This is a genomic window from Duganella sp. SG902 (assembly GCF_013376005.1).
Taxonomy (GTDB): Bacteria; Pseudomonadota; Gammaproteobacteria; order Burkholderiales; family Burkholderiaceae_D; genus Rugamonas.
The window spans coordinates 1-55,492 of sequence record NZ_JABMJK010000025.1; the positions used below are offsets into that span (position 1 = coordinate 1).

Sequence of the window (55,492 nt, forward strand, 5' to 3'; positions counted from 1 at the left end):
CGGCCGCCAAGCGCATCAGCCTGTCCACGGCCGGCGGCGCCAACATCACCATCGACGGCGGCAACATCACGGTGCAGTGCCCGGGGAAGTTGACCATTCATGCGGGTAAGAAGAACTTCAGTGGGCCGGACCGGATGGAGGCGGTGCTGCCGGTGTTGCCTAAATTGGAGAACAGCTGGGTGGAGATCAAGGCCGACTACGATGACGCCTGGAATACGCCATGGCCGCTGACCGGGCTCAAATTCAAGGTCGACAACAAGACGCTGGCGCAGGGCGTGCCTATCAATCAGGCCGCAGGAAAGGGGCAATAAGGTGAGCGGATCGCCATCAGAAATCCGGCGCATGCAAGCGCCGAAGGACGGAGCAGTTATCGTCACAACGGAGACCAAGGTCACCGAAAAGGAAATCAGCGAGGAGCGTGAAAGCATCGTGCTACGCCTGCACGCGGCTTATCTGAACCTCACTGACCAGATGGCGGAATTCCAAAGTCAATGGGATGAAAACCCAACCCTGGCTTTTCTGACCAGCGCACGCGAAGGATGGAACGCCGGCGGGGCTGAGTGGTTAAGCGACCAGGCCGAGCTGTTCAAGGCCGAACTGTGGACCGACCTCGGCGGCAAAGTACGCGACGCCGCCGGTACGGCCTATGATCGTCTCGCCAGCTACAGCAAGCGGCGTTACGATGAACTGCATAAGCAACTGAGCAAGCATATCGAGAACCCGGAAGACACCTTGTACAACTGGGCCTGGTGGCAAAAGGCGATTACCGATGAGGCGACGGAGCTGGGGCGCCAACAGATGCAAAAGCTCGACGATGCGCGACATGCCGTGCAGGATGTCGCCAACACGGTCATCGAGAGTGCCAATAAGGCGAGAAAAATCTATCAGCATCGCGATGCGATCCTGAACCTGCCCAGCCTGATCGCAAACGGTCAGCCGAAGCCGGTGCAGAATTTTGTCGATACGGTGTTGATGGATATCGATCCGGTGCTGGCCAAGTCGATCCGCAACGATCCGAATTTTGCGGTCGTGCTGGAAATCATTGCGGACCATGACAGCGCCTTGAGCTATCTCGCGTATGTCGGACTCATGATCGAAGCGATTCCGCCGAATTTCTACGCTTATGTCGCTGGCAAGGGCAGCGCCTACCTGATGATCGAGGTGGTCATGCTGGTGGTGAGCGCCTTGTTGAGCGCTGGCGCAGCTGTGGCGGCGCGCATCACCATGCTGATTGGCCGCTTCGCCGCCGCCAGTGTCAAGGTGGTCACGGCCAACCGCCGCATCAAGCGCGCCAAGGCCGCGATTGACGCGTTTCTCAGGATACTGCGCGACCTGTCGGACGCGGTGGACGATTTGCACAACCTGGGTGCAAAGCTATTACAGGCGCGCAGCAAGGGGCTGGTGGTACGCGGTAACACCAAGACCACGCTGGCGGCAAAGAGGACATCGATCAAACGGGATAAGAAGTGCCGGATCTGTGGCAGCACCACGCACACGACGCCACGTCGCCGGCCGGGGAATGTGGAATATGCGTAGTTCGGGCATGCCTCATTTTAGAGTACATAGCAATGACACTTAAACTTGGTAATTCTGCTAAAGACAGCAAGTACCTCAAGCGCATCAAGGATGCTATCGAGGGAGACAAATCGCATCCACGCAATAATGGCGTCAAGATGCAGGCACATCATGCTATTTCAGCTGAAGGCATGAAGCGCTCAGGGCTAGGCAAAAAAATTGAAAAATTTGGTTACGATATCAATCTGCTACCCAACCTGGTGTTTATCCCGTGTACGTTGCAGGGCGCGTGCTATCTCGGCGTGCAGCCGCATCGCGGCAATCACACGGCAGTGATCAGTCAGGATGACTACGATGATGATCTGGAGCCTATGAGTTATCACGACTTAATTAGCTTGCAAATCAAGGATCTTGGGCTACCGCTCGCAAAAGAATGTCAAGGGGCGGATGACAGCAGGGTGCATGAGATTCGGCGTAAGCTCGATGGTCTCAGCAAATACATTATTACGTTGATACAAAAAAAACCGGCGGATGTACCATTGACCAACATCGCGGGACATTTCTCTCCGCGCAGTCCTATAGGATGCGGGGGCGTCGATTCTGTTAGTGCCCACCATGGCTTGTCGAAGTGTGCAGTCGAACGGATGCACGCTGGAGGACGTCAAAGTGCAAAGCAGAAGGATGAAAATATCACCTATCGTTCAGATAGACCATATCAATTAAAGCCAGGGAACTAAGATGCACAGTTACGACCAAGAATACTTCTTCATCAAAAAGAAGAAAGACGATCGCCTGCCGTCCTTGACACCAGACGAAAATACGGTGGATCGTAATTATTCTTTTGAGCCACAGCCAGATGGTTCCGCACCATTCATGTTCTTTGATGGCGGTGCCGATTACGCTCGGAAGTTAGGGATTGTGCCGCTCAGGGAGTTACCTGAAATCTTGTTTGATGGCTCTAATCTACTGGTCCGAAACCGTATCCGCGATGCTTTAGTCGCATTGGATTTGCCAGGAGTACACATTCACCCAGCCGTATTTGTCGACGCATATAAAAACTGGCACGAAGACTACTGGTTTTTGGCATTTCCTGAACGTCTCGATTGTTGGGACCGACAATTGTCTGACTTTGAGGATGAGCCTGTGGAACTAGGTGGCTTCAAACTGCACGGCGTTTATACCTATGCTCTCGATGCATCAGTGCTCGACAAGATTCCCTTAAATCAGCGGCTCTTATTCAAGATGGGGGGGACGTTGGAGGCATACATCGTATGCCACCAAGATATCGCGGCCATTTTCCGTGGCAATGGTGACAGTGGCGCCACGCTTATGAGCATTCCAGATCATTGAAGCTCAATATGGACATCATTTCGATGATCCAATACAAGCCATCTGCGGCCCAGTAAGATCAGCAACATGGACAATGAATATTATTTCATCAGAAAGCCAGATGACGATCGCCTTCCGTTTCTCGTACCCGATGAAAATACTGAAGATCGCTGTTTTCGCTTTGAACCTCAGCCACAAGGCTCTCCGCCATTGGTCTTTCACAATGGCTGGAGGGATCTGCAAAGGAAAAACAAAATCGTCGGTGTGACGCCGGACATACTTTTCGCAGGTGCTGACTTGGTTGTTCGAGATGCCATAAGGGAGCGCCTGCTTGAACACCGGATTCCGTCCATGCATATGCACCCCGTTGTTTACATTGATAACGCAGGGCAATGGCACGAAGATTTTTGGTATTTGACTTTCGCTGACCGGTTTGACTGCTGGGACCGTACAACTTCTGAGTTTGACGAGGAAAGTCCGCCAATCCGGCTCGGCGGCTTTCAGCTCCAAGAGGTGTACACATATTGCCTGGACGAGGAATTGATGCGACAGACTCCTTTGGATAATAGGCGGCTGTTCAAAATGGGCGGAGATCTCAATGCTTTCGTGGTTTGCCATTCCAGCCTGAGCCACATATTTAGAGGGAACGGCACTAGTGGCGCTAGTTTGATGGCCATAGCCGATTATTGACCACCTTACTCGGGCTTTCATGAGGACTGACCAACCCAAATCTCGGGATAGCTGTCTGAGCAGCATGAATACAAGATGACGTTGAACGGATTTGCAGAGAAAAAGACTCGTTGGATGAAGAATTGATACGGCAGCCAGCCTTAAAGAATAGGTCTCTATTTAAGATGGGTGGGGATCTTAATGCTTTTGTAGTTTGCCATTTCAGCCCGCTCACATATTTGGGTGGATGGCAATAGTGGGCTACTTTGATTGCCATCGCCCACTATTGATCACCTTATTTGGATTTTATGAAGACGGACTACGATCAGCAATACTACTTTGTCAAAATGGCGGATGATGACCGGTTGCCTTCCTTGACTGCCGATGAGGAGACGGTGGATCGTCATTATTCTTTTGAGCCACAGCCTGTAGGATCTGCACCCTTGATGTTTTTTGATGGGGGGGGCGGATTACGCTCGTAAGCTGGGCATCGTACCACTCAGGGAATTGCCGGACATATTGTTTGACGGCGCTGATCTGCTGGTCCGCAACCATATCCGCGATGCGTTGATCGCGCTGGACTTGCCTGGTTTGCACATTCACCCAGCAGTGATCATCGACGCTTACAAAAACTGGCACGAAGACTATTGGTTCTTAGCGTTTCCTGAACGTTTAGATTGCTGGCACCGGGAATTGTCTTCTTTTGAAGAAGAACCGATCAGGCTTGGTGGTTTCACGCTGCACAGCGTTTACACCTATGCTTTGGATGCCGTAGTGCTGGACAAGATTCCGTTGAGTCAACGGCTATTGTTTAAGATGGGGAGCACGCAGGACGGATTTATCGTGTGCCACCAAGATATAGCGGCCATATTCCGCGGCAACGGCGACAGTGGCGCTAAGCTTGTGGGTATTCCAGATCATTGATCACCTTATTTGGATTTTATGAAGACGGATTACGATCGGCAATACTACTTTGTCCGGAAGGCGGATGACGACCGGTTGCCTTCCTTGACTGCCGATGAGGATACGGTGGAGCGCCACTATTCGTTCGAGCCACAGCCGGCGGGATCGGCGCCGTGCGTGTTTTTTTGATGGCGGTGCTGATTACGCTCGCAAGCTGGGTATCGCGCCGCTCAAGGAGTTGCCGGACATATTGTTTGACGGTGCTGATCTGTTGGTCCGCAGCCATATATGCGAAGCATTGGTCGCACTGGACCTTCCAGCTCTGTACCTGCACCTGGCGGTCTTCATCGACGCTTACAAAAACTGCCACGAAGACTACTGGTTCCTGACGTTTCCGGAACGCTTTGATTGCTGGGATCGAGAGAAATCCGATTTTGAAGATGAGCCGGTGGAACTTGGCGGCTTCCGACTATACGGCGTCTATACCTACGCTTTGGATGCGGCGGTGCTCGACAATATCCCATTAAATCAGAGATTGCTGTTCAAGATGGGTGGTGTACTGGGCGCATACATTGTCTGCCATCAGGATATTGCTGCCATCTTCCGTGGTGATGGTGAAAGCGGCGCCAGACTGGTTAGCATTCCAGATTACTAAACGATGAAAGAGATGCGCTTCAAGACGACTGCCGCAGCCAAGGATATGGCGCGTTACGGGACTAACGTCAACCTCATTGATTTTGACTGGCGCGCTTTCGCGCAAGGCGAATGCCATCCGCAGCTTTCGTGCCTGGCTTTTTGTTGCCGTCTTCGCCGGCCACGGATTCGTTGAGCTGGGTGTCGGCGACGTAGTCGCCGGTTTGGCTTTTGTAGACGTAGAAGAATTGCTCGTAGCTCTCGTTGCGGGTGTCGCGGTCGGTATAGGTGAGGACGAGGTAGTCTCTGCCTGCCAGCTTGAACGCGGCCACGTCGTTGATCCCGGCGCAGTGCGGATATTGCTCTCCGGGCTCGGTCGACAAGATGTCGATGAACTTGGGCGCGCTGGCGTTGCCGGCCAGTAGTCCGCAACTCGGGACGTTGGCGTCTTTGGCGTAGTAGGTCAGCGGTGCGATATCGTTGGTCGGCATCGTGAGCCGGGCTTTGCTGTCGTATGCGCTCCAGCCGCGCTGCGCCAGGTATTTAGCTACGTCGGGGCCGCTCGTGGCGCTGGCGTTGTTCAGCGCCAGCAGGCTAATCAGCAAGCAGATTTTTTTCATCAGCGGTCCAGCTGTGATGACTTGGCAAGTTCCAGATCGTTGTTGTCGTAGTACAGCGATTCAACCAGCCACCCGGTCTTTTTATCGTAGACGAAATTGTAGTCTTCGATGCGGGTCGGGACATTGAAGCGACATTTGCTGCTGTTGAACTCAGGCTGCGGGATGTACTCGTTGCCGGTGGTTTTTTTCATCGCGGTCAGCATGGCAATTTCGGTATCGGCGGGACCGCGCTGGAATAGTTCGACGTAGTTTTTGATGAACACCGGCCGGGTAATTTTCATCGGCTTCATCCCGTCCATCGGCGGCAGCAGTTGTACCGGGAATTTGTAGTAGCGTGCGACTTGTTCGGGCTGGCCGGCCAGGGTGGCGGCGCGGAACGATTGCCAGGTAGAGCGCAGCAGCGCCGGATCGGGCGCGCTGCATGGCTCGGCGCCGGCCGGCGAGTTCAGGCATCCTGCCAGGCTCATAGCGCACAGCGCCAACATCAGGGACTGCTTCATTTACGTTTTTCCTTTTCGGTAGGCCAGCGGTACGATACCAGATGCAGGGCTGGGTCGTCGGCCGGGTCGACGGTCCAGCCTGCAAAGTCCCTGACCATGCGCGAGAAGTTGCCGCTGAGGAGGCGTACCACCTTCACCTTTCTGAATTTCTTTTTGGTTTTCTTGGTGATGGTGCCGTCTTTGCCTTTGACTTCGACTTCCTCGACGCCATCCTCGACATTTTTTTCTGTCGTGCCGGTGTAGAAACCAACATGGTATTCCGGTTTGGCGGAGCGGGTGACAACGGTGATGGCGCCGTAGCGCGGCTCGCTCAGCTGCTCGCCCCAATTCTTCCACGACTCGGCCAGCGCGTTGTCGGTGCCTATGTAGCCAGCCTGTTCCATACACCAGTTGGTGAAGGACGAACACCATGCCGTGCCATCGTCACGCGCTGCATCGCGATCCAGCGTGGTGGTTTGCAGATATTTGACGATGTCCGGGTTATTGAAGCGTTGCTCGATCTTCAGCATTTCGGCGTCGGCATCGGCATAGGCTTTTTGCTGGCTGGCGATGGTGGCCTGCAGTTCTGCCACTTTGCTGGCGTCCGCCGGTTTCTTTTTCTGCTCGATGCCCAGCTGCTTTTGCGCGGCTTTTTCCGCTTTTTGGGCAGCATCGCGCGCGGCGCGTTGCGCTTTCCACTCAGGGTTGGTCTTGTGGCTATCCCGGTTTTCGATGACTTTCTCCGCGCCTTCCTTGCCTTGCTCCTTGAGAGCGAACGGCATCCACGGCGCATCGGTGCTGGCCTCAACGGGTTTGACGGCTGGCTGTTCGGCAGTCTGGACTTTCTCTTCGACCTTGAGCTTCTTAGTGTCCTTGTTGGGCAGGCTGCTGCCGATCACCTGTTGGCGCGCCGGGCCGGGCGCGCTGGTGGGCGTGCTCAGCGGCGTTTCCGGGAATTTCGGCCGCGTGTAGAACTGCTTCACGTAGGCAAACGAGGTCATGTAGACGGCGTTCCAGCCGAGATCTTTTTTCACGGCCGCGATGATGTCTTCAAAGGTGATTTCGCGGCTCGGCGTGGGCTTGGGCGCGGCTTTGTCTTTCGCGGCCTGGGCGGCGGCGTCGAAGACGTTGGTCGGGGCTGGCGGTTTGGCCGGCGGCGCTGGCTTGGGTGCAGGCTTCGGCGCCGGCGCGGGGGCGGCGGCAGGGGCTGGCATCGGCGCTGGTTCTGCCGCAGGCGCCGCGCCGCCGGTGTTTTCGGGCGTGGGCTTCCAGCCGTTGTCGGGCGCGGGGAAGGCTTGGGCGATCTGTTCGCCGTCGTGGGTCTGCAGGACGTGCTGGTTGCCGTCTTCCGGCATGCCTTCCTTGCTGACGGCGTCGTTATAGGCTTCGACGTCGATGCGCGGGATCAGGATCACCACCGGCTCTTGCGACTCGGAGCTGATCTCGGGCACTTTGCCGTCGGCGCCGGTGGTCACTTCTTTGGCGCTGACTTCCCATTCGATGCCCTCGTCGGCAGGAGCGGGAGCGCCGTCGGCTGGGGCGTTCGCGACCGGCACGGATGCGGTGTCGGCGCCGGGCGCGGCGGCGGGCTGGGCAGGCGTTGCCGCCGGCGATGCGTCACCATCTACATTGGCGGGCGCGGACGGAGATGCGATCGGGCCGGCCTCGGCCGACGATGCGGATGCAGAGGTGGCAGCTGCTGGCTCCGCGGATGGCGCTGACTGCGGCGAGTTCCAGGCGGGCACGGCGGACGGCGCCGGTGCTGGCGTCGCCTCAGCTTCCGGCGACGGTGCAGGGGCTGGCGCGGGAGGCTTGACTGTCGGCTTTGCCGGTGCGGTCGCGGCTGGCGGCTTGGCAGGGCCTGCCGGCTTGGGCGTCTTGGTCACGACAATGACCTTGCGGCTGCCCATCGGCTTGCCCATGATGTCGTTCAGCTGCACCACCAGTCCGTGCGAGGCATTGAGGATGGCTTCAATCCGGTCCGCCTCGTCCACCACGGTCTTCGAGTCCGGATAGCGCTTGTTCTGCTCCAGCTCGGAAAACTCCTTGGGATGCCAGGTTTCTTTCTTGCGCTTGCCGTTCCCGACCGGGACCATCTCGCGGTTGCGGGTCGAAAACTCGCCATAGTGGTAGCGGTAATAAATCAGCGGTTCAAACTTGCCGGCCGCCGAGCCGTAATCCTTGATGGTCTCGGCCTTGAGGTCGCGGAAGTAGCCCAGTCCGGCCTTGATGCTGGAGCGCGCGTCGAAGCGGTTGCTGTCGTTGACGCCGTAGGTGGCCGCCGTCTTGTCGATCACCTGCGCGATGCCGGAGGCGGTCCCGTTCGGATTGGCCGCATCCGGGTTGAACGACGACTCGCGCTTGGCGATGGCGATGTAATAGGCCAGGTCGCGGTTGTTGAAGCCCATCTTGCGGGCCTCTTCAATGATGATGTCGATGACTTTCTGCTGCACCTCGGGCGGCACCTCGAAGCCGCGCCGGCCGGTGCCGGACAGCGGCTTGCTCTTGTCGATCGGCTCGTTGAAATGGGTATCGGTCATTGCGGTTGTGGATCTTCAAGCACGGTGTTATTGATCGGGTAGCGCGGCGCCAGCTTCCAGGATGGCTCGCGCAGGCGGATCACGCGCTGCTCGCTGGCCGGTGTCGATTGCCATTTATTGCCATAGCGCTTCCAGCGTCCATCGAGCGTCAGCAGGGCCTGGGTTTCGCAGGTGTCACAGCTGCCGCCGGTGTCCAGGTTCACCAGCAGATAGCGTTGCTTGCCGGCCTCCACGCAGCGCAGCGCCGAGGCGACGTGGAAATCATCGCCTACCGGCTCGTGCTCCAGCAGATCGCGTGTCACGGGCTTCTTTCCTGGTTGGGTGATCACCAGCTCCTGCTCGGTGCAGCCGCTGTTGACCTGCACCACGGCATTGGCGCGCTGCGACACCTCGCAGTAGGAGCGCACCACCACCTTGGCGTCGCCGCACTGGGTCTCGTTCTTAAACCAGAACATCTCGGGATCGGTGGCCAGCGCGGCGGCAGCGCCGGACCACAGCATGACGGCAACAATCATCTTTTTATGCATACTCAGGAAAACCATTGGTTCAATTCATCTTCATCGATTTTGTCGCGATGGAATTTCTCGTTGCCGTCCAACGAGATCGCGAGTTGTTCTTCCTTGGCGGTGTTGACCGGCGTCGTGTGGCCTTCGGCGTCGGTCTTGCCGAAGAAGACCTTGCCGTCCGCGCGCTGTTTCTTGTACAGACGACCGGCGATGGCCGTGCCGGCCAGCGCATCCTTGACCTGGAAGCGGCCGGCGTACAGCTTCTCGTTCGGCAGCTCGGGCAGGGCGGGCGTGCTCTGCGCCGGACCGGTCAGCTCCTTCATGCTGGCCTTGAAGGTCATGGTGCCGGGACCGTGGACCTCGATGTTGCCGCCCTCCAGCTTGATCCACGCGCCTTGCGCGGTCAGCATCACGTGCTCCTTGGCCGCCACGCGCACGTCCTTGGTGACGCTGGCCACGGTGATGGCGCGGTCGGCGGTGAGCGTGGTGGCGTCGTTCTGGCTTTGGCTGCTGAGCTTGCCGCTGGCCGCGTGCAGGCGGATGCCGGTTTCCTGGTTGGGCTTGTCGGCGGCCGTGGCTTTGCCGTAGGTGAACAGGCTGATGCCGTCGCGCACCGCGTGCAGACTGTTGGCTTGCGTGAGCAGGTTGATGTCCTGCCCGGCCACCAGGCTGCTGCTGGCGCCGGCGGCCAGCACGGCGCTGGCGGGCGTGACGGCGGCGATGCCGGATGGCGTGGACAATTGCAGCATGGCGGCGCCGAAGGCGCTGGCCTGCCCGGCGCCGCCGCTGTCGCCCCCGCTGCCGCCGCCGGTGGCGTCCAAGGCCTGCGCGCTGGACGCCATCTGGGCGATGGCGGGCAGCTTGTCCGGCGCCGGCTCGGCCGCGCCGCCGGCCTTGAGCATGGCGTTTTGTTTTTGGGCCGTCTCGGCCAGCGTCATCTGTAGCTGCTGGGCTTGTTGAACCTGCGATTGCGCCTCGCGCGCGTCCATCTGATGGCCGGCGCCGCCGTTGCGCGCGTCGGCCGACAGCAGCAGGCCACGGCCGGCGCGCAGCGCGGTGCTGTGTTCGGTCTTGAGCTCGGCGCCGAAACCGGCCGGGGCCAGCCGCTGGTTATCCGTTTGTTGGCGCAGATGGCCGAGGTTGAGCTCGGCAGTGCCCTGATGCGGGGCGGCGTGGTGCTGCAGGCCGATGCGCGGCTGGGCCGGGGTGTCGTCGAACACCAGCTGGCTGTAGGCGCCGCTGCCGCCCTGGCTGGCGGGCAGGGTCTGGCTCTTGAGGCCGGACAGCGTGGCCGGGTGGGCGTGGCCGTCGGCCTCGCCGGGGAACCACGTCGGCGCGTTGCCGGTGCTGGCGCCGCCGCCTTGCGCCACCTGGTTGTGCTGGGCGTCGGCCTGGCCCTGGCCGTTGTACAGCGCGCCGATCACCACCGGGCGGTCGATATTGCCGTCGATGAAGTCGACCAGCACTTCCTGTCCCACGCGCGGCACGGCGTTGCTGCCCCAGTTGGCGCCGGCCTGCGGCGCCAGCGGCGTGGCGATCCGCACCCAGGCGCCGACGCTGTCGTCGGCCGGCGCGCCGCTGTGGCTGGCCGGGGCCGGATGATTCAGGCGGCTGTGGCCGGCGTCGCCGCGCTGCCAGTGGAATTGCACCTTGATGCGGTGGTCGCGGTCGGTGTGCACGGCCGCGCCGGAAGGACCGACCACCACGGCGGTCTGCTGGCCCTGGATGGTCGGGCGCGGATGCAGCAAACGGCCGTGGCCATCGGTGCCGCTGGCCCGGTAGGGCACGCTGGCGCGGATGGCGTCGATACGGTTGCGGTACAGCGGCCGCTCGCCGGCCTGCTTGCCGACCGCGTGCAGGCTGCTGGCTTGTTCGGCGGCGATGGCCGCGCCCAGCGCGCTCTCGCCCAGGCGCTGCATCAGGCCGGCGTGCAGGTCGGCGCTGAGGTTGTTGTGCATCAGGTGGACCACGCGGGTGACGAGGAATTCCTCATCGCCCAGCGCGTGCTCGCTGAGCTGGAAGGTGGTGCCGGGCGCCAGCGTGCGCACGGTGCCGGCGCCGGTGTACACCTCGCGCGACGCCTCCAGCGCCTGCAGTTGCTGGTCGGCGATGCGCTGGCCGTGGGCGCGCGATGGGTAGGCGTAGGCGCCGGGCGCGTCGCGGCTGGTCAGCAGCAGGTCGGCCGGGGCGTCGGGCGCGGCGGCGCTGACCGGGCGCTGGTCCAGCGTGCGGTAGTCCCAGCTGTGAAGCTCCACCGCGTTGGTTTGCAGCTTCAGTTCGCTGCGCCAGCGGTCCATGCTGTCCTCGCGCATGACGGCACCCGGTTGCGTGAAGCGCACCTGCGCCTGCGCGTTCGGCTTGAAGCTGCTGTTGTCGTCGGCAATCACCAGCTCATGCCCATCCTCGCTGTGCACGAAGTAGTGGAACAGGCCTTCCTCGTGCATCAGCCGTTCGGCAAACGCCAGATCGCTTTCCTGGTATTGCGTGGTCAGGCTGCGCACCGGATAGCGGCCGCGGTCCTGCACGTCGAAACGCCATGCGGGCGCCAGCTTGCCCTGGCCTTGCCACGCGCCGAACACGGCGTCCAGGATGTCGAACACGTTCTGGTCCTGGAAGATGCGGCTGTCGCGGTTGTGGCCGAGGAAGGCGGTCCACGGCTCCAGCGTCAGCGTGTAGCGCGCCAGGCCGCCGTTGGCGCCATTGGCTTCGGCGGCGGTGATGTGGCCGTGGAACGGGCGCGTATCGGCCTGCGTGGTTTGCAGCGCCAGCAGCGCCGGCTGGCCAAGCAGGGCGCGCAGCGACAGGCTGGCGTCCGGCGACAGCGCGGTGATGCGGAAACGGAAGCCGCCGCTCAGCGCCTCCTCGCCGTGCACGCACTCGGGCAGCAAGATGTCGGCGCCCAGCGGCGTGGTCAGGCGCAGCAGCCGGGTGTCCTGGCTGAACATGGAAAGCAGGTCGCGAAGCATGGTTGTTAAGTTAATATGTTTGCATTCCGCATTACACCTGATTCAGTTCAGTCCGGCAAGAGCGATTCAATTGAACTTTAGTTCCCATGAGTTCCGGTTTTGTCTTATCTATGTGGTAAAAATGACACCAATTAGTGCTTTATAGATAATTATAATTTGGCAAGATGGCATTCCGCCATTGTCCAAAAATAGGGAAGGAAAAATATGGATAGGGTAATTTCCTGGCTGGCTGTGGTGATTCTTGCAATTGCCAGTACGGTGTTTTATCAAAAGGCAGCAAGCGCTTCCAAAGAAGTTAAGACGGTCAAGGAGGATGTAGTCCGGCGAGAACGTACGACAGTGGATGCAGGCTTACTGGTTAATGCGCGAGAATTAACTTTTGCAAAAATTACCGATTCGTTCTCCAAGGTGATGCAAGCAAAAGGCAAGCTGTGGAGGGCCGACATCGAGTTCGCATGGGATTACGACTACAACTTCGGCTTCGCTGTGCCGCAGAATTGGGACTGGAAGTTGAAGGAGACACAGCCAGGCATTGTTTCCATTGATGTTCCTCCGCTGAGGCAATTAAATACTTCGGACCCATCGCCCAGCCCACGACTCACCATTAACAAGGCTTCCGGAGATCATTTGACGGAGATGCTCCAGCAAGTGAAGTCCGACGCCACGAACATGGTCAAGACCAGGGAAAAATATTACCTGGAAAACGAAACCATTCAGCAGACCGCCAAGCGCGGCATGGCTGCATTTGTAATGGATATTCTCAACTCCAAAACCCCCGCCGACAAGCTGCCGATTCGCAAAGTGAATGTCAACATCCGCGACGAGGAGAAGCAATCATGAGAACTGTCGTTTTTTGGGCTGGCATGTTGTGGGCCGCCAGTGCTGGCGCCATCGAATGCAGGAATCTGGTGACCAAGCCGTATAACAGCAGTCCGAAATACTTTGCCCCGGATGGCACGCGCGGCGAGGGCATTCAGATCTGGATCAAGGGCGCGTTGGCGACGATTCCCGATACCCGGGCTGAATGTCTGCCTATCTCGCTGAGACTCAATAATCCGGGCGCGATGAAAACACCCGCCAAGGGGCCATGGGCGGGGCAGGTTGCACGCGACGATAAAGGGCATGCGGTGTTTGGTACGGTGGAGCAGGGCATGGCGGCATGGGGCTTGTGGATGAGCCGCAGGGCTGCCTCAGGGCAGCCCCAAACGGCATTCTCAATCATGTCGCGTTATGCGCCGCCCAATGATTGTGTCGGCTCGGTGGGCGTTTTCCCGAACTGCCCTTACGGCCCCAACCCCACGCGGGAATATGCGGATCAGGTTGCGGCCAGCGTGGGGAAAAAGGCGGACGATCCATTGAGTCTGAATGGCGCGGAGTGTAATGAAGGGCGCAATGTGCTGTATTCGCTGTTCCAACAGATCGTCACTTTTGAAGCTGGCGCGAACTTCTGTGGCAAGGAGGCTGGCAAGTCCCGTGGTATGTGCCATATCGATCGCGTGACATTCGATCGGGCCCTGGACGGCGTCTTTGCCTCGGCCGACGGGGCAAGCGGGCGTTGTTCCGCGTCAAAATGAAAAACGCCCCGCGCGGCGCGGGCCGGGCGGGGTGTTGAGGTCTGGCAATGCCTGTTAGTGGCTAGGCACGACTTCCAGGGGTTCCGGATCGGTGATGGTCGAACCCGGGTTGGCCAGCTCGGCTTTCATCTTGTCCATGTCCAGTTCCTTTTCCCAGCGCGAGACGACCATGGCGGCCACGCCGTTGCCGACGAAGTTGGTCAGCGCGCGGCATTCGGACATGAAGCGGTCGATGCCCAGGATCAGCGCCATGCCGGCCACTGGAATGTCCGGTACCACGTGCAGGGTGGCGGCCAGGGTGATGAAGCCGGCGCCGGTGATGCCGGACGCGCCTTTCGAGGTCAGCATCGCCACGCCCAGGATGGTCAGTTCCTGCATCAGTGTCAGCTCGGTGTTGGTCGCTTGCGCAACGAACAGGGCGGCCATGGTCATGTAGATGTTGGTTCCGTCCAGGTTGAACGAGTAGCCGGTCGGGACCACCAGGCCCACCACCGATTTCGAGCAGCCCAGGCGCTCCAGTTTGTTCATCAGCGACGGCAGCGCCGATTCCGACGAGCTGGTGCCCAGCACGATCAGCAGTTCTTCCTTGATGTAGGAGATGAAGCGGCCGATCGAGAAGCCGGTCAGGCGCGCCACGGTGCCCAGCACGACCACCACGAAGATGGCGCAGGTGGCGTAGAAGCAGCCCATCAGGGTGGCCAGCGGCAGCAGCGATTTGATGCCGTATTTGCCGATGGTGAAGGCCATGGCGCCAAACGCGCCGATCGGAGCGACCTTCATGACGATGTTCACGACGCCGAAGATGGCGTGCGAGGCGTCGTCGATCAGCTTGACCAGCGGACGGCCGCGCTCGCCCAGCAGCGAGATCGAGAAGCCGAACAGGATGGCGATCAGCAGCACCTGCAGTATGTCGCCCTTGGCGAAGGCGTCGACCACCGTGTTCGGGATGATGTTGAGCAGGAAGTCGGTGGTGGTTTGCGCGTGCGCCTTGGTGGTGTACTGCTCGATGGACTTGGCGTCCAGCGTGGCGGGGGTGGCGTTGAAGCCGGCGCCCGGTTTCACCAGGTTGGCCACGAACAGGCCGATCACCAGCGCGAAGGTGGAGATCACTTCGAAGTACAGCAGGGCCTTGCCGCCGACGCGGCCGATTTTTTTCACGTCCTGCATGCCGGCGATGCCGGACACCACGGTACAGAAGATCACCGGCGCGATGATCATCTTGATCAGTTTGATGAAGCCATCACCCAGCGGTTTCATGGCGACGCCGCTGTCTGGATAGAACACGCCCAGCATCACGCCACAGAAAATGGCGAATAGTACCTGCACGTACAGGATTTTATAGAATGGTTTTTTCACGGGGTCTCCTCGTGTGTGTGAGGAGTGCATCATCGCTCAGCCCGACAGATATCACTATTGTGGAAAGCCGCAAATCACGGCCAGTGATATCTGTCTTTGGTAAGGGATTCTACTTAGCGGGATTGCTTCAAAGCGGTCCCTTACTGGGCGACCCAGCCGCCGTCCATATTCCAGGCGACGCCGCGGACCTGCTTGGCCGCGTCCGAGCACAGGAACACGGCCAGCGCGCCCAGTTCCTCCGGCGTGACGAACTCGCCGGCTGGCTGCTTGTCGGCCAGCAGCGCCTTCTTGGCCTGCTCGTTGCTGATGCCGTCTTTGGCGGCGCGGTCGTCCACCTGTTTTTGCACCAGCGGCGTCAGCACGAAGCCGGGGCAGATGGCGTTGACGGTGATGCCGGTGGTGGCGGTCTCCAGCGCGTTGGCCTTGGTCAGGCCGAGCAGGCCGTGCTTGGCCGCCACGTAGGCCGACTTGCCGGCCGAGGCCACCAGGCCGTGGGTCGAGGCCAGGTTGATGATGCGGCCCCAGTTGTTGGCGCGCATGCGCGGCAGCACCAGGCGCGAGGTGTGGAAGGCCGAGGTCAGGTTGATGGCGATGATGGCGTCCCATTTCTCGACCGGGAAATCCTCGACGTTGGCCACGTACTGGATGCCGGCGTTATTGACCAGCACATCGACCCCGCCGAACTTGTCGCCGGCGAACTTGATCATCGCCTCGATCTCGGCCGGCTTGGTCATGTCGGCGTTGTGATAGGCCACCTGCACGCCGAATTCCTTGGCCAGGTCGGCCTGCAACTGCTCGATCTCCTTGGCGTCGCCAAAACCGTTCAACAGCACGTTGGCGCCTTCCGCCGCCAGCGAACGGGCGATGCCCAAACCAATGCCGGAAGTCGAACCGGTAACCAACGCGGTTTTACCGCTCAAAGTTTTGTTTGCCATACTGTCCTCTATAGGGTTGGTGATTGAGGGGGCGCTGCGCTACACTTCGGTAGGATTTTGTCACAACGCGGTAAAATGGTGTTTTTAGCTACATCATTACATGAACCGATAAGGAAGGCCGCATGCTCCAAGCAAAAATAAAGTCTGTTCAGTGCCTCTCCTTGGCCGGCCTGCATCGCATGGCCTACAAGGAGTGGGGCGATGAGAGCAACCCGAACGTGCTGGTCTGCGTGCACGGCGTCACCCGCGTCAGCGACGACTTCGACAACATGGCGCGGGCGCTGGCCGGCGACTACCGCGTCATCTGTCCGGACATCGTGGGCCGCGGCCGTTCCGACTGGCTGAAGAATCCACAGCTGTACCGCATACCGCAGTATGTCAGCGATATCGTAACCTTGCTGGCGCGCGTGCTGCCAGACGCCGAAAGTCAGAAGGTGGACTGGTTCGGCACCTCGATGGGCGGCCTGATCGGCATGGGCCTGGCCTCGCTGCCGGGCAACCCGATCCGCAAGCTGGTGCTCAACGATATCGGCCCGGTGCTGGCGCCGCAGGCGCTGCAGCGCATCGGCGATTACATCGGCCAGGACTTGCGCTTCGACAGCTTTGAAGATGGCGCCAAATTCATCCGCGACGTGTCGCTGTCGTTCGGCGAGCATACCGAACAGGAGTGGCACAAGCTGGCCACCGACGTGCTGCGCCAGGACAAGGACGGCAAGTGGGTGCGCCACTACGACATGGGGCTGGCGCTGCCGTTCCGCTCGGCCACGCCGGAATCGGCCGATGCCGACCAGGCCATGCTGTGGGCCGCGTACGAGGCCATCCAGTGCCCGACGCTGCTGGTGCGCGGCGCCGAGTCCGACCTGCTGTCGCCGGAAACGGCCAGGCTGATGACCGAGCGCGGCCCGAAGGCCACGCTGGTGGAAATCCCGAACGTGGGCCACGCGCCAACCTTTATTCACGACGATCAAATCGCCATAGCAAAGCAATTCCTGTTAGGTTAAGAAGAGTATGGAAATCAAACGACTACACGTGGGCAAGCGCCTGTCCGAAGTAGCTATTCACAACAACACCGTGTACCTGGCCGGCCAGATTCCGGATGACTATTCGGCCGACATCAAGGGCCAGACGCGCGAAGTGCTGGCGCATGTCGACCGCCTGCTGGCGGAGGCGGGCAGCGACAAGACCTGCATCCTGAGCTGCACCATCTACCTCAAGGACATGGCCGACTTCCCAGGCATGAACGAGGAGTGGGACGCGTGGGTGCCGCAGGGCCACACGCCGCCGCGCGCCACCGTGGAAGCCAAGCTGTTCGATCCGAAGGTGCTGGTCGAAATCGTCGTCGTCGCCGCGCAGCGCTAGGAGCAACATGGTTTCCACCACTGCGCTCAACAGCGCGACGTCCGAGCAGCTGGTTCACGGCCTGTCCGCCGACGACAGCGCCCGCATGCTGGCGGCGCTGGAATTCGCCGAAACGGCGTACGCCGGCAAGACCTGCAGCAGCGGCCAGCCGGCGTTCGAGTTTGCGGTCGGCGCGGCCGGCACGCTGGCGTCCTTGAACACCGACGTTGAAACCCGCATCGCCGGCCTGATGTTCGAGCTGACCGTGCTGGACACGGAGCAGGCGCCGATCATCGAGCCGCGTTTTGGCCAGGGTGTCAACGATTTGGTGGCCGGCGTGCGCCAATTGATCCGTCTGCGCGAACTGACCCAGACCCAGAACGCGCCGGCCGCCGGGCGCGGCCGCAACGCCGCGCAACTGGCGGTGGCCCAGGTGGAAACCCTGCGCAAGATGCTGCTGGCCATGGCTTCCGACATGCGCGTGGTGCTGGTGCGGCTGGCGTCGTGCGTGACCACGCTGCGTTACTTCGCCGACATCAAGCTGTTCAACGACATGACCTGCGCCTACGGGCGCGAGACGCTGGATCTGTACGCGCCGCTGGCCAACCGTCTCGGCATCTGGCAGTTGAAGTGGGAGCTGGAGGACTTGTCGTTCCGCTTCATCGAGCCGGAGACCTACAAGCGCATCGCCAAGATGCTGGAAGAAAAGCGCCTGATGCGCGAAGGTTTCGTCTCCAGCGCGATCGAGCGCCTGCAGTCGGAGATGGCGGCGGCCGGCATCAAGGCAGAAGTGTTTGGCCGTCCCAAGCACATCTACTCCATCTGGAGCAAGATGAAGGGCAAGGAGCTGGACTTCACCGACCTGTACGACGTGCGAGCCTTCCGCGTGATCGTGGCCGACGTGAAGACCTGCTACACCGTGCTGGGCGTGGTGCACAACATCTGGACGCCGATTCCGAAGGAGTTCGACGACTACATCTCGCGCCCCAAGCCGAACGGCTACCAGTCGCTGCACACGGTGGTGACGGCGGAAGACGGCCGTCCGCTGGAAGTGCAGATCCGCACGCAGGACATGCACAGCTTCGCCGAATACGGCGTGGCGGCGCACTGGCGCTACAAGGAAACCGGCGGCTCCACCTTCACCGCGCAGCAGTACGACGAGAAGATCGCCTGGCTGCGCCAGCTGCTGGCTTGGAAAACCGACGTGGCCGATGCCGTGGTGGGCGAGGAAGAGCAGCAGCGCGAATGGGTGGAAAAGCTGAAGGCCGCCGCGCTGGACGACCGCATCTTCGTGCTGACGCCGCAGGCGCGCGTGATCGAACTGCCGGTCGGCGCGACCCCGGTGGACTTTGCCTACCACCTGCACAGCGACGTTGGCCACCGTTGCCGCGGCGCGCGCGTGGATGGCGTGATGGTGCCGCTGAACACCCCGCTGAAAAACGGCCAGACCTGCGAAATCATCACCGCCAAAGGTGCGCCGGGCACGGCGGGGCCGTCGCGCGACTGGCTCAGCGACGAGTACACGGTGGCGACGCGCACGCGCTCCAAGATCCGCGCCTGGTTCCATGCGATCGACATGCAGGAGACGTTGTCGCACGGCCGGGCGGTGGTGGAAAAGACCTTGCAGCGCGAGGGCAAGACCGCCGTCAACCTGGAGGCGCTGGCCAACAAGCTGGGCTTCGCCAAGGTCGATGACTTGTTCCTGTCGGTGGGCAAGGATGAATTCAGCCTGCGCGCGATCGAAAACGCGCTGCACGACAGTGGCGAGCCGAGCGGGCCGGTGGATGAGGTGTTCCTCGGCAAGAGCCGGGCGTCGAGCGTGGAGCAGGGCGCCAAGTCGGGGGTGTTGGTGGTGGGCACGGATGGCCTGATGACGCAGTTGGCCAAGTGCTGCAAGCCGGCGCCGCCGGATGGCATCGTTGGTTTCGTCACGCGCGGCAAGGGTGTGTCGATCCACCGCGCGACCTGCAAGAACTTCGCGGAAATGCGCGCCAAGGCGCCGGAGCGGGTGATTGTGACGGAGTGGGGGCGGGCTGGGTCGGATACGGTCTACCCGGTCGACATCTTCATCCTGGCGAACGACCGCCAGGGGCTGCTGCGCGACATCTCGGAGATTTTCTCGCGCGAGAAAATCAACGTGATTGGCGTGAACACCCAGTCGGCCAAAGGCTTCGCGCGCATGACCTTCACCGCCGAAATCGGCGCCACGGCGCAGCTGCACAAGGCACTCAGCGCCATCTCCGAAGTCACCGGCGTGCAGGAAGCCCGCCGCGCCTAGCCCCACCGTCGTTCCCGCGAAGGCGGGAACCCATAGAACATGTGAGCCGTGTTTGCGCTTGCGTTCTATGGATTCCGGCCTTCGCCGGAATGACGACCGTCCATGGTGTTGGCGATACGGGTGGCGATGGACTGCGCCAGCAGGTGGATGTGATAGCCGTCCACGAAGCCGTGGTGCGCCTGCACCGACATCGTCACCGTTAGCTTGCCATCCTCACGCGGATCGCAGAAACGGCCCCACGCCAGCGATGGAATATCGTAATCCTTGTGCTCATAAATCGGATGCTCGATCGACGTCAGCTTCAGCCACGGCATGCAGGTGATGTGGATATTGCGGCGCTTATCGTAATCGCTCAAGTCTTCCGACCTGTTGATGATCCTGGTGCTGACCTCCGCCACCTTCTTCGCCTCCACACTGCGGGCGATAAACGCCTGCAAATCCGGCGTCATCTCAAAGCGCGCAAAGTTCAGATTCTGATCCTGATTGATGACCGTGTATGACGCCCAGAAATCCTTAATCTTGATCACCTCGCCCTTGTGGACGCGGTACATGAAGTTGTCGATGCCCTCCAGCGCGTGCAGCACGTGGTACAGGAAGAAATGAAACGGCGGCAACCCATGTTCCTTGCAGAAAGGCCGGAACTCCGGCACCTCCAGCTCAAAGCTCAGGTTGACGAGTGGTTTTTCGAACGACGCAAAAGCCTCGTACCGGTCGCGGCGTTTTTCAAAATTTTGCATGAGTGTTGCTACGGTTAAGGATGGCGCGGGCCGCTTTCGCGGCGGGGGTTTTAAATTTGGCGGTTTCGCGCAGCGCCGGCAGTAATGGCCTGACCAGTGCGCTCAGGCGTTGTTCGGCGTCTTTGCGATCTGTGAGCGTATCCAGTTCGCCAAGCAGTTCATGTATGTTGAGTATTTTATGCTCTAGCTCGTCGGGCGGTAAGCTGGCCAGCAGTTCGCCTAGCTTGTCGGCGCCAGTTTGTGCGGCTGTAGGCGCCTCGATGATGAGTCGCCACAATACGCGTCGCACGCAGCGCCGGTCCTCGGCATCGCCTTCCTCGCTGAACTGGAATAGGTCTTTTAGCGCTGGCAGGTCTGCCGGGTCGATGCTGTGCGGCGCGCCTCCGGGCGGGGAGAAGTACTCACCGTCGTATCGCAGCGGCATGGCGCAGGCGATGTCACGAATTTTTTGCTTGTCACGCTGGAACAGCGCTTTCGTCAGCATGTTGAAGCCGGCGCAGACATTTCCGCTTGCGCTGGCCAGGTTAATTTCTTCGGTGCCTGCCAAGCGCAGTTTATCTTCCACCTCCAGAAAACCGGCCCAGCCACGTAGCGTGCGCGGACCGTCGGTAATGTCGCAGTCCGTGTAGATCAGATCTTTCCCGTTCCCGCTGGCTGTGGCGCCAAAATCGCGTTCATCGCAAATGGATGGCTCGTAGCGTACTTCTGTGTACTTGCCATCAGGGACGCGACGCGATTCTGAGAAGTACGTGACGCCATCGCTATAGGTTTGCAGAGTGTCAGGCAAAGTAAAGCTGAACTCCTGAACGATTGCTGGCTGCGGGCGGCCGCAACTCCCCTGACCGGTCATCAGGGGTAGCATTTGCTGCCGCGGCTGACCGGTCAGCTGCAGCTGGAAATTGAGGTCTGCCTCTGTCAATACAGCATTGTCGATGGTGACTTGAACTTCCTTCGCGTACGCCCAGCCTGAACTCTTCTTGTTGTAGCTGATTTTGTATTGGCGGCCCGGCTTGAAACCGTCCACTGGCGCGACGCGCATCAATCGCCGGGCCTCATGGCGTAGTTTGGTGATGTCGACGAGCTTCCCTTGGTGCATCAGCGTGCTTACCGAAGGACGTTTTTTGGCTCGCCGGTATTGCTGTTCGTCCGCTGTGTGGGCGAAGCGATACGAGCGTCTGCCATTCATTCCTGGTTCTTCGCGCTGCTCAAAATCAGGCCATGAAAATGCGACTGGCAGGGAGTCTGGCTGCGTGTTCGATGTGATGCTGAATGCCGATGGCGAAATTGGGCTGACTTCTCCGCTGTATAGGATTCCGTCGTCGTCATGGCCCAGGTATTCAAGTGCCAATGGTGGCGGCAGGAACAAGACGCCGCGCGCGTTTGCAGGCAGATGGGTCAGCTTTGCATGCACGAAGCCTGACTGATGTGATGGCAGGCAGGAGCAGGCGATAGCCGCATTGTCAAATAATAGAGCGGCTACTAAGGCAATCGCAAACCTCATGGCTTTGCCCGCGCGGCGACTTCGGCTTGTAAAGTGATGTGGTCGATACCGTGCTTTTCCAGCAGCATGGCTTTGATGTTGTGCAGGATATCCGGCCAGTGCGCCAGGTCGGTGATTTCGACGTGGCCGATCAGGGCCGGCTGGCCGGGCGACATGTCCCAGACATGCAGGTCGTGGACGGAGCAGATGCCGTCCAGCCGCTCCAGATCGGCACCCACCTTCACGTAGTCGATCTGCTCGGGTACGCCCCCCATCAGGAAATGGTAGGACTCGCGCAGCACGCCGACGGTGGATTTCAGGATCAGCAGCGCCACGAACAGCGACAGCAGCGGGTCGATCTGCATCCAGCCGGTGTAGTAGATCACCGCGCCCGATACCAGTGCCGCCACCGAGCCCAGCAGGTCGCCCAGCACGTTGACCAGCGCCGCGCGGGTGTTCATATTGCTGTCGCCGCGCGAGAGCATCCATGCCAGCACCAAGTTGATCACCAGGCCCAGCGCGGCCACCACAAACACCGTGGCGCCGTGCACTTGTTCCGGATGGGTGAAGCGGCTGATGGCCTCATAGGTGATCCAACCCACCAGCAGCAACAGCACCAGGCTGTTGACGAACGCGGCCAGCGCCTCGGCGCGGCCGAAGCCGAAGGAGTGGCGCGCGGAAGGCGGGCGCTTGGCGATGATCTGCGCCAGCAAGGCCAGGCCCAGCGCGGCGGCATCGGTCACCATGTGGCCGGCATCGGAAATCAGCGCCAGCGAGTTGGACATGAAACCGGTCACCACTTCCACCACCGCAAAACCCAGCGTCAGCGCCAGCGACCACGCCAGCACCGACTGGCTGCGCTGGACGGTGTAGTGCTGGTAGTGGGCATCGCCGTCGCGATGTTCGTGCAGGTGGGCGGAAGGGGATGTGTCGGCTTGCATAAGCGGCGCGTCGAGTGGGAATAACCACAGTTTAATGCAAGCCAGTAACCCCTGCTTTGCGGTTCTCATAGGAGAAATAGAAATGTTTCCCATGATTACCCTTGTTTTTCTTCGGATCGCTCTCTATAATGCTGGTCTTCGGGCGGTTAGTTCAGCTGGTTAGAATACTTGGTCGACATCCAAGGGGTCGGGGATTCGAATTCCTCACCGCCCACCAGAATTCGTAGTAAAGTAAAATTTAAAGCAGTACCCACGGGCGGTTAGTTCAGCTGGTTAGAATACTTGGTCGACATCCAAGGGGTCGGGGATTCGAATTCCTCACCGCCCACCAGACATCTGTAAGAGCGAGAAAGGCAATCACGGTTATGACACCGCGAACTACTACCAAGCTTTGGGAGTGACGCTAGTCAACGGGATTCTTTTGCTTGTCAAAAAGAGAAAAACGCGGCTAGCCCGCGTTTTTTTTCGTCCAAATTTTTCCAACATCGTTTTCAATCTCCGGAGATCACTATGATTTCAGTTCGCCTTCCTGATGGTTCCGCCCGCGAATTCGACGGCCCGGTTACCGTGGCCCAAGTGGCGTCCAGCATCGCCACCAGCCTCGGCAAGGCCGCACTGGCCGGCAAGGTCGATGGCAAAGTTGTGGATACTTCTTACCTGATCGACAAGAACGTCGACCTGTCCATCGTTACCGATAAAGACCCGGAAGGTCTGGACGTGATCCGCCACTCGACCGCGCACTTGCTGGCCTACGCCGTCAAGGAGCTGTTCCCGGACGCGCAGGTGACCATCGGCCCGGTGATCGAAAACGGCTTCTACTATGACTTCTCGTACAAGCGCCCGTTCACGCCTGACGATCTGGCCGCCATCGAAAAGAAAATGGCCGAGCTGGCCAAGAAGGATGAGCCGGTCACCCGCAAGGTGCTGCCGCGCGACGAGGCCGTTGCGTACTTCAAGTCGATCGGTGAGAACTACAAGGCTGAAATCATCGCTTCGATTCCGGCCAATGAAGATGTGTCCCTGTACAGCGAAGGCAACTTCACCGACCTGTGCCGCGGCCCGCACGTGCCATCGACCGGCAAGCTGAAAGTCTTCAAGCTGATGAAGCTGGCCGGCGCCTACTGGCGCGGCGACAGCAAGAATGAAATGCTGCAGCGCGTGTACGGCACCGCCTGGACCAAGAAGGAAGACCAGGAACAGTACCTGCACATGCTGGAAGAAGCGGAAAAGCGCGACCACCGCAAGCTGGGCAAGCAGTTGGACTTCTTCCACTTCCAGGACGAGGCGCCGGGCCTGGTGTTCTGGCATCCGAAAGGCTGGACCATCTGGCAACAGGTGGAGCAGTACATGCGCAACAAGTACCAGGTCAACGGCTATCAGGAAGTGAAGGCGCCGCAAATTCTGGACGCCAGCCTGTGGGGCAAGACCGGCCACTGGGACAACTACCGCGAAAACATGTTCGTGACGGAGTCGGAAAACCGCTCGTACGCGCTGAAGCCGATGAACTGCCCGGGCCACGTGCAGATCTTCAACAGCAATATGCGTTCGTACCGCGACCTGCCGCTGCGCTACGGCGAATTCGGTCAATGCCACCGCAACGAGCCCTCGGGCGCGCTGCACGGCATCATGCGCGTGCGCGGCTTCACCCAGGATGATGGCCACATCTTCTGCACCCACGAGCAGATCCAGCCGGAAGTGGTGGCTTTCCACACGCAAGCGATGGAAGTGTATTCGGATTTCCACTTCCACAATATCGAAGTCAAGCTGGCGCTGCGCCCGGACAACCGCATCGGTTCCGACACCATCTGGGACGAGGCTGAAGAAGCGCTGCGCGCCGGCCTGCGCGCCTGCGGCGTGACCTGGACCGAGCTGCCGGGCGAGGGCGCGTTCTACGGTCCGAAGATCGAGTACCACCTGAAGGATTCGCTGGGCCGCCCATGGCAGGTCGGCACCATGCAGGTCGACTTCTTCATGCCGGAGCGCCTGGGGGCCGAGTACGTGGCGGCCGACAACACCCGCCAGGTGCCGGTCATGCTGCACCGTGCGATCGTCGGTTCGATGGAGCGTTTCATCGGCATCCTGATCGAGAACTATGCCGGCGCGCTGCCGGCCTGGCTGGCGCCGGTGCAGGTGTCGGTGCTGAACATCTCGGATGCGCAGGCCGACTACGTGCAGCAAGTGGCTGAAAAGCTGCGCCGCAGCGGGTTCCGCGTACAGACCGATTTGCGCAACGAGAAAATAAACTATAAAATACGCGAACATTCCGTCCAAAAACTGCCGTACATCCTCGTGGTGGGCGACAAAGAACGGGATGCCAACACCGTCGCCGTGCGGGCACGGGGCAATGTCGATCTGGGCGTCATGTCCGTCGACGCCCTGATAGAGCGACTTCAGCAAGACGTCGCCAACAAGGCCTGATCGCACTGGCATTTCATTAGATTTTAAAAGGAATCACCATAGCTACTGACAAGTCGCATCGCATCAATGGCGAAATCACTGCCCCTGAAATGCGTTTAACTGGGGTCGATAACGAGCCGCTCGGTATCGTGACTTTGGCCGAAGCCTTCCGCCTGGCGGAAGCGGCGGACGTCGACCTGGTTGAGATCGCGCCGAACGCGGTCCCGCCGGTCTGCCGTCTGATGGACTACGGCAAATTCAAGTATTCGGAGCAGAAAAAGGCTCACGAAGCGAAATTGAAGCAGAAAGTCATCTCCGTGAAGGAAGTCAAATTCCGTCCGGGCACCGATGACGGCGACTACAATATCAAGCTGCGTAACCTGATCAAGTTCTTGGAAGACGGTGACAAAACCAAGATCACCCTGCGCTTCCGTGGCCGCGAGATGGCGCACCAGGATATTGGTTTCCGTATGCTGGAACGCCTGAAAGCCGACCTGGAGCCGCATGGCCAGGTCGAGCAGTTCCCCAAGATGGAAGGCCGCCAGATGATCATGGTGCTGGCGCCGAAGAAAAAGAAATAATAAGTTAGCAATACCCCGTCATTCCCGCGCAGGCGGGAATCCATAGAACGCGTGCCCGCACGCTCAGCATGGATTCCCGCCTTCGCGGGAATGACGTTTTTGGGCCGCTGAATTTCAAGTTCACATTCCTCACATTCTGAGTTATACTATTCGGCTGTAGTAAATGTAGTGGACTCGCATCCGCTGCACAAACAAGTGAGAGCAGGCATCTAAGCGTGACACTGGGTCACCACCTGTAATCCTGTTTAATAGGAGCTGTCCGAGAGGGCAGAATATCTATGCCAAAAATGAAAACCAAGAGCTCCGCGAAAAAGCGTTTTCGCGTGCGTCCAGGTGGTACCGTTAAATCGGGTATGGCTTTCAAACGCCACATCCTGACCAAGAAGACGACCAAGAACAAGCGTCAACTGCGCGGCACCCGTAACATCGATGCGACCGACGTCCAGCGCGTCTACGCAATGATGCCATCCGCTTAATCTCACACTCATTTAAGGAGCTACTATGCCTCGAGTAAAACGTGGGGTTACTGCGCGTGCCCGTCATAAAAAAGTACTGAACCTGGCCAAAGGCTATCGCGGCCGTCGCAGCAAGGTATACCGTATTGCCAAGCAAGCAGTGATGCGCGCTGGCCAGTACGCCTACCGCGACCGTCGTAACAAGAAGCGCGTCTTCCGCCGCCTGTGGATCGCTCGTATTAACGCCGCTTCCCGTGAGCACGGCGTTACCTACAGCGCATTCATGAACGGTCTGAAGAAAGCTTCGATCGAACTGGACCGTAAAGTCCTGGCCGATATGGCAGTGATGGACAAGCCAGCGTTCGCTGCGATTGTCAACGTCGTTAAAGCTAAAATCGCTGCTTAATTTTTAAGCGCGGATTTACGCCAAAGAACGGGGCAAGGGTCAAACCTGTGCCCCGTTTTTGATTCAAGGATAAGAAAAACGCATGGACTCCCTGGAACAACTCGTCGCCTCAGCAGTGCAGGATTTCGACGCGGCCAAAGACGACGCCGCCGCACTGGAAAACGCCAAAGCCAAATACCTGGGCAAGACCGGCCAGATTACCGAATTGATGAAGGGCCTGGGCAAGCTCGACCCGGACGCCAAGAAGGCGCAGGGTGCGCTGATCAACGCCGCCAAGCAGCAGATCGAAGCCGCGCTGACCGCGCGCCGTGATGCGCTGGCCGAAGCCCAGCTGCAAGCCCGTTTGAACGCCGAGGCGATTGACGTCTCGCTGCCTGGCCGCGGTCGCGCCGGCGGCGGTATCCACCCGGTGATGCGTACCTGGGAGCGGGTGGAAGCGATCTTCCGCTCGATCGGTTTCGACGTGGCCGACGGCCCGGAAATCGAGACCGACTGGACCAACTTTACCGCGCTGAACAGCCCGGAAAACCATCCTGCGCGTTCCATGCAGGACACCTTCTACATCGAGGGCAACGACAGCCAGGGCAAGCCACTGCTGCTGCGTACCCACACCTCGCCGATGCAGGTGCGCTATGCGCGCAACAACAAGCCGCCGATCAAGGTGATCGCGCCGGGCCGTACCTACCGCGTCGACAGCGACGCCACCCATTCGCCTATGTTTCACCAGGTGGAAGGCCTGTGGATCGCCGAGAACATCAGCTTTGCTGACCTCAAGGGCGTGTACCTGAACTTCGTCAAGGCCTTCTTCGAGACCGACGATCTGCAGGTGCGCTTCCGTCCATCGTACTTCCCGTTCACCGAGCCGTCGGCCGAGATCGACATCGCGTTCGGCTCGGGTCCGCTCAAGGGCCGCTGGCTGGAAGTGTCCGGCTCGGGCCAGGTGCACCCGACGGTGGTGCGCAATTTTGGCCTGGACCCTGAGAAGTACATTGGTTTCGCGTTCGGCTCCGGCCTGGAGCGCCTGACCATGCTGCGCTACGGGATCAACGACCTGCGCCTGTTCTACGAAGGCGATCTGCGTTTCCTGAAGCAGTTCAACTAACGGACACCACCGTCGTCCCGGCGAACGCCGGGACCCATGCTGAGCATGCGTTCCATGGGTACCGGCGTGCGCCGGTACGACGCGCAAACGATAACTAAAGGTTTGATTATGCAATTCTCTGAAAATTGGCTGCGTACCATGGTCGATCCGAAGATGACTTCGGATGAACTGGCCCATCTGCTGACGATGTCCGGCCTGGAAGTGGAAGAAGTGGAACCTGTCGCGCCGCCGTTCTCCAACGTGGTGGTCGGCCACGTGCGCGAAATGATGAAGCACCCGAACGCCGATCGCCTGAACGTCTGCCAGGTGGACGTCGGCACCGGCACCTTGCTCAACATCGTCTGCGGCGCGCCCAACGTGCGCCCGGGCCTGAAAGTGGTGTGCGCCATGGCCGGCGCCGTGCTGCCGCCGGGCGCCGATGGCAAGCCGTTTGAAATCAAGGTCGGCCAGCTGCGCGGCGTCGAGTCGCAAGGCATGCTGTGCTCGGCCAAGGAACTGAAACTGTCGGAAGAGGGCAGCGGCCTGCTGGAACTGCCGGACGACGCCCCGGTCGGCAAGAACTTCCGCGACTACTACGCGCTGAACGACCTCAAGTTCACCATCAAGCTGACCCCGAACAAAGCGGACTGCCTGTCGGTGCTGGGTGTGGCACGCGAAGTGTCGGCTCTGACCGGCGTGCCGCTGAACGCGCCGACCTTCCGTCCGGTGGCCGTCAATCTTGACGAAAAACTGCCGGTGAAAATTTCGGCGCCGGACCTGTGCGGCCGTTTCTCGGGCCGCGTGATCCGCAACCTGAACGCCAAGGCCGCCACGCCCGACTGGATGAAGCAGCGCCTGGAGCGCAGCGGCCAGCGCTCGGTGTCGGCGCTGGTGGACATCTCCAACTACGTGATGCTGGAACTGGGCCGTCCGACCCACGTGTTCGACCTGGCCAAGATCCACGGCGGCCTGGACGTGCGCTGGGGCCGCAAGGGCGAATCGCTCAAGCTGCTGAACGGTAACACTATCGAGATCGACGAGTGGGTCGGCGTGATCGCCGACGACAAGGAAATCGAGTCGCTGGCCGGCATCATGGGCGGCGACGCCACCGCCGTGTCGCTGGAAACCGAATCGATCTACCTGGAAGCCGCATTCTGGTGGCCGAACGCCATCCAGGGCCGCGCCCGCAAGTACAACTTCTCGACCGACGCGGCGCACCGTTTCGAGCGTGGCGTCGACTACGCCACCACCGTCGAACACATTGAGCGCATCACCTCGCTGCTGGTGGAAATCTGCGGCACGCCGAACACGCAAGTGGGCCCGGTGGACGACCAGATCGTCAACGTACCGCAGCGCGAGCCGGTCAAGATGCGCACCGCGCGCGCGCAGAAAGTCATTGGCGTGGCGCTGGACGACAAGGTGATTGGCGACATCTTCACCCGCCTGGCGCTGCCGTTCACGCTGGAGGATGGCGTGTTCTCGGTGACCGCGCCGTCGTACCGCTTCGACATCGAGATCGAGGAAGACCTGATCGAGGAAGTGGCTCGCGTGTACGGCTTCGAGAACATCCCGACTGTGGCGCCGGTGGCGGCCAACACCATGATCATCGCGCCGGAGAACACCCGTTCGCTGTTCGCGGTGCGCCACCAGCTGGCCGATCTGGGCTACCAGGAAGTGGTCAACATGAGCTTTGTGGAAGCCGCCTGGGAGCAGGACTTCGCCGGCAACAGCAACCCGATCAAGCTGCAAAACCCGATCGCCAGCCAGCTGAGCGTGATGCGTTCGACCCTGGTCGGCAGTCTGGTGGCCAACGTCCGTTACAACCTGAACCGCAAGACCAACCGCGTGCGCGCGTTTGAAATCGGCGCCATCTACCAGCGCGACGACAGCGTGGCCGACGGCCCGCTGACCGTGGCCGGTTACCACCAGCCTAAGCGCGTGGCCGGCATCGCCTACGGCAGCGTGGCGGACGAGCAGTGGGGCCAGGCCACCCGCGCGGTCGATTTCTTCGACGTCAAGGCTGACCTCGAGCATCTGTTCGCGCCGCTGCAGCTGCGCTTCGTCAAGGCCGAGCATCCGGCGCTGCACCCAGGCCGTTCGGCCCATGTGCTGCTGGACGGCAAGGTGATTGGCTTCATTGGCGAGTTGCATCCGCGCTGGCTGCAGAAATACGAGCTGCCCAACGCGCCGGTGGTGTTTGAAGTCGAGGCGATTGCCTTGCAGCAACGACCTGTGCCAGAATATGAAGAAATCTCCAAGTTCCCGGGCGCAACCCGCGACTTGGCTGTGGTAGTCAAGCAAGATGTTCCGGCACAGCATTTGCTGGACGCATTTAATGCTGCTGTGCAAGCGGTTCCACAAGGCAAGATTGTGCAAGCCATTGTTTTGTTTGATGAATATCGTGGCAAAGGTTTGGAGGCAGACGAAAAATCGCTTGCTTTCCGCTTTAGCTTGCAAGATACTCAAAACACGCTGCAAGACGACGTGGTGGAGGCTGTGATGGCCGCCGCCGGCGACGCCGCCAGGCAAAACCATGGCGCGCGCTTGCGCTCGTAAGCGTTGCATTTTTGACTAATCGGGAGTCCGGCCTGTGCCGGACTTGTTCATTTTTGATATAAGGCAGGGCTGGAAAATTAATAACAACGACGTTGATTCCGCCGTACTCCAATCCGCATTGGCTGCCGATCTGCACCGGGCCATGCAGGTTGCCAAGGTGCGCCAGGATGCGGAAAAAGATTTGCCCACGCTGACCAAGGCGGAACTGGCCGAACTGTTGTTCGAGCAGGTCGGTCTGAACAAGCGCGAGGCCAAGGACATGGTGGAGACCTTCTTTGACGAGATCCGCAACGCGCTGGAGCGTGGCGAAGCCGTCAAATTGTCCGGTTTCGGCAACTTCCAGCTGCGCGACAAGCCGCAGCGGCCAGGCCGCAACCCGAAAACCGGCGAGGAAATCCCGATCACGGCGCGCCGCGTCGTGACCTTCCACGCCAGCCAGAAACTCAAGGGCATGGTGGAAGAGAGCAATCCGATGGCGCGCGCCGCCTGAACCGGAGCTGAGCCGCGATGAACGATCGTCTCGCCAAGTCCGAATTGGTCGTCCTGCCGCCGATTCCGGCCAAGCGCTACTTCACGATCGGCGAAGTGAGCGAGCTGTGCGGCGTGAAGCCGCACGTGCTGCGTTACTGGGAACAGGAGTTCACCCAGCTCAAGCCGGTCAAGCGCCGCGGCAACCGCCGCTACTATCAGCACCACGAGGTGCTGCTGATCCGCCGCATCCGCGAGCTGCTGTACGAACAGGGCTTCACCATCAGCGGCGCCCGCAACAAGCTGGACAGCCGGGGCCACGCCGGCGCCGGGCAGGAAACGGGCGCGGCCGACCACGGCGCGCCGGCGGCCGAGCTGCCGCCGCTGGATCGCGAAATGATCCGCGCAGAATTGCTGGCCATCCTCGACCTGCTTAAACAAGGCTGAAAAGGGTCGCGCACCGCAGGCGCAAAGCGCGGCTGGCGAGATGATTGCTGCTATACTTTCAATATTATTCGATTATCAGCGCAAGCTGATGCACGGTGGCGGATAGCCCGGCACGACCGGGCACGACGAGAGGAAACAATGATACGCGTTGCCATTTGTGACGACCATCAAATTGTAAGAGCAGGCTTTAAACAGATTTTTTCGTCCTCGGATGACTTCGAGGTGGTGGCGGAAGCCGGTACCGGCCGCGAGGCGCTGGATATCGCCCGCCGCGAAATTTGCGACGTGCTGTTGCTCGATATCGCCATGCCCGATCAGAGCGGCATCGACACCTTGCGCACCATACGCCAGGGGCAGCCGGACTTGCCGGTCCTGATCCTGTCCGGTTATCCGGCGCAGCAGTACGCGCTCAACCTGTTCAAAATGGGTGCCAACGGCTACCTGAACAAGGAGTGCGAGGCCGACGAGCTGATCACCGCGGTGCGCACGGTGTACCAGGGGCGCCGCTACGTGAGTTCGCAGGTGGGCGAGCTGCTGGCGCAAAGCTTCGACCGCGACCCGAACACCGCGCCGCACACGGAACTGTCGGACCGCGAGTTCCAGGTGTTCCTGCGCCTGGCGCGCGGCGCCACCGTGTCGGACATCGGCGTGGCGTTGTCGCTGAGCATCAAAACCGTGAGCACCTACCGCACCCGCATCATGGAAAAGATGGGTATGCAGTCCAACTCCGACCTGACATACTATGCGATGAAGAACAACCTTCTCGACTAAGCGCACGCTTGCCGGTGTGCGCTAGCGCACTGATTTTTCTTCCAGTCTATAATTTGCCTGCCTACACTGTGAAGGAAATGGATGTATTTCACCGTCGAAACAGCGCCACACCACCGCTTGCCGCTGTACAAGACCCTCTTGTGCGTGACTTGCGCGCTGCTGCTGATCGTCAACGGTTTCAGCCTGTTTAATAATTTGCAAGCGCTGCGCGGCGCGCAGGTCCTGCTCAGCCAGACCGCGCGCGTGGCCGACCGCCTGCAATACCTGAACGTGCTGGTGCTGGATGCCGAGAGCAGCATGCGCAGCTATTTCCTGTCCGGCCGCGAGGCTTACCTCGGCCCGACCCGCACCGCGCTGGCCGACAGCGAAACCGAATTCAGGGAGCTGGAAAAGCTGCTGGCCGACAGTCCGACGCAGCTGAAGAACCTGGCGCAGCTGCACACGCTGGTGCGCCGCCGCCTGAGCATCATGAGCCAGGCGCTGGACGTGTACCGTGACGGCGGCTTGCAGGAAATCGTCAAGATCGCCAAGCTCAGCGACGACCGCGCCAGCATGGACGAGATCCGCCTGCTGGTGGTCATCATGGAGCAGGAGCAGAATGAAACGCTGAACGCGCGCAGCGCCATGTTCTACCAGGAATACCAGAAGGCGGTCATGCTGGGGGTGGGCATCAACGTGGTGGCCATCCTGGTGCTGATCATGTTCTACCAGATGGTGCGGCGCAGTTTCGCGCACCGCGCGGCGGTCGAGCACGCGCTGCAGTCGGCCAACGAGAACCTGGAATCGACCGTGCAACAGCGTACCGAACAGCTTTCCGTGCTGTCGCGCCACCTGATCAGCATCAGCGAGGAGGAGAAGGTGCGCTTGTCGCGCGAGCTGCATGACGAGCTGGGCGCCAACCTGACCTCGATCAGCATGGATATCGCGGCCGTCACCCAGCAACTGCGCAAGACCCATCCGGAACTGGCCGAGCAGCTCAAGCGCGCGCGCGGCACGCTGGTGGAAACGGTGGAGATGAAACGCCGCATCGTCGAGAATTTGCGCCCGAGCTTGCTGGACAACCTGGGCCTGTGTGCGGCCATCGAGAGTTATTGCCAGGAATTCAGCCGCTTGTCGCAGGTGCGCTGCGACTGCGACGTGGCGGCCGAGATCGAGGCGCTGACGCCGCGCTCGGGCGATCTGTCGATCGCCTTGTTCCGTATCGTGCAGGAATCGCTGACCAATATCCGCAAGTACGCCAAGGCCAGCCGGGTGACCGTGACCCTCAACCGCAACGGCGAGGGCTTGATGCTGCGGATTATCGACGACGGCATCGGCATCGCCTCCGACACCATCATCAAGCCGATGTCGCACGGCCTGCTGGGCATGCGCGAACGGGCCTTGCTGCTGGGCGGCACGCTGAACATCCGGCGCGGCCGCAATGACACCGGCACTTGCATCGAGGTGGCGATCCCGCTGCGGGAGCGCCCACCCGAGGCCGACAAGCGCATCGCGCTGCCGCCGGCCATCAGCGAAGTGATCAGCAGCGCGCTACATCAACGCGCAGACGATCAAACTCCGTCTTCGCCACCTTATAGCACTCGCCCGCATACGCCTCCAAGCCTGAGCGATCAAGCACAGTGATGTTGCCGCGGCGGTAGGTGATCAGGCCGTCGTCCTGCAGCTTGCCGGCGGCGGCGGTGATGCTTTCACGGCGCACGCCGAGCATGATGGAAATCATTTCCTGGGTGACCTTCAGCGCGTTCGACGGCGAGCGGTCGAGGCGGTCCAGCAGCCAGCGGCACAGTTTTTGTTCGATCGAGCTGTGGCGGCCGCCCACGGCGTTCTGCGCCATTTGCGCGAACAGCGCGGTGTTGTAGCGCATCAGCAGGGCCGGCAGCGAGCCGCCCTTGGCGAAGGCGTCGCGCAGATGCTGGGCCTTCAGGCGGTAGCCGTAGCCGGCCGCCTGCACCACGGCGCTGCACATGGCGCGTTCGCCTTCGAACAGCGAGACGCCCACCACACCCTCATGGCCGACCACCGCGATCTCGGTGGTGGCGCCGTCTTCCATCACATACAGCAGCGAGACGATGGCGGTGGTGGGGAAGTGCACGTATTCCATCTGCGTGCCGAATTCAAACAGTTCTTTGCCAAATGGCAGTTGTACCAGTTCCAGATGTTCAAACAGGGATTCCAGTACTTCGCGCGGCAGGGCGGCAAGTAATTCGTTCTGCTGGGCGCCGCTTAGGGAGGCGGCGCGGGGCGCGAGTTTGGTCGTCATGGTGATCCTCATAAAGCAAGTTACGTGTTGACGTAACTTTATGAGGATTGTTAATTGGCGAACATAAGATCAAGGGACGCCCAAATGTAGGCGCAAGACATGCGCGTTTGTAGTCCTGGTCCTACAAGGGCCACTGTCTTTCTCGGAGAGGCAGCGGCATAATGGCATAACTCCCGACGATGTGGCGCACGATTATGCATGTACTGGTGGTGGAAGACGATGCGGTATTGGCCGACGGCTTGAGCCGCGTGCTGGGCAGCCACGGCATGGTGGTGGAGGTGGTCGGCAACGGCGCCCAGGCCGACCAACTGCTGCAGCGCGGCGCCGCCGCCGAGGTGGTGGTGCTCGACATCGGCCTGCCCGGCATGGACGGTTTCGAGGTGGTGCGCCGCCTGCGCGCGCGCGGCAGCGCCGTGCCGGTGCTGTTGCTGACGGCGCGCGACGCGGTCGAGGACCGGGTGCGCGGGCTGGAGCAGGGCGCCGACGACTACCTGGTCAAGCCGTTCGCCACCGCCGAGCTGGTGGCGCGCGTGAAGGCGCTGGCGCGGCGCCACACGCCGCCGCAGACGGCGCTGGCGATGGGCCGGCTGTCGCTGGACGTGGCCGCCAAGCGCGCGCGCGTGGGCGACAAGGTGGTGGAGCTGTCGGTGCGCGAATGGGCGGTGCTGGAATTCCTCCTGCAACATCCGTCGCGCGTGGTGTCCAAGCAGCAGATCATCGACGCCATCCTGCCCTGGGGCGACGACCTGAGCCTGAACGCGGTGGAAGTCTACATCTCGCGCCTGCGGCTGAAGATCGCCGACGGCGGCGTCACCATCCGCACCATCCGCGGCTTCGGCTACATGCTGGAGCCGGGCGCATGAGCAGCATCCGCCTGCGCCTGCTGAAGTGGGTGATCCCGCCGGTGCTGCTGATGAACCTGGGCGCCGGCGCGCTGGCCTACACGCTGGCCTCGCCGCACCTGCGCGAGGCGGTGCTGCGCACGCTGATCCTGGTGGAGATCGTGATCGGGCTGGGCTGCGTGGGCCTGATCTGGTTCTCGGTCAGCAATGGCTTGCGGCCGCTGAGCCGGCTGCGCGCCGACCTCAACGCGCGCGACGGCGACGACCTGGCGCCGCTGGCGGCCGACGCCGTGCCGTATGAGCTGGAACCGCTGGTGTCCTCGTTCAACGGCCTGCTGGCCAAGGTGGGTGAGGGCGCGCAGGCGCGCCAGGATTTCCTCGCCAACGTGGCGCACCAGTTGCGCACGCCGCTGGCCGGCCTCAAGACCCAGCTCGAATGGCTGGGCGCGCGCCATGCCGAGCCGGAAACCGTGCAGTCGGTGCGCCTGATGCTGTCCGCCACCGAGCGCATGATACGCCAGACCAACCAGCTGCTGGCGCTGGCCCGGGCCGAGCCGCAGCATTTTGAAAAGGCGCGGCTGGAGCCGCTGGCGCTGGACGCGCTGGTGGCCGAGGCGGTGCAGGGCTTTGTCGACCAGGCCACGCTCAAGTCGATCGACATCGGCTTCGACCTGGCGCCCGCCACCGTCACCGGCGACCGCTTCCTGCTGCGCGACCTGATCGACAACCTGATCGACAACGCCATCCGCTACACCCCGGTCCACGGCGCGGTGACGGTGACCGTGCGGCCCGGCCTGCTGACGGTGGAGGACAACGGCCCCGGCATCCCCTCGGCCATGCGCGAGCAGGTGTTCAGCCGCTACGTGCGGCTGGACGACAAAACCCATGGCAGCGGCCTGGGCCTGGCCATCGTGCGCGACATCGCCACCGTCCACGGCGCCAAGCTGAGCATTTCCGATCCCGCCAGCGGCCGCGGCGTCCTGTTCACGGTGAAATTTCCCTGAATTTGTGCGCTTGTCAGGGGTCTGTCAGGATTTCCTCAGGGAAATGACAGACAGGCGGGCTACACTGCAACTCATCAGATTCCGGCATGAGGAGCAGCGCGATGAAACGCATCCAGCAAGGTTTCACCCTGATCGAGGTGATGATCACGGTGGCCATCGTCGGCATCCTGCTGGCCGTGGCGGTGCCGGCCTACAGCGACTACGTCACGCGCGGCCGCCTGAGCGAGGCCTTCACCGCGCTGGGCGGGGCGCAGCCGGCCGCCGAGCAGTACTGGTCCAACAACCGCACCTACGTCAACTTTGACGGCTCGCCCGGCTTCCCGGCCGCCACCCCCAACTTCACCTACGCGCTGAGCAACGCCACCACCTCCACCTACACCATCACCGCCACCGGCACCGGCAAGATGGCCGGCTTCGTCTACACCCTGAACGAGAGCGGCACACGCGCCACCGCCGGCAGCCCAACCGGCTGGGGCACCAGCACCTCGTGCTGGGTCGACCACAAGGGCGGGGTATGTTCCAACTAGCGCGCCAGGCCGGCTTTACGCTGATCGAGCTGCTGGTCACCATCACCATCTTCGGCATCATGCTGGCGATCGGCATCCCCAACGCCAGCAACTGGCTGCTGACCAACCGCGCGCGCAGCGCCAGCGAGTTCTACGCCGAGGGCTTCAGCATGGCGCGCCGCCAGGCGGTGTCGCACAACGCGTTCAGCCGCATCTCGCTCACGCCCAACGTCAACACCGGGCAGATGGACTGGCAGGTCGACATCTGCTTCGTCGGCGCCGATACCGCCTGCGCGCCCGGCGACGACAGCTGGTCCACCACCGCCGCGCCGGCCGCCAACGACCCCGAGGGCGCGGCCGGCTTCCGCTCCATCTTCCGCGCCGCCGATTCGCTGCCATCGTCCGAGGTGCTGCTGCCGACCACGCTGCCGGCCGGCGCCTCGCAGGTGTACTACACCGCCACCGGCTGGGTCGACACCACGTTCGCGCCGCGCCTGACGCAGCTGCGGCTTGATCCGTCCACCCAGTACGCGCACAACGTGCCGGTGGTGGCGCTGGTGGTCACGCTGGCCGGCATGGCCACCAAGTGCGACCCGACGTTGGCCGCCACCGATAACCGGGCCTGCCCGCCATGAACGCCATCGCCGCCCGCCGCCAACACGGCATCGCTTTGCTGGAAGTGATGCTGGCCATCGTCATCCTCGGCATCGGCCTGCTGGGCACGGTGGGCTTGCAGGCGCGCGCCTACTCGGCGCTGTCGGACGCCGGCATGCGCGCCGAGGCCACGCTGGCGGCGGAAAAACTGATCGGCGTGATCAACGCCGACCTGCCGAATATCGCCCAGTACAACCTGGCCGAGGGCGCCACGCCCAACACGCAACTGGCGGCCTGGGCCACCGAGACGCGCCGCAACATCCCGGGCGCGACGCTGTCGGTGCAGGTGCAGGACCAGCCGGCCCAGAACCGCTACCAGGTCGATATCTCGATCCGCTGGCAGCGCAAGGCGCGCAGCGAGCAGAATCGCCACCGCGTCACCTCCTACATCGCGCGCTGACATGAGGACGCCCGCCCGACATCGCCGCCACGGCTTCTCGCTGGTCGAACTGATGGTCAGCGTGGTGATCGGCCTGCTGGCGCTGCTGTTCGCCACGCGGCTGGTGATTAGCGGCGAAGCCAACAAGGACGCCGCCGTCGGCGGCTCCGACTCCATGCAAAACGGCATGCTGGCCATGTTCTCGCTGAGCGGCGACGCCGCCACCGCCGGCTGGGGCCTGAACGACCGCACCGTGGCCGGCTGCAACACCGTCTTCAGCGACCAGCGCGGCTACCAGCTGCTGGGGGCCAAGCGGGACGGCGTCGACGTCACGCCGCTGGCGTCGGTGGTGATCCAGTCCAATGGCACGGCGCCGGACGTGATCTCGTTCAACAGCGGCAGCGCCAACGCCGGCGTCGGCTCCATCATGATGACGGCCGACTACGGCGGCGAAAGCTTTGTGGTCAGCGCCCAGCGCGGCCCCTACGGCTACAACCCCGGCGACGTGCTGGTGGTGGCGCCGCAGGCGCCGGACCGGCCGTGCACCGTCATGCAGATGGCCGGCCTGAACCCGGCCGTCGGCCGCGAGGCCGAGTTCCTGCTGGCCGGCGGCCCCCAGTTCCGCTACAACGCCGCCGCCAGCATGGCGCAGGGCTATGCCAAGAACGTCACCTTCATGTACAACCTCGGCCAGCCGGACCTGCTGCACTTCCATACCTGGTCGGTGCGGAACGGCATCCTGCTGCTGCGCGCCACCGACCTGGCCGGCGCCGAGCTGGCGGGCGCCGCGGTGGCCGACAACATCGTCTCGATCAAGGCGCAATACGGCTTCGACAACCGCGCGCTGCCCAACTACGATCCCAATCCATCCGGCAACGGCACGCAAATGGTGGCCACCGCCAACGGCGGCATGCAGATCACGGTCTGGAGCCCGACCATGATCGACGCCGACAACGACGGCGTCAACGGCGGCCCCGGCGATTATCAGCGCATCACGGCGGTGCGCATCGCGGTGGTGGCGCGCAGCAAGACGATCGAAAAGCCGGCGCCGGGCGGCGCCTGCGGCGCCACCACGGCACAGCCGACCGTGTTCGGCAACGCCGTGCCGTCCGGCGTGGCCCCGGTGCCGATGCAGGTCAACGTGGCGGTCGGCGGCGACACCATCGATTGGAAGTGCTATCGCTACCGGGTGTTCGAGACCATCGTGCCCATTATTAATTCCCAGTTCCGGCCATGAAACAGCTCCGATATCAGCGCGGGATTGCCTTGCCGATCATGCTCATCATGCTGGCGGTGATGATGGTCAGCAGCATTTACCTGCTCAAGTCCAGCACCTCCAGCACGCTGACCACCTCCAACCTGGCCTACGAGGCGGCCCTGACCAAGGCCGCCGACGCCGGCCTGCACGCCGGCTTCACCTACCTGCGCACGGTGCCGAACAAGAACCTGCTGCTGACCGACCAGGCGGCCGCAGGCTATGTGGCGACCCTGCCGCCCAACTGGACGGTCGGCAACCCCAACTTCTGGCTGGGCGCCGTCACGCTGCCGCCCGACACCGACGGCAACCGCGTGCAGTACGTGATCCACCGCATGTGCAACCTGCCGGGCGCCTATGACGAAAACAACAACCGCTGCCAGCTGACCGCGCCGCGTCCCGGCACCACCGGTCCGCGCGCGCTGGGTGAAACACTGAAAGTCGACGCTTCCAACCTGGCCGTCGCGGCGCAGATCCACTACGTGGTGACGGCGCGGGTGTTCGGCCCGCGCGGCGGCAACGTGATGACGCAGGCCGTCATCATGAAAGGTCCCTGAGGAATCATCATGAAAAAGCTACTTATCCTGCTGGCCTGCCTGATCGCGTCGCCGGCCTGGGCCGCGCCGACCCAGATCGCGCAAGTGCCGCTGCTGAACATCACCGGCACCGGCACCGTCAAGCCCAACCTGATGCTGCTGTTCGACAATTCCGGCTCGATGGACCAGACCTACACGCCGGACTACGTCAACGACAGCCTGTGCCGCAGCAGCGTGTCGCTGCAGGCCGGCGTGATGGCCTGCAACGTCGGCCACCCGCCGTTCATGAGCCCGGACTTCAACAAGCAATACTACAACCCGGCCATCCACTACCAGGTGCCGATCAGGTCGGACGGCAGCTACTATCCCGAGCAAAACGCCGCCAACACCGGCAACTGGACCGTGGTCAGCAACGACGGCTTCGGCGCCCGCCGCGCCGACCTGTTCGGCAACACCGGCAGCAACAACATCAACCTGGTGAGCGGCTTTCCGGACTTGAAGTGGTGCACCACCAGCAGCAGCGGCGTGTGCCAGTTCAACACCTCGACCTACAGCTATCCGGACGCCACCTACCGCTCGCCGGTGGACATCACCACCGGCCCGTACTACTACACCATCGGCGTGGGCCAGTACTGCGCCGATGACACCATGAAGAACTGCAAGTCGACCAGCATCGGCGCGACGGCGCCGGCCGGCTACCCGGTGCCGGTCAAGGTGCGCTGGTGCAGCGACCGGCTGCTGACGCAGTGCCAGGGCAAGCGCGTGGGCAGCTTCATCTACCCCAGCTATTCGGCGCCGGCCGGCGCGGTGGCCTCGTACGGCACCATCGCCATCGGCGCCTCGGCCGGCGCCGGTTCGCTCAGCATCACCAACATCGCGATCGCCGAACCTAGCGGCAGCGTCAACATCACCAGCGGCAGCATGACCGCCAGCACCGGCACCAACACCGCGCTCAAGCAGCAGACCCTGGCCAGCACGGTGGCCGCCAACATCATCGCCCGCAACACCACCAACCAGAACTATGCCTGCGTCAAGACGCCGACCGGCCAGCCGAGCGTGCCGGCCTGCAGCGTGTTCGGCATCACCCTGACGGCGGAGAACGTGGTGGCGGTGGTGCCGGTCGTCTGCACCGGCGCCAAGAACCTGACCAACTGCGTGACCGTCAGCGACAGCTCGCGCGCCGGCTGGGGCTTCACCGTCACCGCCAGCACCACCCGCATCGCGCCGGCCTACGTGACCTTCAGCGGCACCACCGCCAACAGCGGCTCGCCGGCCATGGACCTCAGCAAATACAACGGCAACAACCTGTACAGCACCAGCATGGCGATCGGCCGCAACCAGACGGCGGCGCAGGTGGCGGCGCTGTTCGTCGCCAAGATCGGCACCGGCGGCACCTACAAGGCCTATGCCGGCACCAACAGCAATTGCGTCAACACGCTGCCGGCCAACAGCGTGTGCGTGGTCGACAGCGGGGCGCTGACCAACACCGGCGCGCTGACCATCGGCGCGGTGACCAATCCCGGCTCGCTGACGTCCAGCGCCACGGCCGCCATCATGGACACCATCCCGACCACCACGGCGGCGCTGTCGGCCGGCTCCGGCGCGCCCAATCCGTTCGTGCGGGTGAACATCGTCAGCGGCCAGACCTATCCGAAATCGGTGGACCGCACCGACTGCGCCGGCGCCACCTGCACCTACGCCGAGGAGATGACCAACTTCGCCAACTGGTACGTCTACTACAAGAGCCGCCTGCAAATGATGAAGACCTCGGTCGGCATCGCGTTCTCGCCGATCACGGCCAACTACAAGGTCGGCTACGTCAAGCTGTCCAACGCCGGCGCCGGCGGCGCCATCGACCTGAAGCCGGCCGACTTCACCGGCAGCGCGCGCTCCACCTGGTACAACACGCTGTACGCCACCACCACCTCGGGCTCGACGCCGATCCGCACCGCCATGGACAACGTCGGCCGCATGTTCGCCAACCTCACGCCGTACAACTACGCCAGCGGGCAGGAGGTGGTGCAGTACCCGTGCCAGCCGAACTTCCTGATCCTGACCACGGACGGCTACTGGAACGGCGCCACCACCAACAACGTGGTCAACAACGACAACGTGGAAAACAGCGCGCGCTTCTGCAGCATCTCGTCCGGCTGCGTCGACAAGCGGGCGCAGAGCCAGCCGTCGATCGCCGACGTGGCGCTGCACTGGTACAACGGCGGCTCCAGCACCGGCACCGTGTCGCTGCGGCCGGTGCTGGAACCGGACATGACCAGGCCCGGCTCGGTGCCCGCCGCCAACGGCGAGAACACCCATTTGCACATGAACACCTACACGCTGGGCCTGGGCGTGGACGGCGTGATGACCTATGAAGCCAACTACGACACCGCGCCCAAACCGGGCGGCGACTTCTACAACCTGATCACCCAGGCGCCCACCGGCTGCCCGTGGAATGGCGGCGGCGCCTACGTCTGGCCCGATCCGGACGTGACCAACACTGCCAGCACCGTGCAGGAGCGGGTGGACGACCTGTGGCACGCGGCCATCAACGGCCATGGCAAATACTTCAGCGCGCAGGATCCGAAAGACGTGGTGAGCGGCCTGCGCGAGGCGCTGTCGAACATGCAGGTGCGCACCGGCGCGGCGGCGGCGGCGGCCACCTCGACCCCCAACATCACGCTGACCGACAACGACATCTTCTCGGCCACCTTCACCACCGTGCGCTGGTACGGCGAGCTGACCGACCGCAAGATCGACACCACCTCCGGCGAGGTGATCAAGACGCCGACCTGGAGCACCAGCACCACCGTGGGCAAATCGATCGCCACCCGCAAGATCAAGATGATGCAGGCCGCGCAGGCGCCCGGCACCGATCCGGTCGAATTCACCTTCGACAATATGGACGCCGCCGCCAGGCTGTGGTTCGCCAACAAATGCGGCGTCCTCAACCAATGCACCTTGCTGTCGGCGGCCGACAAGGCCACCGTCAACAGCGGCACCAACATGGTGAACTGGCTGCGCGGCGTGCAGGATTACGCCGACGACAACCTGTTCCGCGCCTACAGCACCACCACCGACGCCAGCGGCGCCACGGTGCCGATCGTGATTGGCGACATCGCCTCGTCCAAGCCGGCCTACCTGCGCGAGCCGCACAACAACTATCCGGACACCGCCTACGCCGACTACAAGACCGCCTACGCCAACCGTCCGGGCACCGTGTTCGTGGCGGCCAACGACGGCATGCTGCACGCCTTCGACGGCGCCACCGGCAACGAGCGCTGGGCCTACGTGCCGCGCATCGTCATGAGCAAGATGGCGGCGCTGGCCAGCACCACCTACGGCACCAACCACCAGTTCACCGCCGACGGCTCGCCGGAGGTGGCGGACGTCAAGATCGGCGGCCAGTGGCGCACCATGCTGGTGGGCGGCCTGAACGCGGGCGGCCGCGGCTACTACGCGCTGGACGTGACCGACCCCACCGCGCCCAAGGTGATGTGGGAGCTGTGCGCCGACGCCGCCGTCTGCCCGCAGCACAACGACCCTGACCTGGGGCTGAGCTTCGGCAACCCGCAGTTCGGCATCTGGCAGGACAAGTGGGTGGTGTTCCTGACCTCCGGCTACAACAACATCCCCGGCACCGACGGCGTGGGCACCGGCACCGGCAACGGCGTGTTGTACATCGTCGACGCGGCCACCGGCGCCATCCTGGCGCGCGCCAGGACCAACTCCGGCGACACCACCACGCCGTCCGGCCTGGCCAAGATCACCGCCATCAGCAGCGATCCGCTGGCCGACGCCAAGGTCACCTACGTCTACGGCGGCGACGTGCTGGGCGCGATGTGGCGCTTCGACCTGACCGCCACCAGCGGCGCCATCTCGGTGCTGAAGATGGGCGACGCCGGCGTCAGCAAACCGATCACCACGCGTCCGGACGTGACCCAGTGCGGCGTGCCGATCACCAGCACCGACGCCAGCGGCGTGACCAGCACCCGGACCAGCGCGGTGCGGATGGTGCTGTTCGGCACCGGCCGGCTGCTGGACGTGCCCGACACCTCCAACACCGACGTGCAGACCCTGTTCGCCTTGAAGGACAGCGGCACCGCGCTGGGCAGCATCCCGACCTCCAACCTGGTGCAGCAGGTGCTGAGCGTGCAGGGTTCCTCAAGCAACTCGGTCACCTACGCCATCACCGACACGCCTGTGGACCTGTCGCAGAAGGACGGCTGGTACTTCCACTGGAACCTGAACGCCGGCGAGCGCATGAACCTCGATCCGCAAATCGTCAGCGGCGTGGCCAACGTCATCACCAACATCCCGTCCTCGTCGTCGGCGTGCTCGGTGGGCGGCACCAGCAACCTGTATCAGGTGGACGTGTGCACCGGACAGGGCGTGAACGGCGACCCGGCCGGGTCCACGCTGTCCAGCACCTCGGCGGCGGTGGGCTTCATCATCGTGCGCCTGCCGAGCGGGCAGCTGAAACTGATCACCACCTTCGCCGACGGCAGCAACGCCACCAGCCGCACCAAGGAACTCGACACGGCCGAGGCGCACCGGGTCGGATGGCGTCGTATTAAAGGAGAATAAAGGGTATAATCGAGGGTTTGCAGAACCGCCTTAGATCGCCCCAACATGGTCAACGATACCGAAAACACAATCCCCGAGAACAACGACGACGCGCCGGTTGCCGGCAGCGCCAGGACGCCGGCCCTGATCGCGCGTGAAGTACAGCGCCGCCGCACCTTCGGCATCATCTCCCACCCGGACGCGGGTAAAACCACGCTGACCGAAAAGCTGCTGCTGTTCTCGGGCGCGATCCAGATGGCCGGCACCGTCAAGGCCCGCAAATCGGGGCGCCACGCGACCTCGGACTGGATGGAGATCGAAAAGCAGCGCGGCATCTCGGTGGCGTCGTCGGTGATGCAGTTCGAATTCCGCGACCACGTGGTCAACCTGCTGGACACCCCGGGCCACCAGGACTTCTCGGAAGACACCTACCGCGTGCTGACCGCGGTCGACTCGGCGCTGATGGTGATCGACGCCGCCAAGGGCGTGGAAGCGCAGACCATCAAGCTGCTGGACGTATGCCGCATGCGCAACACGCCGATCGTCACCTTCATGAACAAGATGGACCGCGAAACGCGCGACCCGCTGGAACTGCTGGACGAGCTGGAATCGGTGCTGAAGATCCAGTGCGCGCCGGTGACCTGGCCGATCGGCATGGGCAAGAACTTCCGCGGCGTGTACCACCTGCTGAACGACACCATCATGCTGTTCAAGGCCGGCGAGGAGCGCGCCGACGGCGCGTTTGAAATCATCGAAGGCATCGACAACCCGCGCCTGCAGGAGATGTTCCCGCTGGAGATGGACCAGTTGCGCATGGAAGTGGAGCTGGTCAACGGCGCCTCGCACCCGTTCGACCTGCAGGAATTCCTGGCCGGCGTGCAGACGCCGGTGTTCTTCGGCTCCGCCATCAACAACTTCGGCGTGCGCGAGATCCTGTCGGCGCTGGTCGACTGGGCGCCGGCGCCGCGCGAGCGCGACGCCACCGTGCGCGCGGTCGATCCGAAGGAAGAGCCGTTCACCGGTTTCGTGTTCAAGATCCAGGCCAATATGGACCCGGCGCACCGCGACCGCATCGCCTTCCTGCGCGTGTGCTCGGGGCGTTTCGAGCGTGGCATGAAGGTCAAGCACCTGCGCCTGGGGCGCGAAGTGAAGGTGTCGTCGGTGGTGACGTTCATGGCGTCGACCCGCGAGCAGGTGGAAGAGGCGTACGCCGGCGACATCATCGGCCTGCCGAACCACGGCAACATGCAGATTGGCGACTCGTTCTCCGAAGGCGAAATGCTGACCTTCACCGGCATCCCGTTCTTCGCGCCGGACTTCTTCCGCCAGGTGCGCATCCGCAACCCGCTGAAAATCAAGCAGCTGCACAAAGGTTTGCAGCAGCTGGGCGAGGAGGGCGCGGTGCAGGTGTTCAAGCCGGTGCAGGGGGGCGAGCTGGTGCTGGGCGCGGTGGGCGTGCTGCAGTTCGAGGTGGTGGCGAGCCGGCTGCTGAACGAGTACGGTGTCGATGCGGTGTTTGAAGGCACCAGCATCAGCAGCGCGCGCTGGGTGTCCAGCGATGACAAGAAAGCGCTGGCCGACTTCGAGGACCAGCTGGGCCACAACGTCGCCTACGACGCGGCTGGCAACCTGGCCTACCTGGCCACCTCCAGCGTCAACCTGCGCCTGACGCAGGAACGTTGGCCCAAACTGCAATTCCACGCCACCCGCGAGCACTCCGCCAAGCTCGTCTAAACTCCGGGGTCAGGTCCTCCATTTCTACACGAGCCCAGCATTAGGCGCGCCTACTGCTGGGCTCGTGTAGAAATGGAGGACCTGACCCCGGATTACGGCTCATCAGTTGGCGGCCATGGCGCGCAACAGGGCCGGCACTTCGGTGCTGATCTCGCGCGCCAGGTAGCCCAGCGGCCCGTGTTTCAGGGCCAGTTGTTCTCCCGCCATGGCGTGCAGGGCGACGCCCCACGCGGCGGCTTGCTCCAGCGACGCGCCGCGTGCCGCCAGGCCGGTGATGATGCCGGCCAGTACGTCTCCCGATCCCGATATCGCCAGCCCCGTGTTGCCGCCTTCGTGGCGCCATTCGTGCTTTTCAACGTCGGCAATCACGGTCAGCGCGCCTTTCAGCGCCACCGTCGCGCGCCAGCGCTGCGCGGCCAGCCGGGCGGCGGCTTCCGGCTGGGCCAGGATGTCGTCCTTGTCGGCGCCGGTCAACCGGGCCAGTTCGCCCGCGTGCGGCGTCAGCAGCACTGGATGGTCGAAGCGCAAGCCGCCGACTGCCGCGCCGTCCGCGCCCTCTGTCGCGATCGGACCGCAGTCGGCGTCGCGGCTGACGATGCTCATGCCGGCGGCGTCCAGGATCAGCGGCGCGTGGCCGCAATGCGGTAGCAGTGCCCGGACCAGGCGGCAGCTTGCGGTGTCGTCCTGCATGCCGGGGCCGATCAGCACGGCGCTGGCTTGCCCGCACAGTTCGTGCAGGTCGGACCGGTTATCGGCCAGCAGGCCGCCGTCCGGCGTTTCCTGCAAGCCTAGTACGCGTGCTTCGGGCACCGCTACGCCGACTTGCGGCGCCACGCTGGCCGCCGTGGCGATCGCCAGCTTGCCGGCGCCGGCGCGCAGGGCGGCGGTCGCGGCCAGCAGCACTGCACCGGGCATCTCCCGCGATCCCGCGACAATCAGCGCGTATCCTCGTTCATTTTTATCCGCGTCGGGACCCGGCATGGGCAGCGGCCAGTCGCGCAGCAGGCGGGCGGTGATGTCGATGCTCATGATTTGGGCGCGGCGGGTTGGTCTTTTTGGTGGGTTACCGGGGTACCGGTTTGTTCCAGCGGCGCCACGAAGTTGGCTTGTACCAGCACCAGCTTGCCGTGCTTGCCAGCCGATGGATCGAAACGGTACTCGGTGATGCCGCAGTTGGGCACGTCGCCGGCGCGGTCGATCGCCAGGATGGCGTCCTCGTCCAGCCGCTCCAGCAGGTAGCGGAAGCAATTGACGATGACCTGGTGGGCCACAATCAGCACCCGTTCGCCGTGATATTCGCGGGTCATGGTGTCGATCACGCTGCGCAGACGCAGGATGACGTCGCACCAGCTTTCGCCGCCGGGCGGCCGGAAATAGAATTTGCCGACGTGGGCCCGTTGTTCCGCCAGTTCTGGATATTTGTCGTGGATGCCGAGTGGTGTCAGCCTGTCAAGAATGCCGAATTCCTTTTCCCGCAGCCGCTCATCCCCAGCCACCGCCAGCAGACTGTCGCGGTCGAGGTGATCAAGCACCACCTTGGCCGTCGCGCGGGCGCGGACGTAGGGTGAAAACAGCACGACATTGGGCTGGGCGTCCGGCGCCATGGCCTGGAACCAGCCGCTCATGGCCTGTGCCTGACGGTGTCCGAGTTCCGACAGCGGCACATCGACGTCGCGGTCGGCCAGGTCGATCAGCAGCTTTTTGCCGGCTTCCGCCTCGTCGCGGGCGACGTTGCCGGCGCTTTGGCCATGCCGGACCAGCCAGAGTTGCTGCGGCCATTTCTGTTCCATCAGCGCTCCCCCAGATCCAGTTCGACCCACACCGGCGCATGGTCGCTGGGCTTCTCGCGGCCCCGCACGTCGCGGTCCACGCCGGCCTTTTTCAGCGCCGGCGTGAGCGCTGGGCTGAGCAGGATGTGGTCGATGCGCAGGCCGGCGTTGCGCTGGTAGGCGTTGCGGAAATAATCCCAGAAGGTATATATAACTTCGCCCGGATGGGTGACGCGCAGGGAATCGCACCAGCCTTGCTCAATTAGCCTATGAAACGCCGCGCGCACCTCGGGGCGAAATAAAGCGTCATCCAACCAGCGTTCCGGCTTATATACGTCCAGCTCGGTCGGCATGACATTGAAATCACCCGCCAGAACGGCTGGGGCGCCGCTCTCGATTAATTTGGACGCGTGCAGGATAAACCGCTCAAACCATTTTAATTTGTAATCGAATTTTGGACCGGGAGCAGGATTCCCATTCGGTAGATATAAGCCTCCGATAATAACCCCATTCACCACCGCCTCAATATACCGGCTTTGCGCATCGTCGGGGTCACCGGGTAATCCCCGTCCGGTTTCAACCGGCTGCTGACCACGCGCGAGTATGGCCACGCCATTCCAGCTTTTTTGTCCATGCCAGATGGCTTGATAACCCGCCTCATTGATTGCCGCTTCCGGGAATTTTTCCTGCGGGGCTTTCAATTCCTGCAGGCAGACGGCGTCCGGCCGGGTTTCATCCAGCCATTGGAGCAGGGCGGGCAGGCGGCTGCCGATGCCGTTGACGTTGAAGGTGGCGATACGCATGGGGCAAGTATAAACAGCTAGTCCTGACGCGCCGGTGCGCCAACGCACGCAACAAGGGCTGCGATAGCCCGTATTCAAGCCAGGAATTGGCGTGATCCAGCCAGATTCTGGCAAGGAGAGCAAAAGCCGCTTGACAGGCGCGGTCGCGACGTATACTGTATTAATCAACTAATACACAAATACAACCGCCATGGCCACGCACACAGCTTCCTTGTTCACCATAACGACCGGCTCGTCCGATCCTATTTACCGGCAACTGATCGAGCAGGTGCGGCGGTTGATTGCCGCCGCCGTTCTCAAACCCGGCGATGTTTTACCGTCTGTCCGCGATGTGGCGGTCACTTTGGCGGTGAATCCCATGACGGTTTCCAAGGCCTATAACATGATGGAAACCGAAGGTTTATTAAGCAGGGCGCGCGGCGTTGGCATGCTGGTGGCGCAAAGTAAATTACAAGAAGGGCGGGAAAATCTTTTAAGACCCACATTGGAACGGGCCGCCGCCGAAGCCCGCCAATTGGAACTGGATAACGAAACGGTGCTGAATCTGTTTAAAAAAATACTCGGAGAAAATAAATGAAAGCCAATGTCGTCGAAATCGCCAACCTGCATAAAGCCTTCGGCCAGCAGCAGGTTTTACAGGGTATTAACTGGAATATCGAATCGGGCAAGGTGATTGGATTATTGGGCCGGAATGGCGCCGGTAAATCCACCTTGCTGGAGTGCCTGCTTGGCTTGCGCGAGGCGGACGCCGGCGGCAGCAAGCTGTTTGGTCAACAAGCCGGGGCACTGAACGAGGAGGCGCGCGCCAACATCGGCTACGTGCCGCAAAGGTCGGAGCTGTTTGAATGGTTGACGCCTTTGCAACTGCTGGACTATTTCAAGGCGCTGTACCCGCGCTGGAACCAGGCCAAGGTGGACAGTCTGATGCAACGCTGGGACCTGGCCGGCGAAGCGGCGACCAAGCAGATCAGCAAGCTTTCTGGCGGCCAGAAGCAGCGCCTGTCGCTGATCCGCGCGCTCGCGCATGATCCGAAATTGCTGGTGCTGGACGAGCCGGTCGCCAGCCTCGACCCGATCGGCCGCCGTGATTTTCTGCAAGAACTGGTCAATGACGTCATCGAACGCGACACCACGGTGATCTTTTCCACGCACATCCTGTCCGACCTGGAGCGGGTGGCGCTGGACGTGGCGTTTCTGCAAGGCGGCAAGATCGTGCTGCAAGGCGCGCTGGATGAGTTGCTTGAGGGTAAAAATCTCAGCCTCGAAGACCTGTTTGTCGAGGTGACGAAATGAACGCCGCCACCCGGCAATTGCTGTTACAGCTCCTGCGTGACCGCGCCAGTTGCGGCATGCTGGTGCGTTTGAGCTGGCTTGTGGGCGGCTTCGCCGTGATCCAGTTGGTCGTGAATTATCATTTCGGTAAGCCCGATTTTGGCAAACTGGTGCTGCTGTGGCTGATTGGCGGCATGTGCTATCTGTGGTGCGGGGCGTTCCTGAAGAATGCGGTGCAGCAGAACACGCCGGCCAACGCGGTGCTGGTGCCAGGCCTGCGGCGCAAGCTGATGCGCCTGACAGTGCTGCTGTACGCTGGCGCAACCCTGCTGACCGGCGCGCTCAGCGGCCTGCTGACCGGACGGCCGGGCTATGGCCTGCTGGTGGGCGCGCTGTTCAGCATTTACGTGCTGTATGCGCAGCGCTACAACTGGCTGAACTTCCTGCCATCGGTGGTCATCGTCGGTTCGCTGTGGGTCAGCAACCATCCAGTGGAACAGGTGCTGTCGGCGGCCGATGCGGTTGGCGAGCCGTTGCTGACTTCGTTCGGCATGACGCTGCTGGCGCTGCTGGCCCGGCCCGCCTTGCAGGCGCTGTTTCCGCAGGGCGGCGACCGTCATTGGGCGTGGTATCTGCGTTTCACGCGCCAACTGGCGGTTGCCAGCGGCAGCGTGCTGAATACCGAACCGGCGCACGGCGTGCCCGGACTGGCCTGGTTGCGCGCCCCCTACAACGCGGCCTTGCGCGCCGACAGCCGGCGTGGCGTCAACCGCGGCCGCCAGATGCTGCATACGCTGGGCACGCCCGCCCATGATGGCGGCGCGATCGTGTATGCCGTGATCTCGGCCTTGATCATGATCATGGTCGGGCGCTCGCTCGCGGCGAAGGGCGATGCGGTATTCACCATGGTGAGCAGCACCATGATGCAGGGCATGTTGATGATGAGTGTGGTGATCTACGCCTCCACGGTGGTTACGCATGCGGTGCGCCGTGGCGGCGAACAGGGCCTGTATCGCCTGACGCCCGCGGCCCCCGCCTCGAACCAATTCAACCGCGTACTGCTCGGCGCCTTGCTGTTCCGTTGCCTGCGCCTGTGGCTGATTTGTCTGCTGGCCATCTCCTGCATCGACGCCGTGATTCTTGGGCAGCCGCAGGTGCGCGGGATCACCTTCGCGCTGGCGACGTTGATGCTGCCATTCACGTTGCTGCTGATGCGCGACTATGCCAGCGCGCCGCCACGTCCGAACGCGGTGCTGATGGTGGTGACCGTCACGCTGGTGATGGCCGCCTACATCGCGCTGGCGATGGTGGATCAGGCTCACCCCGATTTGCCGTTGTTCTGGTTCGGCGGCGGCGTCGCGCTGGTGACGGCCATCGTCATGCGGCTGCGCTGGCAGCAACTGGTCGCGCTGCCGCCGTTGCTGCCGGCCTGCCGCGCGGCGGTCTAGTTGGGCGCATCAAGCTGTTCAGCTACTTGGCGGCGCTGGCCAGGGGTTTGCCTTTTTCCACCACATAGACACCGACCAGCTTCATGGTGCTCTTGCCGGTGTTGACGGCATCGTGGACGGTGCCTGCGGGGATGACGAAGGATTCGCCGGCCTTGACGCGGCGCGGGTCCTCGCCATCGATCAGGAGTTCGCCTTCGCCCTCCAGCACGTAGCTGATTTCATCGCCCGGATGGGAGTGACGCCCGGCGGCGACGCCGGCGTCCAGCTCCACCCTGGCGACCACCGCCTCGCGTCCGGGAACGGACACGTCGGTTTTTTGCAGGACTGTGCGGCGGATGGTGCCCGTTTGCGCCAGCGCGGTGCCGGCAATGAACATGACAATCAGGATAAGCTTGGCGGATTTCATGGCGTGTCCCTTCTTGTTATTGAAACACTAATTCTACGCTGCTTATCCGCCGTTGCGTCGTCCCAGCCACAAGGCGTCGGCAATTGCGCCGACCCAGCACAACAGCGCAAGCCATGACAGCCAATTGGCCACCGGGTTGTCGGCGCCGGACGCGTCGAGACGCGCCATGATCGCGCCGGGATCGGCGGCCAAGGCGCCGCTGTTCAATTCCGCCACCAACTGCGCCGACAGCGTCAGCACCTGGCGCACGATGTAGGACACCGCCAGCGCCGCCGGCACGATGAACAGCAGGCCGCGCATGGCGCGCGGCGGCCGCAGGAAGAAATGGCCCAGGCCGGGGAAGATCAATGCCGAGATCAGCGCGGCCTTGGTCGATGCTTTCATATCGCTCCTGTTGTTACTTTGTGTCCATTGATCGAACGCAAGAATGCGCAGCGTGGGCCAGCGTAGATTACAACATCTTGGCTGCCGGGGGGAATCATGCGTGCGATGATCGGAATGGCTTTGATGGTGTGCTGCGCGGCGCGGGCCGCGCCCAATGAAAAAGACGCGGTGGCGCTGGCCGAGAAGGGCGCGCAATACCTGCGCGCCCACGGCAGGGCCGAGATGGCGGCGCGCATCAACGGCAAGGACCCGGAATTCAACCAGGGCGCGCTGTACCTGGCGATGCGCGACCTGAACGGCATCACCGTGGCGCATCCGACCACCGCGCTGATCGGCAAGAACCTGCTGGATGTGCCGGACGCCGACGGCAAGCTGTTCCGGCAGGAGATGCTGGCGCTGGCGCGCGGACCGGGACGCGGCTGGGTCGACTACAAGTTCCGCAATCCGGAAACGGGCAAGGTCGAAGCCAAGCGCACCTACGTGCTGCGGGTGGACGACGTGGCGCTGGAAGCCGGCATCTACAAGCACTGAACGGCCGTGCTGCCCTTACCCCATCATATGCTGAGCAAACTCAAGATCGGCCCCAAGCTGCTGCTGGCGCCGGGCGTCGTGTTGATCCTGCTGATCGTGCTGTCGACCGGCGCCTATCTCGGCCTGCTGCGGCAGAACCAGTCGCTCGACAACATGGTGCAGCAGCGCGCTGTGCGGCTGAAGGCGGCCGCCGACCTGGTGTCCAACGCGCACAAGGCGCACACCGAGATCTACCAGCTGCTAACGTGGATCAACGCCAGCTTCTCGGCGCCGCGCGTGGACGCGCTGGTGCGCGACATCCACCTGCGCCACGCCGCGCTGGACCGCCAGTTCGCGCAACTGGAGATGGCCACCCAATCCGACCCGGCCGAGCGGCGCTTCGTGGTGCAGTCGCAGGCCGCGCACACCGTGTACGTCAAGGCCATGCAGGACGTGATCGAGCTGGCGATGGCCGACCAGTCGATGGCGGCCAACGCCATGTCCAAGGCGGAGCGCGCGTTCGACGTGGTCGAACAGCGGCTGGAGGAGTTGTCGCGGCTGGAACAATCGCTGAGCGAGCGCGCCTACGCCGACGCCGAGACCGACTTCAGCGTGCTGTCGACCTGGATGCCGATCGTGGTGGCGCTGTCGATCGCCTTGTCGCTGCTGGTGACCATGGCGGTGCGCAACGCCATGCTGAAAGAGGTGCGCGAGATCGGCGCGGCGGCGGTGGATCTGGCCGAGGGCAACCTGACGGTGCGCCAGCGCGTGTACGGGCGCGATGAAATCGCCGAAACCTCGCGCGCGCTGGACACCAGCATCCGCAATCTGAACACCACCCTGAAAACCATCCTGGCCTCGGCGCAGTCGATCGACCTGGCCTCGCGCGAGATCGCGCAAGGGAACACCGTGCTGGCGCGACGCACCCGCGCCCAGGCCGGCACGCTGGAGGAAACCGGCGGCGCGATGCGGCAGCTGGGCTCTCAACTGGAACGGGCCGGCACGCAGGCGGAACTGGCGGGGCAACTGGCGCACCGCGCCAACAGCTTCGCGGCACGCGGCGGCAGCGTGGTGCAGCGGCTGGTGGTGACCATGGCATCGATACGCGGCAGCTCGCGCCGGGTGGTGGAGATCGTCGGCGTGATCGACGGACTGGCGGTGCGGACGCACATGCTGGCGCTGAGCGCGGCGGTGGAGGCGGCGCGCGCCGGCGAGCATGGCGACGGCTTCGCGGTGGTGGCGGGAGAAGTGCGTTCGCTGGCGCAGCGGTCGGCGTCGGCGGCGCAGGAAATCAAACTGCTGATCGCCGATTCGGTCGCCGAGATAGACCACGGCACGCGCTCGGCGGAGGAGGCGGGCGCCTGCATGGTGGAGATCGTGGATTCGGTGCGGCAGGTGGGCGAGATCATCGGCCACATCGGCGACGACAACGCCGAGCAGGCGCAAGGCGTGTTGGGCATGCAGCAGGCCATCGTCAGCATGGACCAGATCACCCAGCAGAACCTGGCCCTGGTACAGCAGGCCGCCGCCGCGGCCAGCACCCTGCAGCGGCAGGCGGTCTATTTGTCGGAAGCGGTGGCCATCTTCAGGCTGGACGAAGGCGTCGAGCCGCCGGATGCCAACCGTCCCTCCGGTAGTTCGCGCGTGGTGCGTCTGCGGCTGGCTTCCGTGCGAAATTAATTCAAGCGGCGGCTGGGACGGCGCGCCAGCGGTCGCTGTCCTTCCGGATGTAGTGGGCGAACACGTAGCGCCACGGCATGGCGAGCGGGATGATGATGACCACGGCGCATTCGATGGCGGTGCCGATGATGGCCTCGTCCAGCGTGCCGTTCCGCCACGCGGGCAGGAACACCACCAGCATCCAGATGGTTTTCCAGGTGAGTTCCCAGAACAGCACCGGCAGCATCTGCAGCGGGTAGCGGATACCAACCACGCACAGCAGGCTGAATGCCGCCAGCATGCACTTCACCACGCCTTGCGACAGGCCCCATGGTTCGGCGTGCCGAATGATGCTCGGCCACACCACCAGCGCCAGTCCCAGCGCGATAATCAGATACACGGCTCTCAGCGAATACAGGCGAAACAGCGATACTTGCGGCATGGTGCGTCTCCTTATGGTGGTTGGGGCTACTCGACTTCCTTCAGGACTTTCTCAATCGCGATGATGCGGGTTTGCAGGTCCGCCAGCGCCGCGGCGGTTTGCTCCTGCGCGGCGACGGCTCGTTCGGCGATGGCGCGGTACGACTCTTCATTCCCGGCCAGTAGTTGCGCCTTCTTGAGATTGGTTTGCGAACGGATCAGATAAATCATGAAAATCGTTCCAAAGAAGATGGCGATGGTCGTCAGGTAAACCGGTTCAGACATAGATGCCTCTATTTTTCAGGGTTGTTAGTCAGGGTTGCTGCTGCTTCGGCGATCATGGCCGGCGTCAGGTCGATGGCGAAGGGCGCGGCCTCGAAAAAATTCAGCGCCTTGCCATCCTCCGACAACTCCAGCTGGCTGGTGACCAGACCTGCATCCTCCAGCTTCTGCAAATGCAAATGCAGCAAAGGACGGCTGATATTCAACTCACGGGCCAACTGGCTGACATAGTTCCGTCCACCCGCCGCCAGCGCCGCCACCACCCGCAAACGGTGCGGGTTCGACAGCGCTGAAAGCGCCGCCAGTAGCTGATCGCCTGTGAGATGTTTTGATTTCATGTGTAAAGAATATCTGACAGGTGTCAGCAAGTCAAAGCTTTTTTTTGGGGCGGAGCGCTTGTTGGGGAAGTTAAACCACAGCGGCGCCGAACGACTCCGGCCGCCGCGCAAGCAGATGAGACAGCCGTTGAAGTCCCGCTTGCAGGCGCGCACGGTCCTTGATGCTGCCCAAGGAGATCCGAATCGCGTTCGCGGGTACGCCGCCGGTGGCGAACGCCTCCGCCGGCGTGACCGCGATGCCCTCGTTGTCGGCCGCGCGCGCAAGCTGGGAGGGCGTCCAATACGCCGGCAGCTCGAGCCATACATGCAGGCCGTCTCCGGCGCCGCTGTATCGTCCCGCCAGAACATCCCGAGCCATCCGGTGGCGCAGACGCGCCTCGGTGCGGACGCCTTCCATCAATCTGTCGGCCGAACCGTCGAGGATCCACTGCGTGGCCAGAGCGGCGCTCAACGGAGCGGCCATCAGCGCGAATGATCTCAGCGCGGCAAGGAAGCGTTCGCGTTCCTGCG

Annotated in this window: 56 protein-coding genes and 2 tRNA genes (1 of these 58 cut by a window edge); 38 read left to right on the forward strand and 20 right to left on the reverse strand. The window is 62.4% G+C overall.

Annotated features, from left to right (window positions below; genetic code table 11):
- From FHW83_RS29010 to FHW83_RS29040, 7 genes are all read left to right on the forward strand, one after another.
- A partial coding sequence (locus tag FHW83_RS29010) for a DUF2345 domain-containing protein (RefSeq protein ID WP_176649840.1) occupies positions 1-311 on the forward strand: 311 nt, incomplete at its 5' end.
- A gap of 31 nt (positions 312-342) precedes the next feature.
- On the forward strand, positions 343-1,536 hold the full coding sequence (locus FHW83_RS29015) for a hypothetical protein (protein ID WP_176649841.1): 1,194 nt from the start codon (positions 343-345) through the stop codon (positions 1,534-1,536).
- A 32-nt stretch (positions 1,537-1,568) separates the two neighbouring features.
- The gene (locus FHW83_RS29020) at positions 1,569-2,252 is read left to right on the forward strand and encodes an AHH domain-containing protein (protein ID WP_176649842.1); all 684 of its coding nucleotides are present in this window, start codon (positions 1,569-1,571) and stop codon (positions 2,250-2,252) included.
- 1 nt (position 2,253) lies between these two features.
- Entirely contained in the window at positions 2,254-2,865 is a 612-nt protein-coding gene (locus tag FHW83_RS29025; protein ID WP_176649843.1) for a hypothetical protein, read from the forward strand.
- Positions 2,866-2,931: 66 nt separating this feature from the next.
- Positions 2,932-3,534, forward strand: coding sequence for a hypothetical protein (locus FHW83_RS29030; protein ID WP_176649844.1), 603 nt, complete (start codon positions 2,932-2,934; stop codon positions 3,532-3,534).
- A 435-nt stretch (positions 3,535-3,969) separates the two neighbouring features.
- Entirely contained in the window at positions 3,970-4,437 is a 468-nt protein-coding gene (locus FHW83_RS29035) for a hypothetical protein (protein ID WP_176649845.1), read from the forward strand.
- 94 nt (positions 4,438-4,531) lie between these two features.
- Complete coding sequence (locus FHW83_RS29040; RefSeq protein ID WP_176649846.1) at positions 4,532-5,071, forward strand: hypothetical protein; 540 nt, start codon at positions 4,532-4,534, stop codon at positions 5,069-5,071.
- A 73-nt stretch (positions 5,072-5,144) separates the two neighbouring features.
- Here FHW83_RS29040 and FHW83_RS29045 read toward each other — a convergent pair whose 3' ends face one another.
- The 5 genes from FHW83_RS29045 to FHW83_RS29065 are packed head-to-tail and all read right to left on the reverse strand — an operon-like array spanning position 5,145 to position 12,160.
- On the reverse strand, positions 5,145-5,669 hold the full coding sequence (locus FHW83_RS29045) for a hypothetical protein (protein WP_176649847.1): 525 nt from the start codon (positions 5,667-5,669) through the stop codon (positions 5,145-5,147).
- Positions 5,669-6,169: a hypothetical protein gene (locus FHW83_RS29050; protein ID WP_176649848.1), complete on the reverse strand. Its 501-nt coding sequence runs from the start codon at positions 6,167-6,169 to the stop codon at positions 5,669-5,671. The genes FHW83_RS29045 and FHW83_RS29050 overlap by 1 nt, the downstream gene beginning before the upstream one ends.
- The gene (locus FHW83_RS29055; protein ID WP_176649849.1) at positions 6,166-8,688 is read right to left on the reverse strand and encodes a TIGR02594 family protein; all 2,523 of its coding nucleotides are present in this window, start codon (positions 8,686-8,688) and stop codon (positions 6,166-6,168) included. The genes FHW83_RS29050 and FHW83_RS29055 overlap by 4 nt, the downstream gene beginning before the upstream one ends.
- On the reverse strand, positions 8,685-9,203 hold the full coding sequence (locus FHW83_RS29060) for a hypothetical protein (RefSeq protein ID WP_176649850.1): 519 nt from the start codon (positions 9,201-9,203) through the stop codon (positions 8,685-8,687). The genes FHW83_RS29055 and FHW83_RS29060 overlap by 4 nt, the downstream gene beginning before the upstream one ends.
- A 14-nt stretch (positions 9,204-9,217) precedes the next feature.
- Positions 9,218-12,160 (reverse strand): type VI secretion system Vgr family protein, encoded by a 2,943-nt coding sequence (locus FHW83_RS29065; RefSeq protein WP_176649851.1) that lies wholly within the window; start codon positions 12,158-12,160, stop codon positions 9,218-9,220.
- 204 nt (positions 12,161-12,364) lie between these two features.
- Here FHW83_RS29065 and FHW83_RS29070 point away from each other — a divergent pair, with 204 nt between their 5' ends.
- Both FHW83_RS29070 and FHW83_RS29075 read left to right on the forward strand, forming a co-directional pair.
- Positions 12,365-13,000 carry a hypothetical protein gene (locus tag FHW83_RS29070; protein ID WP_176649852.1) on the forward strand — a complete coding sequence of 212 codons (636 nt, stop codon included), beginning with the start codon at positions 12,365-12,367 and terminating at the stop codon, positions 12,998-13,000.
- Positions 12,997-13,734, forward strand: coding sequence for a hypothetical protein (locus tag FHW83_RS29075; protein WP_176649853.1), 738 nt, complete (start codon positions 12,997-12,999; stop codon positions 13,732-13,734). Before FHW83_RS29070 ends, FHW83_RS29075 begins: the two co-directional genes overlap by 4 nt.
- A 54-nt stretch (positions 13,735-13,788) precedes the next feature.
- On the opposite strand, the gene FHW83_RS29080 is transcribed toward FHW83_RS29075, so the two are convergent.
- The gene (locus FHW83_RS29080) at positions 13,789-15,090 is read right to left on the reverse strand and encodes a dicarboxylate/amino acid:cation symporter (RefSeq protein WP_176649854.1); all 1,302 of its coding nucleotides are present in this window, start codon (positions 15,088-15,090) and stop codon (positions 13,789-13,791) included.
- A 140-nt stretch (positions 15,091-15,230) separates the two neighbouring features.
- Positions 15,231-16,025: a 3-hydroxybutyrate dehydrogenase gene (locus FHW83_RS29085; RefSeq protein ID WP_176649855.1), complete on the reverse strand. Its 795-nt coding sequence runs from the start codon at positions 16,023-16,025 to the stop codon at positions 15,231-15,233.
- Positions 16,026-16,147: 122 nt separating this feature from the next.
- Between FHW83_RS29085 and FHW83_RS29090 the strand changes: the two genes are divergently transcribed.
- From FHW83_RS29090 to FHW83_RS29100, 3 genes are read left to right on the forward strand one after another with little or no spacing between them, the layout of a single operon-like run.
- On the forward strand, positions 16,148-17,026 hold the full coding sequence (locus FHW83_RS29090; RefSeq protein ID WP_176649856.1) for an alpha/beta fold hydrolase: 879 nt from the start codon (positions 16,148-16,150) through the stop codon (positions 17,024-17,026).
- 7 nt (positions 17,027-17,033) lie between these two features.
- Positions 17,034-17,384 (forward strand): RidA family protein, encoded by a 351-nt coding sequence (locus FHW83_RS29095; protein WP_176649857.1) that lies wholly within the window; start codon positions 17,034-17,036, stop codon positions 17,382-17,384.
- 7 nt (positions 17,385-17,391) lie between these two features.
- Positions 17,392-19,641: a bifunctional (p)ppGpp synthetase/guanosine-3',5'-bis(diphosphate) 3'-pyrophosphohydrolase gene (locus tag FHW83_RS29100; protein ID WP_176649858.1), complete on the forward strand. Its 2,250-nt coding sequence runs from the start codon at positions 17,392-17,394 to the stop codon at positions 19,639-19,641.
- Between the two features lie 65 nt (positions 19,642-19,706).
- On the opposite strand, the gene FHW83_RS29105 is transcribed toward FHW83_RS29100, so the two are convergent.
- From FHW83_RS29105 to FHW83_RS29115, 3 genes are read right to left on the reverse strand one after another with little or no spacing between them, the layout of a single operon-like run.
- Positions 19,707-20,378 (reverse strand): CatA-like O-acetyltransferase, encoded by a 672-nt coding sequence (locus FHW83_RS29105; protein WP_176649859.1) that lies wholly within the window; start codon positions 20,376-20,378, stop codon positions 19,707-19,709.
- Entirely contained in the window at positions 20,365-21,879 is a 1,515-nt protein-coding gene (locus FHW83_RS29110) for a hypothetical protein (protein ID WP_176649860.1), read from the reverse strand. The genes FHW83_RS29105 and FHW83_RS29110 overlap by 14 nt, the downstream gene beginning before the upstream one ends.
- Entirely contained in the window at positions 21,876-22,799 is a 924-nt protein-coding gene (locus FHW83_RS29115; RefSeq protein WP_176649861.1) for a cation diffusion facilitator family transporter, read from the reverse strand. Before FHW83_RS29115 ends, FHW83_RS29110 begins: the two co-directional genes overlap by 4 nt.
- A 140-nt stretch (positions 22,800-22,939) precedes the next feature.
- On the opposite strand from FHW83_RS29115, the gene FHW83_RS29120 reads away from it, so the two are divergent.
- From FHW83_RS29120 to FHW83_RS29175, 12 genes are all read left to right on the forward strand, one after another.
- Positions 22,940-23,016: transfer RNA gene (locus FHW83_RS29120), tRNA-Val, on the forward strand.
- Between the two features lie 37 nt (positions 23,017-23,053).
- Positions 23,054-23,130 (forward strand) — tRNA-Val (locus tag FHW83_RS29125).
- Between the two features lie 179 nt (positions 23,131-23,309).
- Entirely contained in the window at positions 23,310-25,217 is a 1,908-nt protein-coding gene (gene thrS / locus FHW83_RS29130) for a threonine--tRNA ligase (RefSeq protein WP_176649862.1), read from the forward strand.
- A 20-nt stretch (positions 25,218-25,237) separates the two neighbouring features.
- Positions 25,238-25,777, forward strand: a complete 540-nt coding sequence (infC, locus tag FHW83_RS29135) for a translation initiation factor IF-3 (protein WP_373997285.1) — start codon at positions 25,238-25,240, stop codon at positions 25,775-25,777.
- A gap of 278 nt (positions 25,778-26,055) precedes the next feature.
- Entirely contained in the window at positions 26,056-26,253 is a 198-nt protein-coding gene (gene rpmI, locus FHW83_RS29140) for a 50S ribosomal protein L35 (RefSeq protein ID WP_056156036.1), read from the forward strand.
- Between the two features lie 25 nt (positions 26,254-26,278).
- Positions 26,279-26,638: a 50S ribosomal protein L20 gene (rplT, locus tag FHW83_RS29145; RefSeq protein WP_092271776.1), complete on the forward strand. Its 360-nt coding sequence runs from the start codon at positions 26,279-26,281 to the stop codon at positions 26,636-26,638.
- 82 nt (positions 26,639-26,720) lie between these two features.
- Positions 26,721-27,740, forward strand: coding sequence for a phenylalanine--tRNA ligase subunit alpha (gene pheS / locus FHW83_RS29150; protein ID WP_176649863.1), 1,020 nt, complete (start codon positions 26,721-26,723; stop codon positions 27,738-27,740).
- 108 nt (positions 27,741-27,848) lie between these two features.
- Positions 27,849-30,275, forward strand: a complete 2,427-nt coding sequence (gene pheT / locus FHW83_RS29155; protein ID WP_176649864.1) for a phenylalanine--tRNA ligase subunit beta — start codon at positions 27,849-27,851, stop codon at positions 30,273-30,275.
- A 142-nt stretch (positions 30,276-30,417) separates the two neighbouring features.
- Entirely contained in the window at positions 30,418-30,765 is a 348-nt protein-coding gene (locus FHW83_RS29160) for an integration host factor subunit alpha (RefSeq protein WP_019919772.1), read from the forward strand.
- Positions 30,766-30,782: 17 nt separating this feature from the next.
- Positions 30,783-31,190, forward strand: coding sequence for a MerR family transcriptional regulator (locus tag FHW83_RS29165; RefSeq protein WP_176649865.1), 408 nt, complete (start codon positions 30,783-30,785; stop codon positions 31,188-31,190).
- Between the two features lie 138 nt (positions 31,191-31,328).
- Positions 31,329-31,961 (forward strand): response regulator transcription factor, encoded by a 633-nt coding sequence (locus FHW83_RS29170; RefSeq protein ID WP_176649866.1) that lies wholly within the window; start codon positions 31,329-31,331, stop codon positions 31,959-31,961.
- A gap of 81 nt (positions 31,962-32,042) precedes the next feature.
- On the forward strand, positions 32,043-33,584 hold the full coding sequence (locus FHW83_RS29175) for a CHASE3 domain-containing protein (protein ID WP_176649867.1): 1,542 nt from the start codon (positions 32,043-32,045) through the stop codon (positions 33,582-33,584).
- Here the strand turns inward: FHW83_RS29175 and FHW83_RS29180 are convergent.
- Positions 33,481-34,221, reverse strand: coding sequence for a Crp/Fnr family transcriptional regulator (locus tag FHW83_RS29180; RefSeq protein WP_176649868.1), 741 nt, complete (start codon positions 34,219-34,221; stop codon positions 33,481-33,483). The two genes, FHW83_RS29175 and FHW83_RS29180, sit on opposite strands and share 104 nt — an antisense overlap.
- 194 nt (positions 34,222-34,415) lie before the next feature.
- Between FHW83_RS29180 and FHW83_RS29185 the strand changes: the two genes are divergently transcribed.
- The 9 genes from FHW83_RS29185 to FHW83_RS29225 all read left to right on the forward strand — a co-directional run bounded on the left by FHW83_RS29185 (position 34,416) and on the right by FHW83_RS29225 (position 45,691).
- Complete coding sequence (locus FHW83_RS29185) at positions 34,416-35,084, forward strand: response regulator transcription factor (RefSeq protein WP_176649869.1); 669 nt, start codon at positions 34,416-34,418, stop codon at positions 35,082-35,084.
- Entirely contained in the window at positions 35,081-36,067 is a 987-nt protein-coding gene (locus FHW83_RS29190) for a HAMP domain-containing sensor histidine kinase (protein WP_176649870.1), read from the forward strand. Before FHW83_RS29185 ends, FHW83_RS29190 begins: the two co-directional genes overlap by 4 nt.
- Positions 36,068-36,168: 101 nt before the next feature.
- Positions 36,169-36,594 carry a type IV pilin protein gene (locus tag FHW83_RS29195; protein ID WP_176649871.1) on the forward strand — a complete coding sequence of 142 codons (426 nt, stop codon included), beginning with the start codon at positions 36,169-36,171 and terminating at the stop codon, positions 36,592-36,594.
- On the forward strand, positions 36,582-37,208 hold the full coding sequence (locus FHW83_RS29200; RefSeq protein WP_176649872.1) for a Tfp pilus assembly protein FimT/FimU: 627 nt from the start codon (positions 36,582-36,584) through the stop codon (positions 37,206-37,208). Before FHW83_RS29195 ends, FHW83_RS29200 begins: the two co-directional genes overlap by 13 nt.
- The gene (locus FHW83_RS29205) at positions 37,205-37,627 is read left to right on the forward strand and encodes a prepilin-type N-terminal cleavage/methylation domain-containing protein (RefSeq protein ID WP_176649873.1); all 423 of its coding nucleotides are present in this window, start codon (positions 37,205-37,207) and stop codon (positions 37,625-37,627) included. Before FHW83_RS29200 ends, FHW83_RS29205 begins: the two co-directional genes overlap by 4 nt.
- A gap of 1 nt (position 37,628) precedes the next feature.
- A complete protein-coding gene (locus FHW83_RS29210) occupies positions 37,629-38,843 on the forward strand; it encodes a prepilin-type N-terminal cleavage/methylation domain-containing protein (RefSeq protein WP_176649874.1) in 1,215 nt (404 codons plus the stop codon).
- Positions 38,840-39,418, forward strand: a complete 579-nt coding sequence (locus tag FHW83_RS29215; protein ID WP_176649875.1) for a hypothetical protein — start codon at positions 38,840-38,842, stop codon at positions 39,416-39,418. Before FHW83_RS29210 ends, FHW83_RS29215 begins: the two co-directional genes overlap by 4 nt.
- Before the next feature lie 9 nt (positions 39,419-39,427).
- A complete protein-coding gene (locus FHW83_RS31200; protein WP_176649876.1) occupies positions 39,428-43,978 on the forward strand; it encodes a pilus assembly protein in 4,551 nt (1,516 codons plus the stop codon).
- A gap of 45 nt (positions 43,979-44,023) precedes the next feature.
- A complete protein-coding gene (locus tag FHW83_RS29225) occupies positions 44,024-45,691 on the forward strand; it encodes a peptide chain release factor 3 (protein ID WP_176649877.1) in 1,668 nt (555 codons plus the stop codon).
- A 102-nt stretch (positions 45,692-45,793) separates the two neighbouring features.
- On the opposite strand, the gene FHW83_RS29230 is transcribed toward FHW83_RS29225, so the two are convergent.
- From FHW83_RS29230 to xth, 3 genes are read right to left on the reverse strand one after another with little or no spacing between them, the layout of a single operon-like run.
- A complete protein-coding gene (locus FHW83_RS29230; protein ID WP_176649878.1) occupies positions 45,794-46,720 on the reverse strand; it encodes an NAD(P)H-hydrate dehydratase in 927 nt (308 codons plus the stop codon).
- A complete protein-coding gene (locus FHW83_RS29235; protein ID WP_176649879.1) occupies positions 46,717-47,481 on the reverse strand; it encodes a histidine phosphatase family protein in 765 nt (254 codons plus the stop codon). The genes FHW83_RS29230 and FHW83_RS29235 overlap by 4 nt, the downstream gene beginning before the upstream one ends.
- The gene (gene xth / locus FHW83_RS29240) at positions 47,481-48,263 is read right to left on the reverse strand and encodes an exodeoxyribonuclease III (protein ID WP_176649880.1); all 783 of its coding nucleotides are present in this window, start codon (positions 48,261-48,263) and stop codon (positions 47,481-47,483) included. The genes FHW83_RS29235 and xth overlap by 1 nt, the downstream gene beginning before the upstream one ends.
- A 190-nt stretch (positions 48,264-48,453) precedes the next feature.
- On the opposite strand from xth, the gene FHW83_RS29245 reads away from it, so the two are divergent.
- Genes FHW83_RS29245 through FHW83_RS29255 form a run of 3 tightly spaced genes read left to right on the forward strand, consistent with a single transcriptional unit; the run spans position 48,454 to position 50,983 of the window.
- A complete protein-coding gene (locus FHW83_RS29245; RefSeq protein WP_176649881.1) occupies positions 48,454-48,840 on the forward strand; it encodes a GntR family transcriptional regulator in 387 nt (128 codons plus the stop codon).
- Positions 48,837-49,556 carry an ABC transporter ATP-binding protein gene (locus FHW83_RS29250; protein WP_176649882.1) on the forward strand — a complete coding sequence of 240 codons (720 nt, stop codon included), beginning with the start codon at positions 48,837-48,839 and terminating at the stop codon, positions 49,554-49,556. The genes FHW83_RS29245 and FHW83_RS29250 overlap by 4 nt, the downstream gene beginning before the upstream one ends.
- A complete protein-coding gene (locus tag FHW83_RS29255; protein ID WP_176649883.1) occupies positions 49,553-50,983 on the forward strand; it encodes a hypothetical protein in 1,431 nt (476 codons plus the stop codon). The genes FHW83_RS29250 and FHW83_RS29255 overlap by 4 nt, the downstream gene beginning before the upstream one ends.
- A gap of 22 nt (positions 50,984-51,005) precedes the next feature.
- Here the strand turns inward: FHW83_RS29255 and FHW83_RS29260 are convergent, their stop codons facing one another.
- Together FHW83_RS29260 and FHW83_RS29265 are read right to left on the reverse strand one after the other, a co-directional pair.
- Positions 51,006-51,389 carry a cupin domain-containing protein gene (locus FHW83_RS29260; RefSeq protein ID WP_176649884.1) on the reverse strand — a complete coding sequence of 128 codons (384 nt, stop codon included), beginning with the start codon at positions 51,387-51,389 and terminating at the stop codon, positions 51,006-51,008.
- Between the two features lie 42 nt (positions 51,390-51,431).
- Positions 51,432-51,773, reverse strand: a complete 342-nt coding sequence (locus FHW83_RS29265) for a hypothetical protein (protein ID WP_176649885.1) — start codon at positions 51,771-51,773, stop codon at positions 51,432-51,434.
- A 96-nt stretch (positions 51,774-51,869) separates the two neighbouring features.
- Between FHW83_RS29265 and FHW83_RS29270 the strand changes: the two genes are divergently transcribed.
- Together FHW83_RS29270 and FHW83_RS29275 are read left to right on the forward strand one after the other, a co-directional pair.
- Positions 51,870-52,304: a cache domain-containing protein gene (locus FHW83_RS29270; RefSeq protein WP_176649886.1), complete on the forward strand. Its 435-nt coding sequence runs from the start codon at positions 51,870-51,872 to the stop codon at positions 52,302-52,304.
- 27 nt (positions 52,305-52,331) lie between these two features.
- A complete protein-coding gene (locus FHW83_RS29275; protein ID WP_176649887.1) occupies positions 52,332-53,963 on the forward strand; it encodes a methyl-accepting chemotaxis protein in 1,632 nt (543 codons plus the stop codon).
- A 1-nt stretch (position 53,964) separates the two neighbouring features.
- On the opposite strand, the gene FHW83_RS29280 is transcribed toward FHW83_RS29275, so the two are convergent.
- The 4 genes from FHW83_RS29280 to FHW83_RS29295 form a co-directional block, all read right to left on the reverse strand.
- Complete coding sequence (locus FHW83_RS29280) at positions 53,965-54,384, reverse strand: hypothetical protein (RefSeq protein ID WP_176649888.1); 420 nt, start codon at positions 54,382-54,384, stop codon at positions 53,965-53,967.
- 26 nt (positions 54,385-54,410) lie between these two features.
- Positions 54,411-54,647, reverse strand: coding sequence for a hypothetical protein (locus FHW83_RS29285; RefSeq protein WP_176649889.1), 237 nt, complete (start codon positions 54,645-54,647; stop codon positions 54,411-54,413).
- Positions 54,648-54,655: 8 nt separating this feature from the next.
- Positions 54,656-54,982 (reverse strand): helix-turn-helix domain-containing protein, encoded by a 327-nt coding sequence (locus FHW83_RS29290; protein WP_176649890.1) that lies wholly within the window; start codon positions 54,980-54,982, stop codon positions 54,656-54,658.
- A gap of 70 nt (positions 54,983-55,052) precedes the next feature.
- Positions 55,053-55,492: the 3' portion of a PLP-dependent aminotransferase family protein gene (locus tag FHW83_RS29295; RefSeq protein WP_176649891.1), read on the reverse strand. The gene runs 961 nt beyond the window's last position; 440 of the gene's 1,401 nt are visible here — the last part of the coding sequence; the start codon falls outside the window, past its right edge — the gene reads right to left on this strand; it ends in the stop codon at positions 55,053-55,055.

What these genes read in the sequence shown, in the direction of transcription:
- FHW83_RS29245 (WP_176649881.1), top strand. Translation starts at nt 48,454, where the DNA reads ATGGCCACGCACACAGCTTCCTTGTTCACCATAACGACCGGCTCGTCC.
- FHW83_RS29255 (WP_176649883.1), top strand. Translation starts at nt 49,553, where the DNA reads ATGAACGCCGCCACCCGGCAATTGCTGTTACAGCTCCTGCGTGACCGC.
- FHW83_RS29210 (WP_176649874.1), top strand. Translation starts at nt 37,629, where the DNA reads ATGAGGACGCCCGCCCGACATCGCCGCCACGGCTTCTCGCTGGTCGAA.
- FHW83_RS29275 (WP_176649887.1), top strand. Translation starts at nt 52,332, where the DNA reads ATGCTGAGCAAACTCAAGATCGGCCCCAAGCTGCTGCTGGCGCCGGGC.
- FHW83_RS29260 (WP_176649884.1), bottom strand. Translation starts at nt 51,389, where the DNA reads ATGAAATCCGCCAAGCTTATCCTGATTGTCATGTTCATTGCCGGCACC.
- FHW83_RS29045 (WP_176649847.1), bottom strand. Translation starts at nt 5,669, where the DNA reads ATGAAAAAAATCTGCTTGCTGATTAGCCTGCTGGCGCTGAACAACGCC.
- FHW83_RS29185 (WP_176649869.1), top strand. Translation starts at nt 34,416, where the DNA reads ATGCATGTACTGGTGGTGGAAGACGATGCGGTATTGGCCGACGGCTTG.
- thrS (WP_176649862.1), top strand. Translation starts at nt 23,310, where the DNA reads ATGATTTCAGTTCGCCTTCCTGATGGTTCCGCCCGCGAATTCGACGGC.
- FHW83_RS29235 (WP_176649879.1), bottom strand. Translation starts at nt 47,481, where the DNA reads ATGGAACAGAAATGGCCGCAGCAACTCTGGCTGGTCCGGCATGGCCAA.
- FHW83_RS29205 (WP_176649873.1), top strand. Translation starts at nt 37,205, where the DNA reads ATGAACGCCATCGCCGCCCGCCGCCAACACGGCATCGCTTTGCTGGAA.
- FHW83_RS29055 (WP_176649849.1), bottom strand. Translation starts at nt 8,688, where the DNA reads ATGACCGATACCCATTTCAACGAGCCGATCGACAAGAGCAAGCCGCTG.
- rplT (WP_092271776.1), top strand. Translation starts at nt 26,279, where the DNA reads ATGCCTCGAGTAAAACGTGGGGTTACTGCGCGTGCCCGTCATAAAAAA.
- FHW83_RS29215 (WP_176649875.1), top strand. Translation starts at nt 38,840, where the DNA reads ATGAAACAGCTCCGATATCAGCGCGGGATTGCCTTGCCGATCATGCTC.
- FHW83_RS29035 (WP_176649845.1), top strand. Translation starts at nt 3,970, where the DNA reads ATGGGGGGGGCGGATTACGCTCGTAAGCTGGGCATCGTACCACTCAGG.
- FHW83_RS29015 (WP_176649841.1), top strand. Translation starts at nt 343, where the DNA reads ATGCAAGCGCCGAAGGACGGAGCAGTTATCGTCACAACGGAGACCAAG.
- FHW83_RS29225 (WP_176649877.1), top strand. Translation starts at nt 44,024, where the DNA reads ATGGTCAACGATACCGAAAACACAATCCCCGAGAACAACGACGACGCG.
- FHW83_RS29065 (WP_176649851.1), bottom strand. Translation starts at nt 12,160, where the DNA reads ATGCTTCGCGACCTGCTTTCCATGTTCAGCCAGGACACCCGGCTGCTG.
- FHW83_RS29270 (WP_176649886.1), top strand. Translation starts at nt 51,870, where the DNA reads ATGCGTGCGATGATCGGAATGGCTTTGATGGTGTGCTGCGCGGCGCGG.
- FHW83_RS29100 (WP_176649858.1), top strand. Translation starts at nt 17,392, where the DNA reads ATGGTTTCCACCACTGCGCTCAACAGCGCGACGTCCGAGCAGCTGGTT.
- FHW83_RS29040 (WP_176649846.1), top strand. Translation starts at nt 4,532, where the DNA reads ATGAGGATACGGTGGAGCGCCACTATTCGTTCGAGCCACAGCCGGCGG.
- FHW83_RS29075 (WP_176649853.1), top strand. Translation starts at nt 12,997, where the DNA reads ATGAGAACTGTCGTTTTTTGGGCTGGCATGTTGTGGGCCGCCAGTGCT.
- FHW83_RS29200 (WP_176649872.1), top strand. Translation starts at nt 36,582, where the DNA reads ATGTTCCAACTAGCGCGCCAGGCCGGCTTTACGCTGATCGAGCTGCTG.
- FHW83_RS29190 (WP_176649870.1), top strand. Translation starts at nt 35,081, where the DNA reads ATGAGCAGCATCCGCCTGCGCCTGCTGAAGTGGGTGATCCCGCCGGTG.
- FHW83_RS29165 (WP_176649865.1), top strand. Translation starts at nt 30,783, where the DNA reads ATGAACGATCGTCTCGCCAAGTCCGAATTGGTCGTCCTGCCGCCGATT.
- FHW83_RS29030 (WP_176649844.1), top strand. Translation starts at nt 2,932, where the DNA reads ATGGACAATGAATATTATTTCATCAGAAAGCCAGATGACGATCGCCTT.
- FHW83_RS29180 (WP_176649868.1), bottom strand. Translation starts at nt 34,221, where the DNA reads ATGACGACCAAACTCGCGCCCCGCGCCGCCTCCCTAAGCGGCGCCCAG.
- FHW83_RS29090 (WP_176649856.1), top strand. Translation starts at nt 16,148, where the DNA reads ATGCTCCAAGCAAAAATAAAGTCTGTTCAGTGCCTCTCCTTGGCCGGC.
- FHW83_RS29105 (WP_176649859.1), bottom strand. Translation starts at nt 20,378, where the DNA reads ATGCAAAATTTTGAAAAACGCCGCGACCGGTACGAGGCTTTTGCGTCG.
- FHW83_RS29060 (WP_176649850.1), bottom strand. Translation starts at nt 9,203, where the DNA reads ATGATTGTTGCCGTCATGCTGTGGTCCGGCGCTGCCGCCGCGCTGGCC.
- FHW83_RS31200 (WP_176649876.1), top strand. Translation starts at nt 39,428, where the DNA reads ATGAAAAAGCTACTTATCCTGCTGGCCTGCCTGATCGCGTCGCCGGCC.
- FHW83_RS29195 (WP_176649871.1), top strand. Translation starts at nt 36,169, where the DNA reads ATGAAACGCATCCAGCAAGGTTTCACCCTGATCGAGGTGATGATCACG.
- FHW83_RS29110 (WP_176649860.1), bottom strand. Translation starts at nt 21,879, where the DNA reads ATGAGGTTTGCGATTGCCTTAGTAGCCGCTCTATTATTTGACAATGCG.
- FHW83_RS29285 (WP_176649889.1), bottom strand. Translation starts at nt 54,647, where the DNA reads ATGTCTGAACCGGTTTACCTGACGACCATCGCCATCTTCTTTGGAACG.
- pheS (WP_176649863.1), top strand. Translation starts at nt 26,721, where the DNA reads ATGGACTCCCTGGAACAACTCGTCGCCTCAGCAGTGCAGGATTTCGAC.
- FHW83_RS29025 (WP_176649843.1), top strand. Translation starts at nt 2,254, where the DNA reads ATGCACAGTTACGACCAAGAATACTTCTTCATCAAAAAGAAGAAAGAC.
- FHW83_RS29280 (WP_176649888.1), bottom strand. Translation starts at nt 54,384, where the DNA reads ATGCCGCAAGTATCGCTGTTTCGCCTGTATTCGCTGAGAGCCGTGTAT.
- FHW83_RS29175 (WP_176649867.1), top strand. Translation starts at nt 32,043, where the DNA reads ATGTATTTCACCGTCGAAACAGCGCCACACCACCGCTTGCCGCTGTAC.
- FHW83_RS29170 (WP_176649866.1), top strand. Translation starts at nt 31,329, where the DNA reads ATGATACGCGTTGCCATTTGTGACGACCATCAAATTGTAAGAGCAGGC.
- FHW83_RS29085 (WP_176649855.1), bottom strand. Translation starts at nt 16,025, where the DNA reads ATGGCAAACAAAACTTTGAGCGGTAAAACCGCGTTGGTTACCGGTTCG.
- FHW83_RS29050 (WP_176649848.1), bottom strand. Translation starts at nt 6,169, where the DNA reads ATGAAGCAGTCCCTGATGTTGGCGCTGTGCGCTATGAGCCTGGCAGGA.
- FHW83_RS29095 (WP_176649857.1), top strand. Translation starts at nt 17,034, where the DNA reads ATGGAAATCAAACGACTACACGTGGGCAAGCGCCTGTCCGAAGTAGCT.
- FHW83_RS29290 (WP_176649890.1), bottom strand. Translation starts at nt 54,982, where the DNA reads ATGAAATCAAAACATCTCACAGGCGATCAGCTACTGGCGGCGCTTTCA.
- FHW83_RS29160 (WP_019919772.1), top strand. Translation starts at nt 30,418, where the DNA reads ATGCAGGTTGCCAAGGTGCGCCAGGATGCGGAAAAAGATTTGCCCACG.
- FHW83_RS29115 (WP_176649861.1), bottom strand. Translation starts at nt 22,799, where the DNA reads ATGCAAGCCGACACATCCCCTTCCGCCCACCTGCACGAACATCGCGAC.
- rpmI (WP_056156036.1), top strand. Translation starts at nt 26,056, where the DNA reads ATGCCAAAAATGAAAACCAAGAGCTCCGCGAAAAAGCGTTTTCGCGTG.
- pheT (WP_176649864.1), top strand. Translation starts at nt 27,849, where the DNA reads ATGCAATTCTCTGAAAATTGGCTGCGTACCATGGTCGATCCGAAGATG.
- FHW83_RS29250 (WP_176649882.1), top strand. Translation starts at nt 48,837, where the DNA reads ATGAAAGCCAATGTCGTCGAAATCGCCAACCTGCATAAAGCCTTCGGC.
- FHW83_RS29230 (WP_176649878.1), bottom strand. Translation starts at nt 46,720, where the DNA reads ATGAGCATCGACATCACCGCCCGCCTGCTGCGCGACTGGCCGCTGCCC.
- FHW83_RS29020 (WP_176649842.1), top strand. Translation starts at nt 1,569, where the DNA reads ATGACACTTAAACTTGGTAATTCTGCTAAAGACAGCAAGTACCTCAAG.
- FHW83_RS29070 (WP_176649852.1), top strand. Translation starts at nt 12,365, where the DNA reads ATGGATAGGGTAATTTCCTGGCTGGCTGTGGTGATTCTTGCAATTGCC.
- xth (WP_176649880.1), bottom strand. Translation starts at nt 48,263, where the DNA reads ATGCGTATCGCCACCTTCAACGTCAACGGCATCGGCAGCCGCCTGCCC.
- FHW83_RS29265 (WP_176649885.1), bottom strand. Translation starts at nt 51,773, where the DNA reads ATGAAAGCATCGACCAAGGCCGCGCTGATCTCGGCATTGATCTTCCCC.